The following is a 45,132-nucleotide window of genomic DNA, read 5'->3' as shown; positions in this document are numbered from 1 at the left end:
TTATTTAATTTTTAAAACGTCCCAATTTTAATGGGACACTAGTGTATTTTTGATTCAAATTAATGTGCTTATTAACAGTGTTTTATTAAAAGATACATAAATTATTTAAAATGTTTGTTTGACATTTTGAAACTATTCAATTATACTTGTATTAGATTACGAACCACGAATTATTAAAACTATTATGACAAAGTCCAAGTGCGTTCAAAGATTATTTAAATAGCAAAGCTACCTAGGGAGAGCAGAGAGTTCTCGCAATTATCTATGTATAAATAGGGATAGAAGATATACTATTTGTTAAGTGTTGTATTGACATTAGATAGGGGTGGTGAGTGTTAACTAGTTCATCATTAAAAACCAAATTATATGAATTTCAAACAAACTATCAAAGCAGTAATTGGCGGGATGGTGGTCTGCGGTATCGGTATGGATTTGCCGGCCACGGGGCACACCCTCTCACCGATGGCGGCTGCGGGTATGGAAAGTCCATACTACGCACCGCAGCAGCAGTTGACGGTCCGCGGTATCGTCAGGTCATCATTGGATGGTGCACCGCTTCTCGGTGTCAGTGTTGCAGTAAAAGGAACCGGCCGGGGGGTAAGTACTGACGAGGAGGGTCGCTTCGTGTTGGAGAACGTGCCGAGTGATGCCGTACTGGTGTTTACCATGGTTGGACATACGACCATGGAGGAGCCTGTAAGTAACCGCAGTTCGGTAGATGTGATGATGGAAGCAACAATGTCTGATTTGGACGAGGTCGTGGTGGTAGGGTATGGTGTGCAGAAGAAGGTTACCAAGACCGGCTCCGTATCACAGGTGAAAGGCGAGGATTTGAAGCAGGCACCCGTAGTGAATGTGGAGAACACGCTTGTGGGCCGTATTCCGGGTGTAATGGCTTTGAACCAAGGTGGTGAGCCGGGTTACGACGGGTCCCGTATCCTTATCCGTGGCCGGAATACCTTGAATGCGAATAATGCGGGTCCGTTGATTGTTATCGACGGTATTCCCGATCGCGGAGGTATGGGGCGTTTGGATGCGAATGATATCGAGAGTGTTTCCGTATTGAAAGATGCTTCGGCTGCAATTTACGGATCGCGGTCGGCAAATGGGGTTATCCTCATCACGACTAAGCGCGGTATCACGGGTGAGCCCCGTATCAGCTACAATTTCAACCAAGGCTTCGTGACGCCTACCAAACTGCCGGAGATGGCCGATGCGGCACTGTATTCCCAGCTCCAGAATGAAATTTTGGAATACGGTGGAGATGCACTGAGGTGGTCTGAGGAGGATATCCAAAAATTCCGCGATGGCAGCGACCCGTGGCGGTATCCGAATTCGGATTGGATTGACGAGCTGATCAGTCCTTACGCATTGCAGAACAAACACTCATTGGCTATCCGTGGCGGTACAGAGAAGGTCAAGTACTATGGTTCGCTTGGCTCCTTGTTCCAAGATGGTATCTACCGCAATAGCGCCACGAAATATAAGCAGCAGAATGCACGGATAAATCTGGATGCTAAAATAGGGGAGTACTTGGATATCCGTATGGATATGGCCGGACGGCTGGAAGGGAGGAATTTCCCGCCACGGTCGTCAGGCTCTATTTTCCGGGCAGCCATGCGCGGACGGCCCAACGAGGCGGCACGGTGGCCAAATGGACTGCCGGGACCGGATATTGAATACGGGGATAACCCTGTGGTAACAAGTACCAACGAAATCGGTTATGATAAGCACGACCGATGGGTCTTGAACGGTACACTGGGGGCTACATTCCGGATTCCGGGTGTAGAAGGATTGTCGCTCGACGGAAACTTCGGGATAGATAAGATGCTCAACTTCCAAAAGCGTTGGATTAAGCCTTGGACCCTATATACTTTGGATGGTTTCGATGCCGACGGCCAGCCCATTTTGAGCGCTGCGCAACGTGGCGTAGCCCAGCCAGAGCTTTTTGAGAGCTTTTATCAGGATCAGGCGATTACCATTAACGCAAGTGCCCGGTATGAACGTTCCTTCGGCAATCATAATATTAATCTATTGGCGGCAATCGAGCAAATTGAGGGACTGGGTGATAGTTTCAATGGGCAGCGGAAATACTTTATGTCGTCGGCGATCGACCAGATGTTTGCCGGTGGCGAACTAGAACGGAGTATAACCGGCTCAGGATATGAGAATGCACGCCGTAACTATTTCGGTCGTGTATCCTATAATTTCAGTGAGAAATATCTATTGGATTTCAACTGGCGCGTGGATGGCTCGCAGCGTTTTCCAAAAGATCACCGCTTTGGCTTCTTCCCTGGTGTAGGTGCCGGCTGGGTCATTTCTGCAGAAGAATTCTGGAAAAACAGTGTGCCATTGGTCAACCACTTCAAGCTGCGCGGTTCATACGGACAGTTGGGTAGCGACCTGATTCCTGACTTCCAGTATTTGAGTACATTCGGATTCACAACAGGTATCATCGTCGGTGATGCCCTTTCACGTGGTATCAACCAGACCCGCACACCAAACCCGAATATACAATGGGAGCTGTCCGAAAATTACAACGTCGGTATCGAATTGGAACTCGACAACGGACACTGGGCATTGGAGGCTGATTGGTTCATGAATAACCGGTCGAATATCCTTACCCAACGGTCTGCATCATTGCCTCTTTATGTTGGATTCGGTCTGCCCGATGAAAATATTGGCACATCAACCAACAGGGGCGTGGAAGGAGTACTTTCTTACCGGAACATTTTCGGCGATTTGTACCTCGATTTATCGGCCAACGCCATGTGGGCACGAAACAAGCTGACATTCTGGGACGAAACGCCAGGCGCACCTGATTACCAGCGTTCCACAGGCAAGACTTTCGGTGCACCCCTGTATTATGAAGCCATGGGAATCTTCCGCGATGATGCTCACGTGGAATCATACCCCCATATTTCGGGCGCTCGGCCAGGCGATATCATCTTCCGTGATGTAAATGAGGACGGAATCATTGACGACCTTGATCGCATCCGCTATGATTATACGGAATTCCCGCGTTGGACCTACGGGTTCACATTGCAGGCGGAGTATAAAGATTTCGACTTGACCATGTTGTGGCAGGGCGCTGCAGGGGCACGCCAGTATGTACGTACTGAATCGGGGTTGATCGGTAACTTCCCGTTGGCTTTTGTAGAAGACCGCTGGACGCCTGATAATATCGATGCAAGCTGGCCGCGCACCTATGACCGTGAGCGTGAGTATTGGGCGAACCGAGCGAATACGTTTTGGTGGTGGAAGACCGATTACCTACGCCTGAAGACGATTGAAATTGGGTACACACTGCCGCAAACGCTTACGAAAAAAGTGGCGATGAGCTCCCTGCGTTTATTTGCGAGCGGGCAGAATCTGCTTACTTTTTCGAAAGTCGACTTTTTCGATCCCGAAATACCAGGCGGGTCGGCTCAGTATTATCCGCAAACCAAAGTGTACAATGTTGGTCTAAGTGTTAACTTTTAATCGGGAAAAGATGAAAAAAATTAAGAATATCGTGTCAGCATTGGTCTGTGTATCATTGTTGGCCACGCTAAACAGTTGCAATAAGGAGTTTTTGGAGCGACGCCCATTGACCGAAATCAGTGAGCTCGACGTGTGGACAGACCCTTCGCTCGCAAGGGCATTTGTATCGCGTATGTATGAGCAGATGGACCACGGTTTTTCGGAAACGATGATCTCATCACTTACCGACGAATCGCGCTTCATCCACGATTATAACACCTCACGGGTGGTACAGGGCAACATTGGGCCGGATGAGCACGGCGCAGCGTGGAATTTTGCAAATTGGGGCAAATTCTATACAGTGATCCGGAATGCCAATATGTTTTTCGAAAATGTAGAAACTGTGCCTTTTTCGAACGATAGCGATCGGGACCAGTTGACGGGCGAAGTATATTTCCAGCGTGCGTATAATTATTTTTGCCTATTGCGAATGTACGGTGGCGTACCGATTATTACACAAACGTTCGGTCTTAATGATAATGAGGCAATACAAAGCGTAACACGTGCAACTTACGAGGAAACGGTCAATTTTATCATCGAAGATATCGATAAGGCCATCGCACTGTTGAAAGACGAAACCGACCGTGGAATAGCCAATAAGCCAACGGCACATGCGTTGAAGTCGCGGGTGTTACTATATGCCGCTAGCGACCTGTATAATGGGGCAAGCAATAGCAATGCATTGGTGGGCTATACCGGGGGCGATCGCCAAGCCCGGTGGACAGCCGCTAAGAATGCGGCATGGGAAATCATCAAAACCGGTCGTTACAGCCTGTATCAGCCGGGTGATAGTGCGGCAGAGAACTACGCAAATGTATTCCTCGATAAGAGTAATAATGAAGCTATTTTCAGTAAAGTGTTTGACCGAGAGTTGTTAGGTACTACCCACGACTTGTATAACGGACCGAACGGATACAACAACTGGGGCGGTAATGTGCCGTTGCAGAATATGGTAGACGCGTACCAGATGAGCGATGGCAGCACATTCAGTTGGACTAATCCCGCACATAAGGCTGCTCCCTATGAAAACAGGGACCCTCGTTTCTACGCAACGATACTATATAATGGCGCTCCCTGGAAACAGCGGGGTGAAAATGGGATCGGCCTCGATCCTATCGGCGTTATCCAGACCGCCCAATATGAGTATTGGGATGGCAGTAGCGTGCAGACCCGATGGGGACTTGATACACGTAACGGTCCAATCGAAAACTGGAACGGTACCTACAGCGGGTATTATTTGCGCAAGTTCATGGATATTTCGCTCAATGCCCAGTTTTTCCGCGGTGACCAAGACTTCATTTTCTTCCGGTATGCGGAAATCCTGTTGAATTATGCCGAAGCTTGTATCGCATTAGGACAAGATGCAGAAGCAAAAACATATCTTAAAATGGTGCGCGAACGTGCCGGTATGCCCGGATCGGATGTAGATAATGCGAGTGGTGATGCACTCCGCGAACTGTGCCGGTATGAGCGGCGCGTAGAACTGGCCTACGAAGGGCATCGCTTTTTCGACGCGCGCAGGTGGATGACCGCCGAAGTCGACTTCAATGTTCCCGCCGGAGGGATCGAGATATACGGCAAACTACAGCCCGACCATGAAACCCTTGTTTACGAATATACGCCGGTGACGATCCAAGAGAGAGCTTTCCCAGAAAAAATGTATTTCATGCCGATTCCCATAAATGAGATACGCATTAATAACAATCTGGATCAGAACCCTCATTATGTCCAAACAGAATAGGGTAATATTCATTTAATCGACCTATTTTCAGTGCCACGCCTATCATAGCGTGGCACTTTTTTATACGTTGATCCGATACGTTGTGACCTTAACATGGGTACGCGCCCAGCAACGGTAACCAATATATAATTCCCACCTTTATATAAAATTTAGATTGTCTAATCCAATATTTTCTTATCTTGGCCGAACAGTTTACGCCTTTATAATTATGTATAATACAGTAGATATGAACACGACTAGAAGGAAATTCATCGGCACAATGACAACGTTGGCAGCTACTGCTGGTGTGGCGTCGGCTTGGCCACGGGCGTTTTCCATACCCCGCCCACATCGAGATACCATCGGTGTAGGGCTCATCGGTGCCAACGGCATGGGGTGGGCTAATCTCAATTCCATACTCAAGGTGCCGGGGGTGCGGTGTGTTGCGCTTTGCGATGTGGATACCAATGTGCTGAATAAGCGGGCAGGGGAGCTGAAAGCCCGCGGCATTGAACCTACACTATACGGCAAACACGAGGACTTGCTGGCCAATCCCGAGGTGGATGTGGTCATCGTCGGCACGCCCGACCATTGGCACTGTCTGCAATTGGTCGATGCTTGTGCGGCGGGTAAAGATGTCTATGTGGAGAAGCCACTGGGTAATTCCATTGCCGAATGCCGTGCGATGGTGGCTGCTGCCGCCAAATATGGCCGTGCCGTGCAAGTTGGGCAATGGCAGCGGAGCCAGCAGCACTTCCGCGATGCAATCGATTTTGTGCACTCGGGTAAACTGGGCAAAATCCGGCTGGTGAAAGCGTGGGCCTACCAAGGCTGGATGAAGAGTATTCCCGTAAAACCCGACAGCCCCGTGCCCGAGGGTGTGGATTATACGCGGTGGCTGGGCCCCGCCGAAACCCGCCCCTTCAATCCCAACCGTTTCCACTTCGAATTCCGGTGGTTTTGGGATTATGCCGGAGGATTGATGACCGACTGGGGGGTACACATGCTCGATTTCGCCCTGGTCGGTATGAAAGCAACAACACCCAAATCCATCATGGCCACCGGTGGGAAGTTTGCCTATCCGGATGATGCCGCCGAAACCCCCGATACACTCACCACCGTCTACGAATTTGACGATTTCACCGTGCAGTGGGAGCATGCCAATGGCATCGATGGCGGCCCCTATGGGCGCAACCATGGTGTCGCATTTATCGGCAACTTCGGCACACTGGTGCTCGATCGCGGTGGCTGGGAAGTCATCCCCGAGGGCGACCGCATGGAGGCTGTGCCGCTTCAGAAAAGCCAAGATAACGGATTGGATAAGCATACCGCCAATTTCATCGATGTGGTGCGTTCGCGCAGATTGGAGGATCTCCATGCTCCCATCACCGCAGGGGCCCATATCGCCATTTTTTCGCAAATGGGCAATATTGCATACCGTACCGGTGAGAAAGTCTACTGGGATGCCAGGAAAGAGCGCTTCACTAATAAAGCTGCAAATAGATTACTGGCAGCCGAATACCATAACGGTTACCGCATCCCATCTATTAGCTAGTTGGGCCTATAGTATATGGATAGGGTGATCAAGAAATTTGCGGCCGTAGTAGGCATATCGATATTGAGTATATGCATAGTGGGAGTTTGTGTGGTATACGCACAGCCAACGGATAGCGTGTTTGCATTCTCTTACTTCAAAGGCAACGGCGAAGACGGCCTGCACTTAGCTTATAGCCAGGATGGGTTCCGTTGGAAAGCGCTACGTAATGATGAGTCATTTTTACATCCCGAACTGAGTAAGGATAAGCTGATGCGCGATCCCTGTATCATCCGTGGTGGAGATGGCCGCTTCCACATGGTGTGGACAGTGAGCTGGACCGATCGGGGTATCGGCTATGCGTGGTCCGACGACCTGATCCACTGGTCGGAGCAACAGTATATCCCCGTGATGGCGCATGAGCCCGAAGCGCGCAACTGCTGGGCCCCGGAAATCACTTATGATGCCGAGCGGGGCCTGTATCTCATCTATTGGGCCACGACCATCCGCGGCCGGTTCCCCGAAACCCAGATCGAAGCCGATAATGGCTATAACCACCGGATGTATTGTGTTACCACGGAAGACTTCGAAACGTTCAGCGATACACGGTTGCTCTATGAGCCCGGTTTTAACGTAATCGATGCTACCATCGTACGTAGCGGCAACCAGTGGGTGATGTTCCTGAAAGACGAAACGCGCGAGCCTGCCCAGAAGAACCTCAAGATAGCATACGCCGATAAATTGGAAGGACCTTATGGTCCGGCCAGCGGCCCCATCACGGGCGACTATTGGGCGGAAGGGCCTACAGCAATACGCATCGATGGGGAGTGGGTGGTCTATTTCGACAAGTATACCGAACATCGCTACGGTGCGATTGCATCAAAAGACCTCGTGAATTGGCGCGAAATATCGGATAAACTCACCATGCCCGATGGTATCCGGCATGGCACGGTTTTCAAAATCAGTAGGCAGGAGTTGGAACGGCTACTTCACATCGACTCCACATCTTTCGCGCTGTCCTCCACTTTCTTGGCCAGCTCCGCTTTGTAATTCAACAGGTTTTGCGCAAGCTGCTCGTCAGATACGGCCAGGATCTGCGCAGCGAGGATACCAGCATTCTTAGCGGCATTGAGTGCTACGGTGGCTACCGGTACGCCGTTGGGCATCTGCAGGATGGAGAGTATCGAGTCCCACCCATCCAATGAATTGCTGGACTTTACAGGGACACCGATAACGGGCAGGTGGGTAAGAGAGGCTACCATACCGGGTAGGTGGGCCGCCCCGCCGGCACCGGCAATGATTACTTTCAACCCCCGGGCAGCGGCATTCTTTGCATAGTGAAACATGCGGTCCGGTGTACGGTGGGCCGAAACAATGTTCACTTCCACATGGGCGCCGAGTAATTTCAGTACCTCTACTGCATCCTGCATCACCGGTAGGTCAGACTTGCTGCCCATGATGATGCCTACTTCCGCTATTGCTGTTTTTGCTGCCATTCGTTGTTTGTTGTTTGCGGTTTGCTTTCCCGATGCGCGGAGCTTTCGGGATGTTGCTATACTCCATTTGCTATATGCCGTACGCTTTTAACCATTAACCATTAACAATTGACCATTAACAATTAACAATTAACCATTAACAATTAACCATTAACCATTAACCATTAACCATTAACAATTAACAATTGACCATTAACAATTAACCATTAACAATTAACAATTAACCATTAACAATTAACCATTAACCATTAACCATTAACCATTAACAATTAACAATTGACCATTAACAATTAACCATTAACAATTAACAATTAACCATTAACAATTATCAAGTCACCACTTTCAATGTCTGCTGCACCTCCCGGGCCACGCGTATGGCCTGTTCACGGTCTTCATTGATGATGCATACGTGACCCATCTTCCGGAAAGGCTTGGTGAATTTCTTTCCATACAGATGCAAATATACACCTTCCATGGCCAAAATATCTTCGATCCCTTCATAGCGGGCCAATCCTTCGTGGCCGGCTTCACCCAGCAGGTTCACCATCACGGCGTTGGTCCTAGAGGCCGTATTGCCCGGGGCTAGGTTAAAAATAGCCCGTAAATGCTGTGCGAACTGTGATGTGAAATTCCCTTCGATACTTTGGTGGCCGCTATTGTGTGGCCGTGGCGCCAGTTCGTTGACCAGTAACTGGCCATCGCGGGTGAGGAATAGCTCAACGGCCAACAGCCCCACAATCTGTAGGTCTTCGGCAATCTTCTTTGCGAGCAGTTCTGCTTGTTGCTGAATTTCGAACGGCAGGGTTGAGGGCGATATCAGAAATTCTACCAAATTGGCTTCCGGGTTGAACTCCATCTCTACGCAAGGGAAAACCCCTACGTCACCATTGTCGTTGCGCGATACAATAATGGCTAACTCCTTTTCAAAATCAACCCACTGCTCGACGAGGCTCGGCGCCTCGAAAGCTGTTTCAATATCAGCCTCGCTGACGATTTTCTTCACACCCCGGCCATCGTAACCATCCTTGCGCAGTTTTTGGATGTAGGGTAGCGGTATGGTGGTATTCGCCAGGCTTTCTTTCGATGATATCAGTTGGAAGGGTGCTGTGGGGATATCGTTTTGCTTGAAGAACTGCTTTTGCAGCCCTTTATCCTGTATAAGCCGTATCACGCGCGATTGCGGATACACCGCCACGCCCTCCTCTTCGAGTTTTTCGAGAGCGTCCACGTTTACCTTTTCAATCTCTATGGTCACCATGTCGAGCGATTTACCAAAGTTGTAAACCGTGTCGAAATCATCCAGTGCACCATGTGAAAAATGGTTGCAAAGATAGCGGCAAGGTGCGTTCTTGTCGGGATCGAGCACGTGGATGTTCACATTGAAGTTGATGGCTTCCTGGATCAGCATGCGGCCCAATTGCCCACCACCGAGTATTCCTAATTTCAGTTCGCCATAAAAATCTTTTGCCATGATGAAGATTGAAATATATATTGAAGGTTATGCTTGTGTTGACTCCAGTTTGTCGGCCACGATATGCTCCGTTTCTATTTTTTTCTGGAGTTCCAGAAATGCACCGATGAGCGCTTCAGGCCGTGGTGGGCACCCCTGCACGTAGATGTCTACCGGGATGATCCGGTTTACCCCTTTTACCACGTGGTAACCATGCTGCCAATACGGCCCGCCACAGTTGGAACACGAACCCATGGAGATGACGTACTTCGGGTCTGGCATCTGTTCGTAAAGGCGGCGGATACGGTCGGCCATCTTGAAAGTCACCGTGCCGGCGATGATCATCACGTCAGATTGGCGCGGTGAGGGTCGTGGGAATACGCCGAATCGATCCAGATCGTATGTAGAGGCCATAGCGCCCATCATCTCAATAGCGCAGCATGCGATACCGAAACTCATCGGCCACATAGACGATAGCCGTGCCCAGTTAAGCAGGTCATCCAATTTGGCGACTACCACTCCGTTGCTTTCCAGTTGTTTATCGATGCTCATGATGATGTCGTTCCAGGTTTCCTGAATACAGGCTTGAAAGCCGGTTTTTTGGGCCCATCGCCGGTAGTAGGGGGTGTTTTCGCCATCGCCGGGGCTACATTGTCGGGGTCAAACTTCCGCACGTGGTATTGGCGTGCGTTGAGTTTGGTGTATGCCGACACAGGTATACCCACATCTACCTGTGGTATCACCGGTCGGGGTTTTACCCATTCCAAATCGCTCTTTCGCCATACATATACCAAACCGATGATCAATATGCCTATAAAAACAGCCATTTCTAGCAGCGCAAACCAACCCCAACGGGCATCCGCTGCAATCAACTCCGGCTGGCCAAATACGGTTGCCCAAGGGAATATAAACAGCAGTTCGACATCGAACAGCAGAAATACAAGTGCGATGACGTAAAAACGAGGGTTGAACTGTATCCAGGCATTGCCCATGGTTTCCTCGCCACACTCATAGGTGCTTAGTTTTTCGGGAGTAGGCTTCTTCGGCGATACAATGCGGCCAAGGAGCAAGGTGAATAACACCAACAGAAGACCCGCCACCCCAATGAGGAGTACTTTGCCAAATTCGGTTATCTGCGCCGGGTCATCCATACCTGCAAAGATAAAAAAATTATTAATGGATATTGATGTCATTAACGTTCGGAAAACTCCGGTAATTTCTTTACCTTGCGTGAAGTAAATACCTCCCTATGAAAACACGTGCTCTTGCATGCATTTTTCTTCTTCCGGTGGTCATGGCCATGGCGTTGTGTAGCTATGCGCAGCAGCGGGGCGTTGTGGGTGTCGGTATCATATTGAAACCCATCCAAACCATTCAGGTAAGCACGGTCGGTAGTCCGGAGGATACGCTACCCATCGTGCCGACGGATAGTCTGATTGATGGTCATCTACGGCAGGTGGCCGACTTCGGTACGAGTATGTATGGCATATCGGTAGACCGGGTATCGGCCGACTCACTTGCCGCCCTCAGAAGCGAAGCGGTGGGGCGGAAGCCTTCTGCCAATCGTCAAAAAGATACTGCACTGCCGGATGCCTCTTGGGAAAACATGGTGCGGGCGGGCGACAGCCGCACGCTTGTGTTCTATAGTATCCGTGTCCACTGAGTCCCCCATTTTTCAATGCTTTTGCTGATGATGAAAAATGCTGTAGGGCATGATTGTTGCTATTTTGTTATTTTTTACCGTATGGCTACAATTGATTTTGGCATTTACCGTGTACAGAAACTGCAAGAACATCTTCCCAATATGTTTGAACCGTCACGACGTGACGCATTCACGATTATTTTCTCCGGTCCTACAGGTACCGTCCATTTTGTCGACGAACATGAGTTCCTTTTGCCGCCCTATTCGGTGTTGTTCGTTGGTCCCGACCGCGTCTCGCGGTTTGATCGCAACATGACCGACGATACCTATGTTTTACTTTTTTCGTCGCGCTTTTTCAGTCGGTCTAACCGCGATCTCCACTTCCTGCAGCATAGCCCCCTATTCAACGACCATAGCCAAATCTATTATATGGCACTGCCCGAAGAAGGGGTGGCGTACGGCAAAGTGATGGTATACCTGCTGTACCAAGCCAAGAATGGGATTGACGACCAATGGCACAAAGACTTGGCACATAATCTCGTGGAGCAGATACTGATCATGGGCTCGATAAAGGTCAACCAGGTCTGCGTAGCAGACTATAAGCAAGATCTCGATAATTTCCTGGTGTTAAAGTACAAGGAGCTTATCGCCGAACACTTCGTGACGGAAAAAGCAGTCAAATTCTATGCGGAACAGCTAAACATTACCGCCCGCCGGCTAACGAAGGCCACTGAAGAGGCACTGGGCATGACCGCCAAAGAAGTCATCACCGATTATGTGCTTACCAAGGCAAAGCGCCAGCTTGTCTATACTGAGAAAACTGCAAAGGAAATCAGTGTTTCCCTGGGCTTCAGCGGGGAGCAGAATTTCAGTGCTTTTTTCATGAAAAACGCCGGATTAAGACCTTCCGAATTTCGCAAACAGCGCAGTTTGTAGCTGTCTGTTTACAAAATGTAAGCAAAGTACTACACGTATGCTGTAATGCATATTTCATCTGCTGTTATTCATATTTTTTTGCGCCTCAACTCGCCATACTTTTGCAGTGTCCTTTAAGGAATAGAGGAAAAAAGGAAAAAACAGAAAGTATATTATTTATAACAACATCATGAAAAGCAGCGTAAAAAATCAAATGAAGAAAGTAGTTCTAGCAGCATTGGTTGCGGTGGGTGGTACCGTCGCAGGCGTAGCAAACGCACAGACAACCGGGGTAACCGGAAGCCAGGTGGGCCCCGTGGGAAACGGTGTGCCGGCACAAGTATCGCTCAACGTAATTTTGAAACCTATCCGTACACTGACGGTGAGCCAAGACCAAGTGAACTTGGTGTATGAAACCGCGGCAGACTACGAAAACGGCGTGAGCTACACCACTACCGATGGCCACTTGCGGGTAACGAATATCGGGGGTGGATATAAAATCTACGTAAAGTCTTCTGCCACCAATCTGGTGGGCGAAAGCGGCAATACCAATACGATTGACGGTAGCACAGTAACCGTAAGGGGATTGGCACAATCCGGTGTAAATGCCTATACCCGGAAAATCAACGAAATAAATAGTGGCGAGTACGGTGCAGAGCTTTTCCACCACAGCAATAATACCAATGTCGTTGACAAAGCCTACGACGTGGAATATGCGGCTGCAGGCAAGGGGGCTTATATGGACAAATTGTTGCAAAATAAGCAGACCAAATACACGGTGAATGTGGTGTACACCATCGTCAGCGAATAACAACAACTAATACAAACACATGAATTGGGGCTGTGATCCGTTAGGGTTACAACCCCATTGTTGTTATATTTACCCAATGAAAAATATTTACCCCATGAAAGAACAATTGATCAAGACAGTAGCTGTTGCCATCGTTATCCTTCTGGCAACGGGTGGCTTGCGCACCACTGCCCAAACGGGTATCTCCATCAGTCCGCCGAGGGTGTATTACGCCATCGGGCCGGGGCAAAGCCAGACGGAAAAGGTGGTGGTGAGCAACCCCAGCCGGGATTACCCGCTGGAGCTCGCCGTTTCGTTCGAAGATTGGGAATATAATGCGTATGGTGATAACCTGATGTACCAGGTCGGTACATTACCCACGTCCTGTGCGGCATGGATCTCGGTCCCAGAGGCCTACTTCTCCCTCGCCCCGGGCGAAAGTAAAGAAATAGATGTACAGATGACCGTCCCGGCAGACTACCGGAACGACACCGTACCGGTGCATACGGCTATCTTGTATGTTACGCAGCTCAACCCCCGCGATGGCGTAGACCAACAGGGTGCGAATATCCGAATCGCCGTGCGTACAGGAATTAAATTGTACCAGCGCCTGCCGGGCCGGTTCAATCCGAATCTGGAAATCACCAACTTCAGATACCAGCACGAAGAGGTGCCGGTATTGGTGCTGCATTTTGATAACGATGGGGATGTATGGGCCGATGGCCGGATTAGCGTGGAGCTGCTCAACCAGGCTACGGGTGCCAAGCGGGTGCTTCCCGACGAGTTGTTTTATTCGATGCCGGGCGACGAGCGGCAGAAGGTGCTGGCATTGCCAGGCGACTTGGAGGCAGGGAAATATATCGCCACGGCTATCGTGAACTATGGCGAAGGGAACACCGTCAAAATCGCCGAACTGGATTTTACACATGAAAGATAAGTCGACCCTCATATTCGCAATGTGCTGCCTGCTGGGCTGCTATGTGCCTGCGGGGTGGGCGCAGCTGCGGTTCAATGTTTACAGCGGTGGGTATTTCAACATCACCGACTACGCCGGCTACACGGCGCCGGAGGGAGGCCATCGGTTTCATATCCAATACCAGGGCCAGGACATCAACGAGCCCCAGTGGGGTATCCGGGCGCGTATCAACGGCCCGATCAGGCCCGAGTCGGGACAGAACATATCTGGGCTTCCGTTCCCAGCGGAGAAGCTGGGTTTCCAATTCACACACGATGGGGGCGAGCGACCTACTTTAGCCGAGATAGGCGCGACCATGGCGACCATCCCTTTCAACGCATTGGGCGAAACGATCCTCATTGACCAATCCAACGTACCCATCCGCTACCAGAGCCCATACGGAGGGAGCATGCAATTCCACCTCTATTTTACCATGCACGTGGCCGGTGGGGCGTATTTAGACCAAATGAAAAACAGTGCGGCATATCAGATTATCGTGTATTCGGTGCCTATTACCTTCACATTGTATGACCACGCGGGCAATATTCTGGGTTCGCAGGATGTGGTATACCGGGTGCAGGTGAACCAGACCCTAACGGGAGCACCTTCTGTGGAGCCTGTGTATGGCCTCGAAGTGCTCGGTGAAGCGCGAGAGGGCACGCTGGAATTTGGCAACGTCAACAACTACATGGGGGGCGTATCGATGGCTTACCATGACGGCCTGAAAGTGAATGCGAATACAGGCTATGCCGTTGCCGTTAAAACCGTGGGGCCGGAGATGGTATCGCAAACAGACAGACAGGCCACTTTACCTGTTTCGGTGGTTAACCTTCGGCTCCAGCCCGGAAGCAACCCGCCGCAGTCGGGCAATTATACCGAAGTTGCCCTATCAGATGGGTATCAGGTGTTATTCACGACCAATACGGGGCGTGATGTACCGCAGTTTTTCAATATCGTTTACAGTACGGCGGCGAATGATGAACGGCTGCTGAAGGCGCGCTCGGGTACCTACACAACCGTTGTCCTCTATCAGTTGCTTCCCCGATAAATCGTTATAGGGTTACAATGTGGTACAGCTACATACGCGTCTTTACAACAACGAGCTTGCTTAGTCTGTTAGCCATTTTAGCTGCTACGGCACAGCAGCCGGCCGATCCGCGGCAGGCGGCTTTTGGCCTTGTGGCCGACTCGTTGGTTTCGGGCACAAGTGGAGAGCTTGTTGGACTTACTGCCGCTTTTGTGAATCGGACCGCCGACTCGGTAGGAGGGCGGCTTCATATCACCCTGCCCCCCGGTATCCACGTGTTGGGTAGTGGCGGTGGAACTGTGCGCGTAGCCCCCGGAGGCAGGCAATATGTACCCGTCAAGCTGCAGCTATCGGCCGATGCCGAAGCGGGCCAATACCCGATTGGTATGCAATGGCTGGATACTGAGGGGCGTGTGCTGGCCAGTGTGCAGACCATGTTGGCCATCGTGCCGAAACAGCAGGTATGGCTCCACGCCCTTAGCACCACCGAGCTGATGCGGCAAGTGGGCGATTCGTTGACTATTCGCGTAGCCGTGCGGAATGTGGGGAATACCCAAGAGCGTGTGCGGGTGGTGGTGTCGCTCCCAAGCCAGCAGGGCACGCGCCGGTATTCTACTGCCGAGGTACAGGTATCGCCATCGACCGATACAACAGTTGGTTTCGGGTATATCATCGACCGTGAACTAATGCAGCTGGAGCGATTTACGGTGACCGTTGCCGGGATGTACAGCAATGGTGATGTATTCGGCAATGCATCGGTCAACGTGCAGAATGCAGCGGCAACACGGCGCTACACCGACCCTACCCAAACCGCGGCCAACCTGTGGGCCTACCAGTATAACCATGCTACATTCATTGCCCGCAACCTGCTGTCGGAGAACCGCTCGTGGCAGTTGTCCGCCCGGGGCAGTTATCCATTGGCCGGTGGCCAGCTCGGTTTCAATACCTTGGCATACCAGTGGGGCGATTGGGGCAGCCAGCCGTTCCTGAACAATACCTGGTTGAACTACGAACGCGGCAATATGGGGGTTACTGTGGGAAATATTTCGGAGAACCTGGAAACATTCGTGAACGGGCGCGGCATAAAGGTTTATTTCTCCGATTCGCTGAAGTCGGAGCATATCGAAGTGGGCATTGTAGACCGTACTTTCGACCTGCTCGGCTCCGACTACCGTGCCGATTTCGGCAATGGCTTCACCACTTATTTCCGTACCCGCTTGGGTGAGGGAGTGCCCGGGAAAAAGCGGTATATCGGTACCGCTGTGTACGAGCGGATGCCGGTTGGCAACAGCGAAAGCTTTATGTACATGAGCACCTTCGACCTGTTGCGGCAAGCCCTCAAAGACCGTATCAGGCTGGTTGCCGATTTTGGTCCGGCACTGACGCGGCCACTATACGGAACCGATAAGCACGATGATTACCGGCCGGCAATTGCTGCAGGGCTCCAGCTGCATGCACACGTAGCACAATATACGGTAAGCAGTACCAATTACTACAGTACCGGCTATTATCCAGGCGTACGGCGTGGTGCCCTGCAGCTCAACCAGCGCATCAACCGCTCCATCGGCCGCGCCAACGTTTGGGCGGCATATAGCTTATACGGTTATGCGCCGAAGTATTTCGGTGAGCAGATGTCGTATCGCAATGATTTCGTGGTGTCGCAGGCGGAGCTGGGTACCTCCTTTCAGCTGACGGATTTCGTCAACCTTTCGCTCGCGCCGCTGCATCAATACGAGCAGGGTATGGATGAAACACTCCATGCTTACCGGTTGAGCAGTACCATCAATTGGCGGAGCCGGAATTACCGGCAATTCGCCTATTTGCAGCTCGAAGGAGGGCATATGCGGTCGTCTGTATTAGATGGCGGTAAGTTGCAGCTGCGGGCCAACCTCTCTTACAATTACGGCTGGTTCAGTATCAATGCCAATCTGCAGCGCGGTAGTTTTTCGCTAGTTGAGGCAGTCAACAACTGGTATCTGGATCGTAGCGATGCTTACCGAATAGGTGCGTCGGCCTCAGTGCAGCACGATTTTATGCGTAAGCGTTTGCAGGTGGCGGGGACGCTGGGTTTCTATGACGACAGTTTTTCGGGGCAGAACTGGATGGGCAATGCGAGGGTCCAATATGCGGCTACCAAGAAGACTGCATTTTTTGTTTTGGGTCAGCTGTATCAGTATAGTACACCCTACTATCCGGGCTTTATGTCAGCAAACATCCAGTTGGGTGTCCACCAGTCGTTGCCCTCGGGCGGCCGTGCCGGTGCCTCCGAAAAAGGGAATATCGCGCTCTTCCTTTACCGGGATGCAAACAACAACGGTGTTTTCGATGAGGGCGATTCACCGGCTGACAATACGATGGTACTGATCAACAATTCGGTTTTCATTTCGGGCAGCGATGGCAAGGTTGCCTATAGCCGGGTTCCGTATGGTGCACAGGAGGTGAGCGTACCGGTGCAGCAGGGCTGGTATGCGCCAAGCGCTACCTTGCAGCTTACCTCAAGGCGGCTCCAGGTATCTATCGGCCTCCAGCAGGCCGGTACGTTGACCGGGAGCGTGCGGTATGAATATGATGAGCGGATCAGCTACGACGTAGACGCGGCACTTGGTGGGTTTACGGTCACGGCAAAGAGTACCACCGGCCATGTGTCGCGTACGGTTACCGATAGCCAGGGTAAATATGTGCTTTTCCTGCCCGCGGGCAGCTATGAAATCAGTATACTCGACAACAGCATGCCCAGGCATGTGTACGGGGAGGCCCCCCTCCAGCATGCGGTGGTAAGAGCAACCGAAATCAATGAGGGGCCTGAGTTTGTACTCAAAGTGGAAGAGAAACAGGTTGAAATCAAACGGTTTTCATCACCCTGATGCTTACCTGCCCATTGGCATCTTGGGTGCACCACGCATCATGCGGGCCATGGCAGCAGGGTTAGACATCTGCTTCATCACCTTACGCATATCGCCAAACTGCTTCATCAGCTTATTTACTTCCACCAGCTCCGTGCCCGACCCTTTTGCGATGCGCATCCGCCGTTTCTGGTCGATAATGTCAGGGTTTTCACGCTCATAGGGAGTCATCGAGTTGATGATGGCTTCAATCGGCTTGAACGCGTCGTCATCGATTTCCACGTCTTTGATGGCCTTGCCCACACCGGGTATCATGCCCATGAGGTCTTTCATGTTACCCATCTTTTTTATCTGCTGGATCTGGTTCTTAAAGTCGTTGAAGTCAAACTTGTTCTTGCGTATTTTTCGCTGCAGCTCTGCGGCTTCTTTCTCGTCAAACTGCTGCTGGGCACGTTCCACGAGCGATACCACGTCGCCCATGCCGAGTATCCTTGAAGCCATCCGGTCGGGATGGAACACATCGAGTGCTTCCATCTTCTCACCCGTACCGATGAATTTGATGGGTTTGTTTACGACCGATTTGATGGATAACGCCGCCCCACCGCGGGTATCACCGTCGAGTTTGGTGAGCACCGCTCCTGTAAAGTCTAGCCGGTCATTAAAGGCTTTTGCTGTGTTCACGGCATCCTGGCCGGTCATGGCATCCACCACAAAGAGGATCTCGTGGGGCCGTGTGGCATCTTTTACAGCAGATATTTCATTCATCAGCGCTTCATCGATGGCCAATCGGCCAGCGGTATCCACGATGACCACGTTATATCCTTTCTGTTTGGCTTCGGCCACACCAGCCTGGGCAATCCCGATAGGGTCTTTCGGCTCGCGGTCGGTATAAACCGGTACGTCCACCTGTTGTGCCAGCACTTCCAGCTGGTCTATCGCGGCCGGTCGGTATACGTCGCCTGCCACCAGCAGCGGTTTCTTCCCTTTTTTCTCTTTGAGGTATTTGGCCAGCTTACCCGAGAAGGTTGTTTTACCGGCCCCGTTGAGACCTGCGATGAGGATAACCGTAGGGTTATTGCTTATATCCAGTTCGGTGGTAGAGCCGCCCATCAATTCGGTCAGCTCATCGTTCATGATTTTGGTAAGCAACTGACCGGGGGAGATGCTGGTAAGTACGTTCTGCCCCAGTGCCTTTTGTTTCACCTCGTCGGTGAAAGCTTTGGCGGTTTTATAGTTCACGTCGGCATCGAGCAATGCCTTGCGGATTTCCTTCATGGTCTCCGCTACGTTGATCTCCGTGATATTCCCTTGGCCTTTCAGTACTTTAAAGGCTCTGTCTAGCTTATCTTGTAGGTTCTGAAACATTGTCAGTTGTAAAAATAAAATTGAACGAAGTGCAAAGGTACGAAATCTGTTATAAAAAGTTGTCCGCTCACCCCATGAGGCCGAGCGGACAAAACAAACCTATTGCTAACTATGGAAAAATCATTAATCCCTTCTTCCTAGCAGCATGCTAGCATAGTAGAGCAATGTTACGAGCGATGAGAGAGCAGCCACTACGTATGTCATTGCTGCCCACCACAGGGCGTCTTTAGCACCGGCATGTTCTGTACTGCTATGGGTGATATTTTTATTGTCGAGCCAAGCCAATGCGCGCTTTGACGCGTCGAACTCTACGGGTAATGTCACAAAGGAAAACAACGTGGTGATTGCCAATGCGGCTACACCCACGGCGAGCACGTAGGGGTTGCCGGAGAATGCCATCAAGAGTATACCGATCATCAGTACCCAGGTAACCAGGTTTGATGCGACACTCACGATAGGCACCATTGCCGAGCGGAATTGCAACCACGAATATGCTTTGGCATGCTGTACGGCGTGACCACATTCGTGGGCAGCCACGGCAGCTGCGGCGACGCTGCGGCCGCTATACACTTCAGGACTCAGATTTACCGTTCGGTTGGCCGGGTTGTAGTGGTCGCTCAACCGGCCTTGTGCCGAAATAATCTGTACGTCGTAAATGCCGTGGTCGTGCAGCATTTTTTCCGCTACATCCCTTCCCGTCATCCCACTGCTCAGCGGTGTTTCGGAATATTTTTTGAACTTGCTCTTGAAACGCCACTGTACGATCATGCTTACGAGCATGATACCACCGAAAATAATCCAATAACTTATCATAATATCTTTTGTTTTTGTCTGCTGTTTGCTCGTCCCAATGCTGCTTTGCCCATCGGGAAGCCTTTTTATTTACTTGCTTTCTAGCCAGTTGGTCAAAAAACATACCGAAAGCTTTTCGCTGACGATATGGCGTTATTTGACCGTTACGAATATAAAAATTCCATTTTTTGCCTGCAAGTCCGTCGCGTGATTTGGTTGATTATAATGACAAAGTTGCATGGTGGGGGTATGTATCGGGGTAAACCAGATAGGGNGGTCAAAAAACATACCGAAAGCTTTTCGCTGACGATATGGCGTTATTTGACCGTTACGAATATAAAAATTCCATTTTTTGCCTGCAAGTCCGTCGCGTGATTTGGTTGATTATAATGACAAAGTTGCATGGTGGGGGTATGTATCGGGGTAAACCAGATAGGGGACAGCCTAAACCCTACACACATTCGGGCAACCCCTACATGGATTCGCCCAAACCGGAGTACGGAACGCACAACCCCTACATACATTCGAGCAAACCCTACATGGATTAGTCCAAACCGGAGTACGGAACGCGTAACCCCTACACACATTCGGGCAACCCCTACATGGATTTGCCTAACCCCTACATGGATTAGTCCAAACCGGAGTACGGAACGCGCAACCCCTACACACATTAGGGCAACCCCTACATGGATTTGCCCAAACCGGAGTACGGAACGCGCAACCCCTACACACATTAGGGCAACCCCTACATGGATTTGCCCAAACCGGAGTACGGAACGCGCAACCCCTACACACATTAGGGCAACCCCTACATGGATTTGCCCAAACCGGAGTACGGAACGCGCAACCCCTACACACATTCGGGCAACCCCTACATGGATTTGCCCAAACCGGAGTACGGAACGCGCAACCCCTACACACATTAGGGCAACCCCTACATGGATTTGCCCAAACCGGAGTACGGAACGCGCAACCCCTACACACATTCGGGCAACCCCTACATGGATTTGCCCAAACCGGAGTACGGAACGCGCAACCCCTACACACATTAGGGCAACCCCTACATGGATTTGCCCAAACCGGAGTACGGAACGCGCAACCCCTACACACATTCGGGCAACCCCTACATGGATTTGCCCAAACCGGAGTACGGAACGCGCAACCCCTACACACATTAGGGCAACCCCTACATGGATTTGCCCAAACCGGAGTACGGAACGCGCAACCCCTACACACATTCGGGCAACCCCTACATGGATTTGCCCAAACCGGAGTACGGAACGCGCAACCCCTACACACATTAGGGCAACCCCTACATGGATTTGCCCAAACCGGAGTACGGAACGCGCAACCCCTACACACATTCGGGCAACCCCTACATGGATTTGCCCAAACCGGAGTACGGAACGCGCAACCCCTACACACATTCGGGCAACCCCTACATGGATTCGCCCAAACCGGAGTACGGAACGCGCAACCCCTACACACATTCGGGCAAACCCTACATGGATTTGCCTAACCCCTACATGGATTAGCCCGAACCGGAGTACGGAACGCGCAACCCCGAGTACAACGGGCAGCGCCCTCGCATACCCAGAGCTGGCCACAATAAGTAAATATTAGATTTTCACGCTAATAACGGCCGTTAAACCGTCATGATGTCTTTTTCCTTCGCATCGGCAAGTTGATCTACCTTGGCGATGAATTTATCGGTCAGTTTCTGCACTTCGGCCTCACCGGCTTTGATCTCGTCTTCCGATACGCCATCGGCCTTCAGCTTCTTGATGGTGTCGTTGGCGTCTTTGCGGATGTTGCGCACGGCTACGCGGCCTTTTTCGGCTTCTTCCTTTACTTTCTTTACCAAATCGCGGCGGCGCTCCTCGGTGAGTGGTGGGATGTTAAGCCGGATGATGCTACCATCGTTTTGTGGCGTCAAACCGATGTTGGCATCGAGGATTGCCTTTTCGATGGGAGCGAGCATGGTTTTTTCCCATGGTTGTATCACCAATGTACGCGCATCGGGCGTGTTGATGTTACTTACCTGTGCCAGGGGCGTGGCCGTGCCGTAGTAATCTACGAAGATGCCATCGAGCATCGAAGGCATGGCTTTGCCTGCCCGGATTTTGGTGAGCTCCAATTCAGTATGTGCGACCGCTTTGGTCATCTGTTCGGTGCTGTCTTCCAGTTGTAAGGATATCAGTTCGTCCATGATTATGCGTTTATTATGGGTTGGTCAAAGATAACTATTCTCGTACTAATGTGCCGATATGTTCGCCGTTGGCCAAGCGCGCCAAGTTTCCAGGTTTGTTCATGTCAAATACGATGATGGGCAACTTGTTTTCCTGGCATAGGGTGAATGCGGTCATATCCATCACGCTGAGGCCACGGTTGTACACATCTTGGAACGTGATTTCGTCGAACCGTGTGGCAGACGTGTCTTTTAGCGGGTCGGCGGTGTAGATGCCGTCCACCCGGGTCCCTTTGAGTACTACGTCTGCATTGATTTCGATGGCACGCAGTGATGCCGCGGTATCGGTAGTGAAGTACGGGTTGCCCGTGCCGGCACCGAAGATAACCACCCGGCCCTTTTCGAGGTGCCGCACCGCTCGCCTGCGGATAAACGGTTCGCATATCTGCTCCATCTTGATAGCTGTGAGCAGGCGTGTCTTGATTTCCAGCTTCTCAAGGGCATCCTGCAACGCCATGCTGTTGATTACCGTTGCGAGCATACCCATGTAATCGGCCTGCACACGGTCCATCCCAGCCTTTTCTGCACTCAGCCCGCGGTAGATGTTGCCACCGCCGATGACGATGGCAATTTCCATTCCCTTGCTGTGGATGTCTTTGATGTCTTTGGCGTATTGGGCTACACGGTTGATGTCGATACCGTATTGCTGGTCGCCCATGAGGGCTTCGCCGCTGAGTTTGAGTAGGATGCGTTTGTACTTCATATTATTGCTGTCTCGGAAGGGGACTTCCAAGCGCCAAAGATAAAAGAAATTTTTTAACTGCCAGCGATGACTTCCCGGTAATAGTCCTCGTATAGCGGCATGATGTTGGCTAACTGGAAGTCTTTCGCCCGGTTCAGTGCAGCCTCTTTGAACTGCTCCAGCCGATCATTGTCTTCGAGGATATAAATCGCATTAGCGGACATGGCGTCTACATCGCCGATATCGCTGAGGAATCCGGTTACGCCGTTTACGTTCAGTTCGGGAAGTCCACCCGAGTTTGAAGAGATAACAGGTACCTTGCAGGCCATGGCCTCCAAGGCTGCCAAGCCAAAGCTTTCCGAGCCGGAAGGGATGAGGAACAGGTCAGACACAGAAAGTATCTCTTCGATAGCATCTTGCTTGCCGAGGAAACGGATGTCATTGGCCACGCCCAATTCACGCGACAGTTGCTCGGCAGCGGTACGTTCCGGCCCATCGCCCACCATCAGCAGCTTGCTGGGGATTTTTTCCTGCACTTTCTTGAAGATACGGATTACATCGGTGGTACGTTTCACCTTACGGAAATTGGACGTATGTACCAGCACGCGTTCATCGCCCGGGGCAATAGCCTGCTTGAAATGCTGCCGTGGTTTGAGGCTGAAACGGTCCAAGTCGATGAAGTTGGGAATAACGCGGATTTCGCGCTTGATGTCGAAATGGCTCAGTGTCTCCGTCTTCAGGTTTTCGGAAACAGCAGTAACGCCATCAGACTGGTTGATCGAAAACGTGACAACCGGGCTATAACTAGCGTCTTTGCCCACCAACGTAATGTCGGTGCCGTGTAAAGTGGTGACCACCGGTATATTGATACCGTAGGTGGCCAGGATCTGCTTGGCCATGAATGCCGCCGAAGCATGGGGAATCGCATAATGTACATGCAATACATCCAGTTGTTCAAACCGGACCACATCGACCAACTTGCTGGCCAATGCCAGCTCGTAAGGAGGGAAATCAAACAACGGGTACTTGGATATCGTAACCTCATGGTAGTATAGGTTCTCCGAAAAGAAATCCAATCGCGCAGGCTGGCTGTAGGTGATGAAATGAATCTGGTGCCCATGGGCCGCCAACGCCTTGCCCAGCTCCGTGGCAACTACACCGCTTCCACCAAAGGTAGGATAACATACGATACCGATCTTCATGTACTCCCGTCTATTTTGTTGCCCACAAAGTACGCATAAATTTCCTGATGGTAACTTCATGCTAACGTAAAAAGATTGGGATACTTGGATTACTGATGGCTTTTTGATAAAAAACTAAAAATTTAATTTGAAAACTAAATAATTAGTTGTATCTTTGGGTATATGTTTGGAAAGACGTTATGGAAAATAAAGATAAAAAGATGAAAAAACTCAAGGAGCTGACGCGCGCGGAAGAACAGATCATGCAGGAATTATGGAACCTGGAAAAGGCTTTTGTAAAGGATATCATCAAGCGGCTACCCAATCCGAAACCTGCTTATAATACCGTGTCTACCATCATTAGGATACTGGAAACCAAAGGATTCGTGGGGCATGAGGCTTTTGGGAAAAGCCACCGGTACCATCCGGTTGTTTCAAAGGAAGACTACCGTGCATTTGCCACGGGCAAGTTGTTGCACGGCTATTTTGGCGATTCGGCGCGGAACATGCTTTCGTTCTTCGTTGAAGAGCAGAAGCTCGACATGAGAGATGCCGACGAATTGCTTAAGCTGCTTGAAGAGGCCAAGAAGAAAAAGAAGTGATGGCGTAACCTTATCGTTCACGATTAAAACTTAATGTTATGATGTATCTAGTGCTGGCCAACCTATATCTCGCCGTTTTCTATGGCTTTTACTACCTGTTTTTGCGCCGGGAAACATTTTTCCAAGGGAACCGGATTTACCTGCTTACGGGCTTGTTGCTCGCGTTTGCACTTCCGCTTGCTGAATATGCCGGTTTTGACGATAGTGTGGTGTACCAATATCAGCTACCCATTATCGAGCTAGGCGGTACGGCAGCCGCCGGTACGGCGGCGGGCGAGGCGGGTGCTGCCGGGTCTCCCGTAGGGATAATGTCTTACATCGTTATGCTGTATATGGCGGGCTGTGGCGTAGCCCTGTTCTTTGTGCTATTGCAAGCATTTGGGACCATCCGTGCATTGCGGAAGGTGGTGGCGGGACAGGCGTTTTCCTTTTTCGGCATGATACGCATCGACCACACGGCGTATGGGAGCGACCAGATTGCCCGCCATGAACAGGTGCATGCGCGGCAGTGGCACAGCGCCGATATCGTGGTGATGCAGGTGGTCAAGATTTTCAACTGGTTTAACCCGGTGGTATATCTCTATGAGCGGGCATTGCGCCTGCAACACGAGTACATAGCCGATGGAAAGACGGCTGCTAACAATCAGTTCGCTTACGCCGAGCTGTTGGTGTCTCGCGCCATGGGGGTAAGCGGCCCTGTGTTGGCCAACTCGTTTTCAAGCAGTGGCCTGTTGAGGTGGCGGGTAGCCATGCTATTGCGCGATAAGTCACCCCGGCTCCATAGCTGGCGCTACGCGGCACTATTGCCCGTGGTTGCGGGGATGCTTGTTTTTTCACTCGCATGCAACCACCAAAGCACCAAGGCATCGGGTAAGGCGGCTATCGATGCGCAAGAATTCAAGAAAGTATTGGGTACTTATGTGGTGTACCGCGAGGAAGCCCTTCGCAACGGTACGCAGGGTGTGCTGGCCTTCACATTCGAGAAGACCGACCAGGGCACCATCGAAAGCATTTCATTCCTCAACGAAATGGGCGACGGCCAGGAGGAAGAGGTGGTGAAAGCACTCCAATTGGAGCAGGTGCAGCATGCAGCACCGGAAGGTAAAAGTTTGGCGACCATCAATTTTAGGATTTCCGGGATGGAGCCCAGTGACATGCCACCGCCGCCGCCCGTGTCGGGCGACTATAATGCGTTGGGTGATATTGTCATCGTAGGTTATCAATCGCCACCGCCGCCTCCGGTTGAACCCGCTGCCGGAAGCAATGGCCGGGCGGAGGCGACAGCAGAGAAAAAATACCCCGAGCCACCGGTTATGCAGGTGCGGACCCCCGATAGTGAACCGGAAGAAACCGAAAAAGAGGCGCAGGAGGAACCAAGGGACCGCTTATTCCAATCAGTTGAAATAAACCCCATGCCTCCGGGGGGTATGCGTGCATTCATGGAGTATGTTGGTAGGAATTATGATTATCCGCAAGAAGCGATAGAAGCCGGGGTAAATGGCATGGTCCAACTTTCGTTTGTGGTGGAGACCGACGGTAGCTTGACCGACATGAAAATAGTAAGGGATTTGGGTTACGGCACAGGTGAAGCCGCCATCCGTGTATTGCAAAGCAGCAGCAAGTGGTCGCCGGGTGTTCAGAATGGCCGGCCCGTGCGGGTGGCGTACACCTTGCCTATCCGATTGAATCTGCAACAGTGATGCGGATTATGTGAATTTGGTTTTTAATAGGTGTGAAGCCCGGCCTTATGGTGTCGGGCTTTTTTTTTACCTTTGGCGGCGTACCATTAATATTGATCCACGCCAATTGACGACCATGGATAACGCTGCAAACACTCCCGCGCTGATTACCGACGATGCCGCCGTATTCGGATTGCTGATGGTTATCCTGGCGGTGATTTTCTATACGTCCAATAGTAAGCACGCGGGGCTACGTAAGTTTTATACTATCCTGCCGCCGCTGTTGCTTTGTTATTTCGTGCCTGGATTATTCAATTCGTTCGATGTGATCGACGGCACCAAATCGGAATTATATAGTATGAGCTCCAATTACCTGCTCCCGGCGTGCTTGGTGCTTTTCACATTGAACATCAACTTCCGTGAGGTGTGGAAACTCCGCAAGAAAGTGGGGCTACTCTTTTTCACTGGCATGATCGGCATTGTGCTTGGCGGCCCATTTGCCGTGTGGCTGTTCTCCCTCTTCGCACCCGATGTGGTAGGAGGCGAGGTATGGAAAGGTTTGGCTACGCTGGCCGGATCTTGGATAGGGGGCGGGGCTAATCAGGCAGCCCTGTTCCGCATATTCGAGCCCTCGCCGGAGATTTTTGCGGCAACGGTCGCGGTAGATGTGTTTGTGGCCTACGGGTGGATGGCGGTGTTGCTGTACGGCGCAAGCAAGCAGCGCCAGTTTGATGCTTTTTTCAAGGCGGATGGGGGCGAGGTGCAGGAGCTGACGCAACGCATGGCCGAATACGGTGGCCAAACCACCAAGGCAGCGGAAACCAAAGACTTCATCATCATGCTGGGCATTGCACTCGGTGTTACCGGGATCGCCCATCTCTTGTCGGGCGTTATCGCGGGATACATCACAACCCACGCCCCGCAGCTCGATAAATTCAGCCTGACTTCCAGCTTTTTCTGGCTTATCCTGCTGGCTACACTGATGGGGGTAGGGCTGTCGTTTACCCGTGCGCGGCGGTTGGAAACCGTGGGAGCATCGCGTTTGGCAACGGTCTTTCTATATGTGCTCATCGCTACCATCGGTATGCAGATGGATGTATTTGCCATCATGGATAACCCCGGGCTTTTTCTGGTAGGCCTCACCTGGCTGGCCTTCCACGCATTGCTGCTTTTTATCGTTGCCAAGATTGTGCGTGCACCGTTTTTCTTTTTTGCCATCGGCAGTATGGGTAATATCGGTGGCGTGGCTTCCGCTTCGGTTACCGCCGGCGCATTCCACCCGGCACTGGTACCTGTCGGGGTATTCATCTCGGTATTCAGCTACGCCATCGGTACCTACGCGGGCTACCTTTGTGGCATATTGATGCAGCTGGTGGCACCCTGATAGGTAGGGATAAAAAGATAAGCCAGAGAAAATCAAAAATCCATACCTTTGCACCTATGACCAAAGAACAAATACAGGACTTGAGGGATCGAACAGCTTCCCTAAGGAGGCACCTTTGACGTCGATACGCGCAAACAGGAAATAGAAAGCGAGCAGGCCACCACAATGGAACCCGGCTTTTGGGACGATTCCAAAGCGGCCGAAAAAGTCCTGCAATCCATCAAAAGCAAAAAGATTTGGACCGATCATTTCGACGAAGTCGCTGCAGCGGTAGACGACGCCGTTGTGATGTTTGAATTTTACCAAGCCGGCGACGCACCCGAGGCGGAAGCGCAGGAGCAGTACGACATCGCCCTGCGGAAGGTGGAAGAGCTGGAATTTAAAAATATGCTCAGCGCCGAGGAAGACCAGATGGACGCCGTGTTGCAGATCACGGCCGGAGCCGGTGGCACCGAGAGCTGCGATTGGGCGGGCATGCTGATGCGGATGTATATCATGTGGGGCGAAGGAAGCGGCTATAAGGTAACCGAGCAGGATTACCAGGAGGGCGAAGTGGCAGGAATCAAAACGGTCACGCTGCAGTTTTCGGGCGATTTCGCCTACGGGTACCTTAAAGGTGAAAACGGCGTGCACCGACTGGTGCGGATCTCACCGTTTGATTCCAACGCCAAGCGGCACACGTCGTTCGCATCTGTGTATGTGTACCCACTGGTGGATGACAATATCGAAATCGAAGTGAAGGATTCGGAAATAGACTGGGATACCTTCCGCTCCGGCGGGGCAGGCGGCCAAAACGTAAACAAGGTGGAGACCGCCGTCCGCCTACACCACAAACCTACCGGTATCATTATCAAAAACCAGGAATCCCGATCGCAGCTGCAGAACAAAGAAAACGCACTGCGCCTGCTGAAATCACAGCTGTATGAGATAGAGATGCGCAAGCGGCAGGAGGCTTCGGCAGCCATCGAGGGCAGTAAGAAGAAAATCGAATGGGGCTCGCAAATACGAAATTACGTGCTGCACCCGTATAAATTGGTCAAAGACCTGCGTACCAATGTGGAGACATCCAACACGCAGGCGGTATTAGATGGCGATATCGACGAATTCCTGAAGGCGTATCTCATGGAATTCTGAGGCAGCTAACACGTAGTTGCCGCGCTAGAACTCGTTCTTCCACATCATGCTTTCTACCGGGCGCGTAGTTTTGCGGTTGTATTTGGCATTGCCCTTGGTATTGTAGAATATCTCGATATCACCTTCCACATGGAAGTAAATGAGCTGGCCTATGGGCATCCCCGCATACACCCGTACCGGCTGCGTCACAGATATCTCGAGGGTCCACGTATTGCAGAATCCCACATCGCCCTTGCCCGCCGTAGCGTGGATGTCTATACCCAGCCGGCCCGTGCTCGACTTGCCTTCCAGGAACGGGACGTGGTTGTGCGTTTCGGTATATTCAAGGGTTACGCCAAGGTATAGGGTGTTCGGCTCCAGCACAACACCGCTTTTCGGGATTTCGAAATGCACGATTTCATTGTGCTTTTTTGCATCCAGCACACGGTCTTTGTACGTAGCCAGGTATTTGCCCAAATGCACGTCGTACGAATTGGTGCCGAGGCACTCCCTGCGGAAAGGCTCAATCACAATCGAGCCGCGCTCGATCTCTTCTAAAATACGTTTATCGGATAAAATCATTTTGCTTTGACATGCGAGATGCGCAAAAATACACTAATGAATCATATTTTTAAGGAAACGGCAATAAATAACTACTTTTAAATAACAATTTTAGGTAAGTTTGGCTCTATGGCGTTGGTATATTTACGGGAGTTGGACCACAATGCCCGGTTTGCGATATGGCGGATTGAGGAATCGGCGGAAGAGTTGATTAGCCGCCTGCAATTGGATAGCCGCGAAAAGGCTATCCTGAGTCGATTGAATAAGGGTAAACGGACGTTGCACTGGTTGGCTACGCGGGTATTGCTGCGGACGATGTTGAATACCCCGGGTTACATTGATTGCCCGTCGGATGAAAACGGCAAGCCTTACCTGGCAAATTTCCCACAGCGTATCTCGCTTACGCACTCGTTTGACTATGCGGCGGTGATGCTGAGCGACAACGGCGAGGTGGGCATCGACCTGGAGCTGGTGAAACCGAAAATTGTCCGCATTGCAGAAAAGTTCATGAAAGCCGGCGAGCTGGCAGCGATTGGCCGCGACCACATCGAAAAGCTCTATGCATGCTGGTGCGCCAAGGAAGCCGTGTATAAGCTGCAGGGTAATAAAGGGGTTTCTTTTAAAGATAACATGACCATCCAGCCGTTCGACTTCCAAGATCAAGGGGTGTTGTTCCTAGAGCTGGAGGCACCGCATCGCAAAGAACGGTTCAAAGTATACTATGAAAAATTCCAAACGTATATGCTGGGCTATGTTATGGAAGGAGGGACGGAATAAGCTATGCTGAAAAGGGATTCTCTAACCGCACAGATGCAACAGCTTAGCCATACGCTGGCGAAGGTAAAGCGGCTCATCGTGGAAGAGCAACGCACCGAGGCGCTATCGACCCTCGAGGCCGTGCTGGGTGAGTATTTCGGTACATCGATTACCGACCTCTTGGAAACACCAGCCAACGTATTCCGCCAGAACCTGGATAAGGCCGGTTTCCTTCCCGAAGAGCTGAGCCTCCTGGCCGACTTTTTAGATACCGTGGCCGAAACGCGCGAACAGCATGCAGACCGCGATATAATCTGGGGGAAGGTGCTGCTCATCTACGATCTGCTTGAGCAGGAGCACAGGGTGGTATCGTTTGCCCACATAGCCCGCCGGGCTGCCATCACGGCAGCCAGCCGTTTATGACGTTCTTGTAAGGCCACTGGGTAGCTGCGGGCCGTTGTTCAGTGCAGGTCAATCAGTTGGATTAAACTATGCAGCCGCGGGTTCTCCATCCGGAGGAGGGCCTGCACAGCCACACCACCTCCCGATACCGGCCGGCCCAATAACTCAAGCGATTCGACCGCCTGTATATGGGGGGCTATAACAGCCGGTAAATCGCTTGCCCGCAGTTTGCTGAAATCTACCCGGAGGCTCAGGAGGTCGTTATTAGCAGCTACGCCCGATGGTAATGTACGGGGCTGCGGTGCGGTGTGAAACTGCACGTATCCCGAAGGTGCTGTACTGGTGTTTACCTGAAATAGTGGAAAGATGCCGCGCATGCCACCCTCTCGCTCCAGGTAGCCGATGAGTGCGCTATCGGCGGCTATCGACGCGTAAATCTCAGGTACCGTTTTGTCTACAACCTCCCGTGTTTCGATAAGCTCGAAATTATCGTCGTAGTCGTAGTTGACAATCGTATCGCGCTGGGTGGTCGTACCCTTCCACTCCATCGCAAGATGGCCGTGATAGTAGCGGAGTAAACTATCACCGTATAAAGTATGGTCGCCGATGTCGAATTTACGGCCTTGTAAGAAACCTGCCAGGTCGTCTTGCACCCATAGGCTGGCCGTGTTGGAGTCGGCAAAATGTGGCATATCTGCCAGTGGGCCCGGTGGATGCCCTGTTTCATAGTGGCCGCTGAACGATACCTTCCCATTCTTAAAGCCGATGGCAAACCGATGATGGGATGTGCGCACGCATACTTGGCCACGGTCGTGGGTAATCCCGTGGAAGTCGCTTTTGCTTACAGGCACGTTGCCACCATCCTGCTGCAGCATATCAGCCAGTATTTCAGTGAGTGCCGTAAGATCACTTTTTGGTTTTGTGGGCAACAGCGCAAATAGGGCCCGCGTTGGCCGGATAACGACCAGGCAGCGCGCCGACGACGCAATAGTCCCATATTGGCCTTGGCTGACCTCCATCTGGAATTGGCTGTGCAGCCACGCGGCAAACGCTGCCGGGTCCTTGACAGCCACCGAGCCGAAATAAATACCGGGGAACTCGCCGGATAATGGATGGTCTATTTGGTATAGGAAGAGGTTGGCGGGAATGGCACTACCCGTTTGCGCCCCACGTAAAGCATGCGGTTGCCCTCCCGCTGTACTGCGATAGTGCGCACCATTCCACAGAACGTTCCAGACGATATCCCGGATAAGGCCGTCCACGTGGATGCGCACCAACGACGTAGCGGCGCTTGGAATCGTGGTTTGGTAAGAGCGGTATTGCCGGTACGACCAATAGCCCCAGCATGCTGCCGTGATGAGGAGCAGCGCGGCCAGGGCAATGAAAAACACACGCTTGATGACGGGCATAGGAGCCGGGATTAGCCGAGCAGCTCCCGCACTTGCTGTGAGGCCCGCTGGTTATCTACCTTGTCTATAATATGGGTGATGATCCCCTGTCCGTCGATAATGAACGTAGTGCGCAACGTGCCCATGTATTTTTTTCCAAAAAGCGTTTTCTCGGCCCACACGCCGTAATCGTTGACAATACGCTGGTCTGTATCCACTAATAAGCTGAAAGGCAGACTGTACTTTTCGGCAAAATTGCGGTGCGAACGCTCCGAATTGACACTGACGCCGATTACCTCGAAGCCTTCTGCCTGCAGCGACTGGTAGTTGTCGCGGAAATTGCAGGCTTCAGTGGTGCAGCCGGGAGTGTTGTCTTTGGGGTAGAAATAGAGGATGACCGTCTTGCCTTTGAAATCGCTCAGTGAAACCGTGTGCCCGTGCTGGTCTTTTGCCGTAATTGCAGGGGCTTTGTCGCCTACTTTTAATTTTGCCATATCGTTAGAATTTACTACTTTTTGCTACTTGGTATTACTTTAAAAAATCAACTTCATATACCTGTTCATTGTCTTTCCAGTCTACCACCTCGAGCCTGAATCTGTGCTTGCCGCGGGGTAGGCTGTCTTCAAACACATGCCATAGCGACCGCGATTTCGAATCGTATTCCATCAATACCCACTGGTCGTCTATAAACCCACGGAACGATTGGATGCCCGAAAGATTATCGGAGATTTTGAAGTTCACGCGGGTTATAGCGCCCATATCTTTTCCCGCACTGATGTTTTGTGGCTGGATGGTTGGCGGTATGGTGTCTACGGTGATATAAAAACTACCGAAAGAGCGTGTTTTGGTACGCACCCAGCCGTCGTCGAAGTTACCACCGTGCGAGTTGCGCCGCTCGTCCACAATGATTGCTTTCGGCTTCAATTCATCGGTCAGCGTGCTGTCGGGCCTGATCTTGAGTTCGTAGCTTTCAAACAGGGGCACAAGCCGATTGTGTACATGCTGCACCATCGAGTAGCCATCTTTGGGGCGGGCCCCTTGGTGGTATTTGAAATGCAGGTGGTCATACAGCGCATTAGCCGGCATAATGAGGTCGATATGGTCTGCGGTAAAGCGGTTTTCGCGGTCGTACCGGAACATCGCCGTGCCGGTGGTGCGTTGCCTGTCGGGCGTGTACGATGGGTCATTCCTTACTTTCAGGGTGTGGGAGCTGGTATTGCCCTGGGCATCGCGCACACGGTACATCAACGTATGTTCGAGGTTGTCGGTCAGCGTAATGCTGCCATCGCCCTCCAGGAAATGGAAAATGTTAATAGGGTTGTTGGGGTCTTTAAAGCCTTTTTGGATCCGGACACGCTTGAGGATGTAGTAGGGATAATCGATGTACGAGTGGATGGCCCGCGAGGTGGCAAACGATAATTCTTCGAAAAGAACGGTACTTATCGGCTTATTGTCTAGGAAAAGCTCGATGGAGTAAACGCCATTATTGAAAGTGGTACCGTCATGGCGGTCGGTGGTATTGATGCCGATGCCGAACCGGCCGTTCACGCGGAGGGTCTGCTTGTCGGTGAGGGAGAGGTGTCTCCGTGGCGTATATTCGCCGAATGGCTCGTCTTCCAAATCGTATAAAGTGATGCCCCGGATGGTTGGAGGGACATTATCCGGGAATCTCAACCCGAACAGCTGCGGGTTGAGGGGAGCTTCCGTTTCGGTGTCGCGGAGCTCGAAGTGGAGGTGCGGCCCTTGGGAACTGCCTGAGTTGCCCGCCAGGCCGATCCGGTCGCCTTTTTTCAGCAGCACGGCGGCTGAATCCAGAGGGATGTCCACATCGAAGCGCTCTAGCTCATATTGCTTGGCTTTCACAAGGGCGGCCAGTTGCGGGCTGAACTCGTGCATGTGCAGGTATACGCTGGTGAACCCATTGGGGTGATTGATGTACACGGAGTTGCCGCCTCCGCCGATCTGTACCCGCACGCGGGCCACATAGCCGTCTGCCACTGCAAAAATAGGTAGACCTACCCGCTGCTGGGTGCGGTAATCGTCACCGGCATGGAAGTGTGTCGAACGCAGCTCGCCGAACGTCCCCGATGCCTGTGGTGCGATGGCTAACGGATTGCGGAAATAGCCCACCGGATATTCACGGGTTTTGATGAGGGCGGGCTGACCCATTGCGGTGAGTACAGCAAAAAGTAAACTGATGCAAGTATAGAAAATCTTCATGTATGGCTACTTCACGTGAAAATGAAACACCCGCTGGTAATCGAGGAACCCTTCCAGGTAATCACCGATAGCTACCGGGCCTACACCTGCTGGCGTGCCGGTGAAAACCAAGTCGCCCTTCCGCAGGGTGATGTATTGCGATACGAACACGAGAATATCCTCAAACGAGAATATCATTTCGGCGGTGTTGCCCTCCTGTACCGTAACCCCGTTTTTGTCCAGCCGGAAATTAAGGTTATGCACGTCGCCGAATACTACCTTGGGATGCAACATGCTTACCGGTGCCGACCCGTCGAACGCCTTTGCAAGTTCCCACGGCAGCGACTTTTCTTTTTGCTGTCGCTGGATATCCCGTGCGGTGAAATCAATCCCCAGTCCGATGGCATCGTAATACGTGTGTGCAAATTTTGCGCCGATGTGCTTCCCTTCTTTGCAGATGCGCAGGACAACCTCTACTTCGTGGTGGATGTCTTCGGAAAAGGCAGGGTAGTAGAAGTCGCGGTTATCCTTCAGCAATGCCGTATCGGGCTTGAGAAAAATAACCGGCTGTTCGGGTACCGGGTTGTCGAGCTCCTTGGCATGTTCGGTATAATTGCGGCCAATTGCGATGATCTTCATAGCTGTTTCATTTGGGACAAACTTATAGAAATTCTGCTTATAATATGCTGGATGATTGCGTTGAATATAAAAAGGAATCGTTTGGGCGTATTGCGGTATGTATCATTTTTGCTTGGAGGTAAGTCAATTATTATATACCTTAGCCCCATCGTTGGGAGGGTATTGCCCGGCGAACAGACCAAAAAGAGTAAAAAATAAAATTGTTAACCTGTTAAGAAGTGTATACTATGAAAGCAAATTCTACGCCTTTATAAGCTAAAATCTTTTAGCCCAATTCGCTGGCAAATGTTGCAGCGGAGACCGGAAGTTGCCGCCTATCTCCTAGGATGGGCAAGTCCGTTTTATTACGGGGAGCTGACAGTGAACCGACAAAGAATAATGTACTATATAAAACAAAACGATGAACCAACAATTAACTAAAACACGACGTGGGAGAATGCGGTTGACATTTCTCCCGTTGGCTGCTGCATTGCTGGCAGGACCCGCAGTAGCGGCCAGCAACGGTGCTTCGGCACGCGATGTAGTAGCAGAGGCTGCTGTGCAGCAGAACATTACCGGTAGGGTGACCAGTGCCGTAGACAATGTCCCATTGACCGGGGTGTCTGTAACGGTGAAAGGCACTTCGCGCGGTGCCGCTACCGACGACGCAGGACAGTTCAATATTTCTGCTGAAGCAGGTGAGATCCTCGTATTTTCTTACTTGGGTTATACCTCCCAAGAAATCGTGGTAGGGCAGTCTGCCACCATTAATGTGCAGTTGGAAGAAGACGCAGCGAGCTTGGATGAGGTGGTTGTTGTAGGGTATGGCACGCAAAAGCGTAAGGAGATAACCTCAGCGGTAGCCACCGTACGTGCCGAAGACTTCAATGCGGGTGGTAGCCGGTCGCCGATGGACTTAATCCAAGGTAAGGTTGCCGGTTTGAACATCACCCGTACTCAAGGGAATAATCCGAATTCGAGCGTCGCCATCCAGCTCCGCGGGGTTACATCACTCACCGGGACACGTACCCCATTGATTGTTATTGATGGGATTCCAGGTGGTAGCCTCGATCTCCTACAACAGGATGATATCGAATCATTCGATGTGTTGAAAGACGGCTCGGCAGCGGCAATCTATGGTACCCGTGGTAACGCAGGGGTTATTTTGATTACCACCAAGAAAGGGAAAGCGGGCGACGCACGTTTTGATTATTCGACCTACGTGCAGCGTGAATATGTAGACAAGAAACCAGCATACTTGTCGGCCACGGATTGGCGTAATCTTATTTCCGAAGGGCTTATCAATAGCGATCAGGACTTCGGTGCATCTACCGATCTGTATGACGAATTGATCAATCGGCAAAACACCAGCCAATACCACAACTTCGCTGCTTCCGGTGGCAGCACCAATACCAACTACCGAGCGTCGATATATTATAGCGAGTCTAATGGTATTGCGAGGGAGAATGGCCGTGACCAGTTCGGTGGCCGGCTTAATATCAACCAAAAAGGATTGCAGGATCGGCTTACGCTTTCGGTGAATCTGGCGTCGAATTTTAACAAAGCTAACCTATTAGGTGGAGGTACGGGCGACTTTGAGCAGGCTATCCAACGGAATCCTACTGCCCCGATTTATAATGAGGATGGTACGTTCCGCGAAACACAGAACTACAACAACTACAACCCATTGGGCCGTTTAGCGCACCGTATCAATGGACGCGACCAGCAGACATTTTCGGGCGATGCGCAATTACGGTTGCAAATTATCGACGGCTTATCGGCTTCGGTATTCGGATCGTATTTGCGTAATAACTGGAACGACCGCCAATACCGCTCTACTGAAGATTGGGACCAGCGCCCCCAATCGGACTATCAAGGAATGGCCTATGCGTTTAAGCGGAATGAGCTGTCGTGGACTAAAACGCTTGAATCTACGATCGACTATGTAAAGACGTTCCAGGAAGACCATACTATCACGGGCTTGCTGGGGTATAGTTACCAATATGGAACATATGAGCGGTTTGAAGTGAATAACAATGGTTTCACCACAGACGGCTTCTTGGATTGGAACCTTGGTGCAGGTAGCGCCATTAATAATACGCAGCTACCGCGGCCAGGCATGGGTAGCTATAAAGATGATAATACGCTTATCGCATTTTTTGGACGTGTTAACTACGCATATCGTGGTAAGTATTTCGTCCAAGCACTCATCCGTAGGGAAGGGTCCTCGCGCTTTGGTGCCAACCATAAATGGGGAAATTTCCCCGCTGCATCAGTAGGATGGACCCTGAGCGAAGAAGAATTCCTCAGCAGCGTACCACAAATCAATGAGTTGAAATTGCGTGTTGGATATGGTGTTACCGGTAATGAGGGTATCCCGAACTACCAATCGCTCGTTACCTTGAGTACGGGCGGGGTGTATCCACAAGATGGCGTGTACTACCAAACTTATGGGGCGGCACGAAACCCGAATCCTGATTTGCGGTGGGAACAAAAGGCTGAGTGGAACGTGGGTGTCGATTTTGCCTTATTTGGTAACCGGATTACGGGTGCATTAGACGTGTACGATCGGGAGACACGCGATTTGCTATATGAATATAACGCACAGCAGCCTCCCTTTGTACGTGATAAACTCTATACTAACGTAGGTTCCATACGCAACCATGGGGTGGAATTGCAATTATCTGCGGTGGCAATGCGTAAAAACGACTTCCAATGGAATATCGATTTCGCCGGAAACTCCCAGTTCAACAAATTGACCAAACTGTCGAGTGATGTGTTCCAAGCAAACTGGTTGGAATTTGCAGGCTTGCCCTCGCCGGGCAATTTAGGTAATGCCATTCGCCTGGAAGAAGGAGGAGCGGTCGGTAATTTCTACGGTAAGCGTTTTGCCGGCTTTACCGACGACGGAAAGTGGTTGTTTCACAAAGCAGACGGCACCACGGGTACAGCGTCGGAAATGAACAACGACGATTTGGCTATCATCGGTAATGGTGTCCCAAAATATCAGGTATCATTGAGCAACACGCTCACCTATAAAGGATTCGATTTGACCGTAATGTTCCGCGGCAAGTTTGCGTATGACATCCTCAACACCAAAGAAATGTATTTTGGCAATAAAAAATGGTTGCCAAATAACATGCTGAAGAGTGCCATTACAACGCACAGCGAGTTGAATGACGATCCGCAATACTCAGACTATTACATTGAGCCTGGAGATTTCGTGAAATTGGATAACCTCACATTAGGCTATAATTTCAGTTTAAATTCAACATACATCCGCAATATGCGTATTTATGTGACCGGTCGGAATGTGGCTACGTTCACTGGATACAGTGGTATCGATCCGGAACTGCAGGATACGGGCTTTGAACCGGGAATTGATAGCCGCGGGTTTTATCCGCGTACACAGTCTTGGGCAATCGGATTGAATGTAGGGTTCTAAAACGACAACGATGAAAAATTACATTAAGAAAGCAATATACGTCGCGGTCTCCGGAATGGTGATCAGCGGAATGAGTGCGTGTACAGACTTGGATGAGACGTTGTACAGCGAATTGAATAAAGGCAATTTTTATAATAATAAAGTTGAGGTGCTACAAGCAGCATTACGGCCATTTACCCACATGCAGGCGTGGTTGGCACCTACAGGCCAGAATGGTTATTATTACCATGCAGAGTTGTCGGCCGATCAGCTGGCTTGGCCTCAAAAGGGGCGGCATGGGTATGACGGTGGCGACCACTTCCGGCAGCATTATCATACTTGGACGGATAATGAGGGGCGGATGCGTTCGGCGTGGACTTTGATTTGGACAGGTGTAGGGTACATCAATGCGGCTCTCATGGACTTGGAGCAGGTTGATTATGTATCGCTCGGTATCTCCGACGCGGAAATGGCAGCCATATTGGCTGAGCTGAAGGTGCTTCGGGCATTTCATTACATGAAACTTATGGAATTGTGGGGTAATGTGCCGATTATCACTACTGTGGGCGAGCCGTTGAACCCGCCTACACAGTCGAAGCAAGCAGTCTTTGATTTCGCTAAAACCGAATTGGAGACCTATGTTCCGCAACTGTTGCCATATTCTACTGAAATGGTTGGCCGGGTATCGGCTGCTGCGGGGTATGCCATGCTGGCCGAATTATACCTGAATGCGGAATATTTCGTCGGAACACCGATGTGGGATGAATGTATCGCGGCGTGCGATAAGATTATCAATGGAGAGGCTGGTGGTATTGGCGGCACACCGACATTGGCTAATAATCTAACCGAAACATTTGCTAATACCAATAGGAACGCCCGGGAGTCCCTTTTCCAATTTGCATTCAGTCGACAAGGAGGCTTCACCTTTGGTTGGGGAGGCTTTTTCATGGGTTATGATAACATCAAAGAGGTGCTGAATGTAGGTTACGGGGGATGGAACGCATTTGTAGTCATTCCTTCTGCATTTGATGCGTATGCAGATAACGACCTGCGTAAGAAAGAGTGGTTCCTGTTCGGTCCGCAATACAAATACGGCACTAATGTGCAGATATTGGGTACGGAAGAATGGAACGGCAAGCCATTTGCCTACGTCAACTCCATCCGCCGCGAGAGTGAAGGAGATTTCACGAGCGAAGGCAGCATGGCTGAGGGTGAGGAAAACAGCGGTGCCCGTTTTCATAAATACAAGAGCGGCACATTGGATGATGAGAACTATCAAGAGAACCACTATATCATCTATCGCTTGACCGAAATCTATTTCAACAAAGCGGAAGCCATTATGCGGAAGAACGGCGGTACAGCCACCCAAGAAGCAGTTGACTTAGTCAATGCGAGCCGCCAACGGGCATTCTCAGCAGCGGATTGGCCGGCCGCACGTTATACAACGGCGACGTTGACAATGGATGAGCTGCTTGCGGAACGTGGGCGCGAATTTATCTTCGAGGGCAAGCGCCGGACAGATATCATCCGCTTCGGCCGGTTTACCAACGGCTCATGGTGGGATCACGAACCGACCAATGACCCCACACGGGAAATTTACCCGATACCCCACACCCAGTTGGCCGCAAATCCGAACCTGGTACAGAACCCCGGATACGGCAATTAATCATTAGTCGCCAGCAAGTTTTACTAAGAACTTGCTGGCGATTTTCATATATCGGGCAGTATGATTTGTACGGTTTTACGAAAGGTAGGGTGTACGGAAGAGCAGATACGCGAAAATAATTTAATTTGAATACTAGATGAAAAAGAGTAATCAAACAAAAGCAGGCGCAAGCCGCAGGGAGTTTATTAAAACGGGAGCTGCGGCAGCAGCAGGCTTCATGATTGTACCCCGGCATGTATTGGGGGGCACGGGTTTCATTGCACCCAGCGATAAGCTGATCGTGGCGGGTATAGGTGTGGGGGGCAAGGGAAATTCTGACCTCCGTAGTTTCCACGAGAGCGGAAAGGCCGAAATCGCTTTCCTTTGTGATGTGGACGACCGCCGTGCCGAAGGATCGGTGAAAAGGTTCCCAAAGGCCAAGTATTACAAGGATTACCGGGAGATGCTCGATAAAGAACACCGCCATATCGATGCGGTATCGGTGTCGACGCCCGACCATAACCACGCGGTGCAGGCTCTAGCTGCGATGCAGCTGGGCAAACATGTATACGTGCAGAAACCCCTTACCCACGATGTGTTTGAGGCCCGCGCACTGACAGAGGCGGCAAAAAAATACAAAGTGGTAACACAGATGGGCAACCAAGGGGCATCGGGCGACGGTGTCCGTATCATGCGCGAATGGTTTGATGCCGGGCTTATCGGCGATGTGCATACCATCTACACGTGGACAGACAGGCCCGTGTGGCCACAGGGCATCCAATGGCCGGCACAAACCGCTGAAGTACCAAAGGAGCTCGATTGGGACCTGTGGTTGGGTACGGCGCCATATAAAGACTATATCGATAAACTGGTGCCGTTCAACTGGCGCGGTTGGTGGGATTACGGTACGGGTGCACTCGGCGATATGGGATGCCATATCATGGAAGCACCATTCAGTATCCTCGGGCTACAGTATGTGAAAGACGTACAAGCCAGTGTAGGGACCGTGTATGTGGATGAATTCAAAAGAGGGTACTTCCCGGAAAGCTGCCCACCGTCCAGCTATGCGGTGCTCACTTTCCCCAAATCCGAAAAGACCACCGGCGATGTGAAAATCCACTGGATGGATGGCGGTATCCAGCCGCAGCGTCCGGAGGAACTGGGACCCAATGAAGTGTTCGGTGATGGCGGCAACGGGATCCTTTTCGTGGGTACCAAAGGCAAGATGATGGCCGGTTGTTATGCCGAAAATCCGCAGTTGCTGCCCACGTCGCTTACCGAACGGCATAAACTGCCGGTGAAGTATGAGCGTGTACCCGGCGGAGCGGGCGGCCACTATGCCCAGTGGGTAGAGGCCTGTATAGCAGGGCACGGCAACAAGGAAGTAAGCTCGCCTTTTTCGATAGCTGGCCCACTTACGGAAGCGCTGCTTATGGCAAACCTAGCCATCCGCGGCTCAGACCTCCGTATCGACAACAAATACCCCGGTAGGAATCTCAAATTGATTTGGGATAACGACAATATGAAAGTAACCAATTTCGATGAGGTGAACCAATTCGTAAAAAGGCAATATCGCGAGGGGTGGAGCCTGCCAACGGTTTAAGGGTGATATCGGGATATTTATTACACAAAAAGGGGGCTCGAGCCCCCTTTTCTTATTATACGGCAATCTTTTTTGCTATATGGCAATCGATGTATCCATCACGAAATCTTCATCGCGGAGATGCACGATTTCCGTTGCTTTTTCGTAATTGGTGGATTTCTTGGAGAAGAAATCATGCTGGGTGGTTTCTACACTGAGGCCGTTCAATACAATGGGGTTTACACGCTTAACCTCAAATATCGGCTCGAACCCGAGGTTCATCAGGGCTTTGTTTGCGTTGTAACGCACATATTCCTTCACTTCGGCTGTAAGCCCTACTTCGGTATAGATTTCTTCTGTATACTTAAGCTCGTTTTCATACAGCTCGTTGAGTAGGGCCAGCAGCTTTTCTTTCGTTTTTTCGGGGTGGGGGAGCGTCTTGTATACATCTTGTGCCAGAAGCCCCACAAATACGCCGTGGATAGACTCGTCGGCAACGATTTTTTTGATGATGTCTGCACTGGCAACCATGTGCCCCTGGCCGCAAAGCCACAGCGGGATGAAGAAGCCGCTATAAAAGAGGAAAGACTCCAAGAATACCGAAGCACACAGCCCCATGAAAAGATCCTCTTTGCTGATATCCGCATCGGCTAGTTTGCGGTAGTGCTTATCGATTGTAGATGCCTTGAACTGCAAATACTTGTTATTCTGCACCCAATTGAAGATATCTTCAATGTCTTGCGACGTGGCTACCGTGGTGAAGATGGTAGAGTAAGACTTGGCATGGATGGCTTCCATCATACACATGTAGGCCAGTACCGATTTGTTTTGCAACGAATCGATGTGGTCCATGATCTTGGGCATGCCCGTATGGCTTTGTAGCGTATCGAGCAGCGTAAGCCCTCCCAGTGCCTTTTTGTAGCACTCCCGCATCTCGGGAGAAAGGGCCTTCCAGCTGTCTATGTCTTTGGAAGGGATGTATTCCGTGTCTATCCAGAATTGCTTGATATTCTGCTCCCAGAACATCAATGCGTAGTCATTTTCTGGCTCATTCCAGTTGACGGCTTTATATTGTCTCATCTGTATATTTTTTATTTTTCAAGTGTCAATGCCTGTCCTGCCTCGGCGGGGCCGGCGGGTTCATTCGACAAAAATTTTGTATTACAACTTTTAGTTTATGCCGAACACGATACACATTCGTTAATCGATGATTTCCGTGTCCGCGTATAATACAGCGATTTCAATCCCATTTTATGCCCGTAGATGTAGTACTTCGCCAAATCGCGGGTATTGTCCTTGGAGTTGGTGTGCAGGATGGTGGATATCCCTTGGTCTACATGCCGCTGGATGACTGAAATCAACCGCAGTACTTTCATCTGGTCCATATCATACGCCGACTTGTAATAGAAGTAGTTCTCATTGGTGAGGTATGGCATGGGGTAATAGGTTGTGCTGTCGCCATACTCACGTACTTCTATCGTATCTACAATCGGCATCACCGAAGCGGTCGCATTCATGATGTATGAGGTAGACTGGTTGGGTGCAATCGCTATCCGGTAGGCGTGGTATATGCCGTGTTCCTTCACTTGCTCTTTCAATACTTTCCAATCCTCCATGGACGGAATGTCGATACCTGCGAACAACTCGGTGACCTTGATGGTGGTTGGGAAATAATCGCGGCTTACGTATTTATCGAAGTACGACCCATCGGCATAAGCCGTTTTTTCGAAGCCTTCGAATGTCCGCTTCCGCTCTCGTGCGATTTCCATCGATGCCTGCAGCGAGTAGTAGTTTACCATCATAAAGAATACGTTGGCAAAATCCAGTGCTTCTTCGCTTTCGTACATGATGAAGTTTTTGGCGAGGAAGCCGTGGAGGTTCATTGCCCCTAAGCCCACGCTATGCAATTCGCGGTTGGCCTTCTGGATAGAAGGTACCATGGCAATATCGGTCACGTCGGTTACCATGGTGAGCGCGCGCATCGCGATTTTGACGGATTGTTCAATCCGTTTATTGTCCATCACCGTAGCGATATTGAGCGAACCCAGGTTGCATGAGATGCCGTACCTGATGGTGTCTTCCTGTCCGTATATGTTGATGTCGGATACTTCAGACACTTGCATGATTTCGGTGCAGAGGTTCGAGAACTTGACTTTGCCGATACCGTTCAACGCATGCTGCCTATTGGCGTTCTCTTTAAAGAAAATATAAGGATAACCGCTTTCCTTCTGCGTTTGGGCAATTTTGACCAGCAGGTGGCGGGCATTGATTTTCTTTTTCTTGATTTTCGGATTGGTTACGAGCTCGTCATACATCTCGTCCATATCCAGGTTGTCCAAGTACTGGCCATATTCCTGCATCACGGTGTGCGGATAAATCAAGTAGCAAGGTTCGTCTTTGGCCGCCAGCTCCATGAACTTATCGGGTACGATGACGCCGATGGAGAGCGATTTTATACGGACTTTTTCGTCTACGTTGATTTTTTTACAGTCGAGGAATTCCTCGATATCCGAGTGGAAGATGTTGAGGTATACCGCTCCAGCTCCCGGGCGCTGGCCCAATTGGTTAGCGTATGAGAAAGTGTCTTCGAGGATTTTCATGATGGGCAATACGCCCCCGGCCCGGCCTTCCACGCCTTTTATGGCCTCGCCGCGTGCCCGGATCTTCGAGATGTTGAACGATACGCCACCACCTATGGACGATAATTTCATTGCCGAATCTACCGCATAGCCGATGCCGTTGAGGTTATCGCCGATTTCATCAAGGAAGCAAGATACCAGTTCACCCGACCTTTTTTTGCCGGCATTGAGGAACGTTGGGGTGGCTGGCTGGTACTCTTGGTTGATCAATAGCTCGGCATACTCCAAAGCTTGTTCCACACCGGCCTGGCGGGCTAGGAACAACGATACGGCGGCAACACGGTCTTCGTAGCGCTCCAGGAATTTCTCGCCCGAATCGTCGCGCAGGGCATAGCTCTGGAAAAACTTAAAAGCGCTCATGAACGAAGCGAAACGGAACTTCTTGGAAGCAATGAAGTCGTACACACGCTCCATCTCCTCGAAGGTAAACCACTCATAGAAATTGATGTAATAATCGTTTTCGATGAGGTAGTCTATTTTTTCTTTCAGCGTGTAAAAGAATACCGTGTTTTTATTGACATACTCGAGGAAATAAGCGCGCACAGCCTCTTTGTCCTTGTGCAGGCTAAATTCCTCGTCATTTTTGATCATGATCTCGTTATTGAGCAATATCCAGCTCTTTGCTACCTCGTTTGTTACCATGGTTTCTCCTTGCTTTAATGATGGCGATAAATTCATTGATATCTTCGTTGGTTCCCGATAGCTCAAATTTCAATGCCAATGGGATACCGTATTCGGAGGCGATCTTGTTTCCGGCTACCGCAAAATTCTGCCCCCAGTTGCGGTTGCCGCTCGATGATACAGATAGTATATATGGACTTGCCTGCTGTAAAAAGTTTTTGGTGGTTTCTGGAATCTCGCCAAACCGTGTGGTGAACGTCACCAGGTGCCCTTCTTGTACGGCCACTGTGTCGGGTTGGATTTTCTCAGTCTCCCACCCGGTTGCTTCGGCTATTTTCCGCATAAACCGCTCCACGT

38 protein-coding genes (1 of these 38 cut by a window edge) are annotated in these 45,132 nt (G+C 50.9%); 21 read left to right on the top strand and 17 right to left on the bottom strand.

From position 1 onward, the window contains the following. Window positions 1–366: 366 nt before the first annotated feature. The 4 genes from NGM62_RS07110 to NGM62_RS07095 all read left to right on the top strand — a co-directional run bounded on the left by NGM62_RS07110 (window position 367) and on the right by NGM62_RS07095 (window position 7,826). Window positions 367–3,483 carry a SusC/RagA family TonB-linked outer membrane protein gene (locus NGM62_RS07110; protein WP_262246812.1) on the top strand — a complete coding sequence of 1,039 codons (3,117 nt, stop codon included), beginning with the start codon at window positions 367–369 and terminating at the stop codon, window positions 3,481–3,483. Window positions 3,484–3,493: 10 nt separating this feature from the next. Then, window positions 3,494–5,263 carry a RagB/SusD family nutrient uptake outer membrane protein gene (locus NGM62_RS07105; RefSeq protein WP_262246811.1) on the top strand — a complete coding sequence of 590 codons (1,770 nt, stop codon included), beginning with the start codon at window positions 3,494–3,496 and terminating at the stop codon, window positions 5,261–5,263. Between the two features lie 226 nt (window positions 5,264–5,489). Then, window positions 5,490–6,797 (top strand): Gfo/Idh/MocA family protein, encoded by a 1,308-nt coding sequence (locus NGM62_RS07100; protein ID WP_262246810.1) that lies wholly within the window; start codon window positions 5,490–5,492, stop codon window positions 6,795–6,797. A gap of 15 nt (window positions 6,798–6,812) precedes the next feature. Continuing rightward, window positions 6,813–7,826, top strand: a complete 1,014-nt coding sequence (locus NGM62_RS07095) for a glycoside hydrolase family 43 protein (protein WP_262246809.1) — start codon at window positions 6,813–6,815, stop codon at window positions 7,824–7,826. Here NGM62_RS07095 and purE read toward each other — a convergent pair. The 4 genes from purE to NGM62_RS07075 form a co-directional block, all read right to left on the bottom strand. Further along, on the bottom strand, window positions 7,766–8,272 hold the full coding sequence (gene purE, locus NGM62_RS07090) for a 5-(carboxyamino)imidazole ribonucleotide mutase (RefSeq protein ID WP_262246808.1): 507 nt from the start codon (window positions 8,270–8,272) through the stop codon (window positions 7,766–7,768). The two genes, NGM62_RS07095 and purE, sit on opposite strands and share 61 nt — an antisense overlap. A 328-nt stretch (window positions 8,273–8,600) precedes the next feature. After that, entirely contained in the window at window positions 8,601–9,743 is a 1,143-nt protein-coding gene (locus NGM62_RS07085; protein ID WP_262246807.1) for a 5-(carboxyamino)imidazole ribonucleotide synthase, read from the bottom strand. Window positions 9,744–9,770: 27 nt separating this feature from the next. Further along, window positions 9,771–10,274 (bottom strand): NADH-quinone oxidoreductase subunit B, encoded by a 504-nt coding sequence (locus tag NGM62_RS07080; RefSeq protein ID WP_262246806.1) that lies wholly within the window; start codon window positions 10,272–10,274, stop codon window positions 9,771–9,773. Continuing rightward, entirely contained in the window at window positions 10,271–10,915 is a 645-nt protein-coding gene (locus NGM62_RS07075; RefSeq protein ID WP_262246805.1) for an NADH-quinone oxidoreductase subunit A, read from the bottom strand. Before NGM62_RS07075 ends, NGM62_RS07080 begins: the two co-directional genes overlap by 4 nt. A 56-nt stretch (window positions 10,916–10,971) precedes the next feature. Between NGM62_RS07075 and NGM62_RS07070 the strand changes: the two genes are divergently transcribed. The 6 genes from NGM62_RS07070 (at window position 10,972) to NGM62_RS07045 (ending at window position 17,915) form a co-directional block, all read left to right on the top strand. Further along, window positions 10,972–11,385: a hypothetical protein gene (locus NGM62_RS07070; protein ID WP_262246804.1), complete on the top strand. Its 414-nt coding sequence runs from the start codon at window positions 10,972–10,974 to the stop codon at window positions 11,383–11,385. An 81-nt stretch (window positions 11,386–11,466) separates the two neighbouring features. After that, the gene (locus tag NGM62_RS07065; protein WP_262246803.1) at window positions 11,467–12,300 is read left to right on the top strand and encodes an AraC family transcriptional regulator; all 834 of its coding nucleotides are present in this window, start codon (window positions 11,467–11,469) and stop codon (window positions 12,298–12,300) included. Window positions 12,301–12,493: 193 nt separating this feature from the next. Continuing rightward, window positions 12,494–13,090: a hypothetical protein gene (locus tag NGM62_RS07060; protein WP_262246802.1), complete on the top strand. Its 597-nt coding sequence runs from the start codon at window positions 12,494–12,496 to the stop codon at window positions 13,088–13,090. Between the two features lie 94 nt (window positions 13,091–13,184). Further along, entirely contained in the window at window positions 13,185–14,006 is an 822-nt protein-coding gene (locus NGM62_RS07055) for a fimbrial biogenesis chaperone (protein ID WP_262246801.1), read from the top strand. Further along, window positions 13,996–15,072 carry a hypothetical protein gene (locus NGM62_RS07050; protein WP_262246800.1) on the top strand — a complete coding sequence of 359 codons (1,077 nt, stop codon included), beginning with the start codon at window positions 13,996–13,998 and terminating at the stop codon, window positions 15,070–15,072. The genes NGM62_RS07055 and NGM62_RS07050 overlap by 11 nt, the downstream gene beginning before the upstream one ends. Window positions 15,073–15,128: 56 nt before the next feature. Beyond that, entirely contained in the window at window positions 15,129–17,915 is a 2,787-nt protein-coding gene (locus NGM62_RS07045) for a hypothetical protein (protein WP_262246799.1), read from the top strand. Between the two features lie 3 nt (window positions 17,916–17,918). On the opposite strand, the gene ffh is transcribed toward NGM62_RS07045, so the two are convergent. Then, entirely contained in the window at window positions 17,919–19,259 is a 1,341-nt protein-coding gene (gene ffh / locus NGM62_RS07040; protein WP_262246798.1) for a signal recognition particle protein, read from the bottom strand. 123 nt (window positions 19,260–19,382) lie between these two features. Beyond that, on the bottom strand, window positions 19,383–20,072 hold the full coding sequence (locus NGM62_RS07035; protein ID WP_262246797.1) for a zinc metallopeptidase: 690 nt from the start codon (window positions 20,070–20,072) through the stop codon (window positions 19,383–19,385). Window positions 20,073–20,440: 368 nt separating this feature from the next. Here NGM62_RS07035 and NGM62_RS07030 point away from each other — a divergent pair, with 368 nt between their 5' ends. Next, on the top strand, window positions 20,441–20,599 hold the full coding sequence (locus NGM62_RS07030) for a hypothetical protein (protein ID WP_262246796.1): 159 nt from the start codon (window positions 20,441–20,443) through the stop codon (window positions 20,597–20,599). Between the two features lie 768 nt (window positions 20,600–21,367). Continuing rightward, window positions 21,368–21,586 (top strand): hypothetical protein, encoded by a 219-nt coding sequence (locus tag NGM62_RS07025; RefSeq protein ID WP_262246795.1) that lies wholly within the window; start codon window positions 21,368–21,370, stop codon window positions 21,584–21,586. Between the two features lie 110 nt (window positions 21,587–21,696). On the opposite strand, the gene frr is transcribed toward NGM62_RS07025, so the two are convergent. Genes frr through bshA form a run of 3 tightly spaced genes read right to left on the bottom strand, consistent with a single transcriptional unit; the run spans window position 21,697 to window position 24,183 of the window. Beyond that, window positions 21,697–22,260, bottom strand: coding sequence for a ribosome recycling factor (frr, locus tag NGM62_RS07020; RefSeq protein ID WP_262246794.1), 564 nt, complete (start codon window positions 22,258–22,260; stop codon window positions 21,697–21,699). A gap of 34 nt (window positions 22,261–22,294) precedes the next feature. Continuing rightward, window positions 22,295–23,002, bottom strand: a complete 708-nt coding sequence (gene pyrH, locus NGM62_RS07015; RefSeq protein WP_262246793.1) for a UMP kinase — start codon at window positions 23,000–23,002, stop codon at window positions 22,295–22,297. Window positions 23,003–23,055: 53 nt separating this feature from the next. Continuing rightward, window positions 23,056–24,183, bottom strand: coding sequence for an N-acetyl-alpha-D-glucosaminyl L-malate synthase BshA (gene bshA, locus NGM62_RS07010; protein ID WP_262246792.1), 1,128 nt, complete (start codon window positions 24,181–24,183; stop codon window positions 23,056–23,058). Between the two features lie 200 nt (window positions 24,184–24,383). Between bshA and NGM62_RS07005 the strand changes: the two genes are divergently transcribed. The 4 genes from NGM62_RS07005 to prfB all read left to right on the top strand — a co-directional run bounded on the left by NGM62_RS07005 (window position 24,384) and on the right by prfB (window position 28,961). Next, entirely contained in the window at window positions 24,384–24,764 is a 381-nt protein-coding gene (locus tag NGM62_RS07005; protein ID WP_262246791.1) for a BlaI/MecI/CopY family transcriptional regulator, read from the top strand. Between the two features lie 38 nt (window positions 24,765–24,802). Beyond that, on the top strand, window positions 24,803–26,464 hold the full coding sequence (locus tag NGM62_RS07000) for a M56 family metallopeptidase (protein WP_262246790.1): 1,662 nt from the start codon (window positions 24,803–24,805) through the stop codon (window positions 26,462–26,464). 115 nt (window positions 26,465–26,579) lie between these two features. Continuing rightward, window positions 26,580–27,827 (top strand): DUF819 family protein, encoded by a 1,248-nt coding sequence (locus NGM62_RS06995; RefSeq protein WP_262246789.1) that lies wholly within the window; start codon window positions 26,580–26,582, stop codon window positions 27,825–27,827. Between the two features lie 56 nt (window positions 27,828–27,883). Next, window positions 27,884–28,961 (top strand): peptide chain release factor 2 gene (prfB, locus tag NGM62_RS06990; protein ID WP_262246788.1). Its coding sequence is split into 2 segments (ribosomal slippage): window positions 27,884–27,943 and window positions 27,945–28,961, totalling 1,077 coding nucleotides; the frame shifts between segments, so codons are not numbered across the junction. Between the two features lie 24 nt (window positions 28,962–28,985). Here the strand turns inward: prfB and dcd are convergent. After that, window positions 28,986–29,522: a dCTP deaminase gene (dcd, locus tag NGM62_RS06985; protein WP_262246787.1), complete on the bottom strand. Its 537-nt coding sequence runs from the start codon at window positions 29,520–29,522 to the stop codon at window positions 28,986–28,988. Window positions 29,523–29,630: 108 nt separating this feature from the next. On the opposite strand from dcd, the gene NGM62_RS06980 reads away from it, so the two are divergent. Then, window positions 29,631–30,278, top strand: a complete 648-nt coding sequence (locus tag NGM62_RS06980) for a 4'-phosphopantetheinyl transferase family protein (RefSeq protein WP_262246786.1) — start codon at window positions 29,631–29,633, stop codon at window positions 30,276–30,278. A 3-nt stretch (window positions 30,279–30,281) separates the two neighbouring features. Continuing rightward, entirely contained in the window at window positions 30,282–30,680 is a 399-nt protein-coding gene (locus NGM62_RS06975) for a hypothetical protein (RefSeq protein WP_262246785.1), read from the top strand. Between the two features lie 38 nt (window positions 30,681–30,718). On the opposite strand, the gene NGM62_RS06970 is transcribed toward NGM62_RS06975, so the two are convergent. Genes NGM62_RS06970 through NGM62_RS06955 form a run of 4 tightly spaced genes read right to left on the bottom strand, consistent with a single transcriptional unit; the run spans window position 30,719 to window position 34,885 of the window. Continuing rightward, on the bottom strand, window positions 30,719–32,068 hold the full coding sequence (locus NGM62_RS06970) for a hypothetical protein (protein WP_262246784.1): 1,350 nt from the start codon (window positions 32,066–32,068) through the stop codon (window positions 30,719–30,721). 11 nt (window positions 32,069–32,079) lie between these two features. Continuing rightward, window positions 32,080–32,541: a thioredoxin-dependent thiol peroxidase gene (bcp, locus tag NGM62_RS06965; RefSeq protein ID WP_262246783.1), complete on the bottom strand. Its 462-nt coding sequence runs from the start codon at window positions 32,539–32,541 to the stop codon at window positions 32,080–32,082. A gap of 34 nt (window positions 32,542–32,575) precedes the next feature. Beyond that, window positions 32,576–34,267, bottom strand: coding sequence for a M23 family metallopeptidase (locus tag NGM62_RS06960; protein ID WP_262246782.1), 1,692 nt, complete (start codon window positions 34,265–34,267; stop codon window positions 32,576–32,578). A 6-nt stretch (window positions 34,268–34,273) separates the two neighbouring features. Beyond that, window positions 34,274–34,885, bottom strand: coding sequence for a fumarylacetoacetate hydrolase family protein (locus NGM62_RS06955; RefSeq protein WP_262246781.1), 612 nt, complete (start codon window positions 34,883–34,885; stop codon window positions 34,274–34,276). A 436-nt stretch (window positions 34,886–35,321) separates the two neighbouring features. Between NGM62_RS06955 and NGM62_RS06950 the strand changes: the two genes are divergently transcribed. The 3 genes from NGM62_RS06950 (at window position 35,322) to NGM62_RS06940 (ending at window position 41,536) form a co-directional block, all read left to right on the top strand. Next, complete coding sequence (locus NGM62_RS06950) at window positions 35,322–38,309, top strand: SusC/RagA family TonB-linked outer membrane protein (RefSeq protein WP_262246780.1); 2,988 nt, start codon at window positions 35,322–35,324, stop codon at window positions 38,307–38,309. 10 nt (window positions 38,310–38,319) lie between these two features. Next, window positions 38,320–39,954: a RagB/SusD family nutrient uptake outer membrane protein gene (locus NGM62_RS06945; RefSeq protein WP_262246779.1), complete on the top strand. Its 1,635-nt coding sequence runs from the start codon at window positions 38,320–38,322 to the stop codon at window positions 39,952–39,954. Window positions 39,955–40,090: 136 nt separating this feature from the next. Continuing rightward, the gene (locus tag NGM62_RS06940) at window positions 40,091–41,536 is read left to right on the top strand and encodes a Gfo/Idh/MocA family protein (RefSeq protein ID WP_262246778.1); all 1,446 of its coding nucleotides are present in this window, start codon (window positions 40,091–40,093) and stop codon (window positions 41,534–41,536) included. Window positions 41,537–41,611: 75 nt separating this feature from the next. On the opposite strand, the gene nrdF is transcribed toward NGM62_RS06940, so the two are convergent. The 3 genes from nrdF to nrdI form a co-directional block, all read right to left on the bottom strand. Then, window positions 41,612–42,595 (bottom strand): class 1b ribonucleoside-diphosphate reductase subunit beta, encoded by a 984-nt coding sequence (gene nrdF, locus NGM62_RS06935; RefSeq protein WP_262246777.1) that lies wholly within the window; start codon window positions 42,593–42,595, stop codon window positions 41,612–41,614. Between the two features lie 95 nt (window positions 42,596–42,690). Continuing rightward, a complete protein-coding gene (gene nrdE / locus NGM62_RS06930) occupies window positions 42,691–44,796 on the bottom strand; it encodes a class 1b ribonucleoside-diphosphate reductase subunit alpha (RefSeq protein ID WP_262246776.1) in 2,106 nt (701 codons plus the stop codon). Beyond that, a protein-coding gene (gene nrdI, locus NGM62_RS06925) for a class Ib ribonucleoside-diphosphate reductase assembly flavoprotein NrdI (RefSeq protein ID WP_262246775.1) crosses the window boundary here: on the bottom strand, window positions 44,753–45,132 show its 3' portion. 37 nt of this gene lie beyond the right edge of the window; only the last 380 of its 417 coding nucleotides appear in the window; its start codon lies beyond the right edge, outside the window; the stop codon is at window positions 44,753–44,755. Before nrdI ends, nrdE begins: the two co-directional genes overlap by 44 nt.

Origin of the sequence: Parapedobacter soli (genome assembly GCF_025460835.1) — a bacterium.
Classification (GTDB): domain Bacteria; phylum Bacteroidota; class Bacteroidia; order Sphingobacteriales; family Sphingobacteriaceae; genus Parapedobacter; species Parapedobacter soli.
This window is presented reverse-complemented; position numbering and strand designations above follow the sequence as displayed.

Coding starts and splice junctions, on each gene's coding strand:
- frr (WP_262246794.1), bottom strand. CDS start 22,260: ATGGACGAACTGATATCCTTACAACTGGAAGACAGCACCGAACAGATG.
- bcp (WP_262246783.1), bottom strand. CDS start 32,541: ATGGCAAAATTAAAAGTAGGCGACAAAGCCCCTGCAATTACGGCAAAA.
- NGM62_RS06980 (WP_262246786.1), top strand. CDS start 29,631: ATGGCGTTGGTATATTTACGGGAGTTGGACCACAATGCCCGGTTTGCG.
- NGM62_RS06945 (WP_262246779.1), top strand. CDS start 38,320: ATGAAAAATTACATTAAGAAAGCAATATACGTCGCGGTCTCCGGAATG.
- purE (WP_262246808.1), bottom strand. CDS start 8,272: ATGGCAGCAAAAACAGCAATAGCGGAAGTAGGCATCATCATGGGCAGC.
- ffh (WP_262246798.1), bottom strand. CDS start 19,259: ATGTTTCAGAACCTACAAGATAAGCTAGACAGAGCCTTTAAAGTACTG.
- NGM62_RS06960 (WP_262246782.1), bottom strand. CDS start 34,267: ATGAAGATTTTCTATACTTGCATCAGTTTACTTTTTGCTGTACTCACC.
- NGM62_RS07060 (WP_262246802.1), top strand. CDS start 12,494: ATGAAGAAAGTAGTTCTAGCAGCATTGGTTGCGGTGGGTGGTACCGTC.
- NGM62_RS06970 (WP_262246784.1), bottom strand. CDS start 32,068: ATGCCCGTCATCAAGCGTGTGTTTTTCATTGCCCTGGCCGCGCTGCTC.
- NGM62_RS07075 (WP_262246805.1), bottom strand. CDS start 10,915: ATGACATCAATATCCATTAATAATTTTTTTATCTTTGCAGGTATGGAT.
- pyrH (WP_262246793.1), bottom strand. CDS start 23,002: ATGAAGTACAAACGCATCCTACTCAAACTCAGCGGCGAAGCCCTCATG.
- NGM62_RS06975 (WP_262246785.1), top strand. CDS start 30,282: ATGCTGAAAAGGGATTCTCTAACCGCACAGATGCAACAGCTTAGCCAT.
- nrdE (WP_262246776.1), bottom strand. CDS start 44,796: ATGGTAACAAACGAGGTAGCAAAGAGCTGGATATTGCTCAATAACGAG.
- NGM62_RS07110 (WP_262246812.1), top strand. CDS start 367: ATGAATTTCAAACAAACTATCAAAGCAGTAATTGGCGGGATGGTGGTC.
- NGM62_RS06940 (WP_262246778.1), top strand. CDS start 40,091: ATGAAAAAGAGTAATCAAACAAAAGCAGGCGCAAGCCGCAGGGAGTTT.
- NGM62_RS07105 (WP_262246811.1), top strand. CDS start 3,494: ATGAAAAAAATTAAGAATATCGTGTCAGCATTGGTCTGTGTATCATTG.
- NGM62_RS07050 (WP_262246800.1), top strand. CDS start 13,996: ATGAAAGATAAGTCGACCCTCATATTCGCAATGTGCTGCCTGCTGGGC.
- NGM62_RS07070 (WP_262246804.1), top strand. CDS start 10,972: ATGAAAACACGTGCTCTTGCATGCATTTTTCTTCTTCCGGTGGTCATG.
- NGM62_RS07065 (WP_262246803.1), top strand. CDS start 11,467: ATGGCTACAATTGATTTTGGCATTTACCGTGTACAGAAACTGCAAGAA.
- NGM62_RS07005 (WP_262246791.1), top strand. CDS start 24,384: ATGAAAAAACTCAAGGAGCTGACGCGCGCGGAAGAACAGATCATGCAG.
- dcd (WP_262246787.1), bottom strand. CDS start 29,522: ATGATTTTATCCGATAAACGTATTTTAGAAGAGATCGAGCGCGGCTCG.
- NGM62_RS07030 (WP_262246796.1), top strand. CDS start 20,441: ATGACAAAGTTGCATGGTGGGGGTATGTATCGGGGTAAACCAGATAGG.
- NGM62_RS07055 (WP_262246801.1), top strand. CDS start 13,185: ATGAAAGAACAATTGATCAAGACAGTAGCTGTTGCCATCGTTATCCTT.
- NGM62_RS07100 (WP_262246810.1), top strand. CDS start 5,490: ATGAACACGACTAGAAGGAAATTCATCGGCACAATGACAACGTTGGCA.
- NGM62_RS06955 (WP_262246781.1), bottom strand. CDS start 34,885: ATGAAGATCATCGCAATTGGCCGCAATTATACCGAACATGCCAAGGAG.
- NGM62_RS07000 (WP_262246790.1), top strand. CDS start 24,803: ATGATGTATCTAGTGCTGGCCAACCTATATCTCGCCGTTTTCTATGGC.
- NGM62_RS07035 (WP_262246797.1), bottom strand. CDS start 20,072: ATGATAAGTTATTGGATTATTTTCGGTGGTATCATGCTCGTAAGCATG.
- NGM62_RS07025 (WP_262246795.1), top strand. CDS start 21,368: ATGGATTTGCCCAAACCGGAGTACGGAACGCGCAACCCCTACACACAT.
- NGM62_RS07085 (WP_262246807.1), bottom strand. CDS start 9,743: ATGGCAAAAGATTTTTATGGCGAACTGAAATTAGGAATACTCGGTGGT.
- NGM62_RS06995 (WP_262246789.1), top strand. CDS start 26,580: ATGGATAACGCTGCAAACACTCCCGCGCTGATTACCGACGATGCCGCC.
- NGM62_RS06950 (WP_262246780.1), top strand. CDS start 35,322: ATGCGGTTGACATTTCTCCCGTTGGCTGCTGCATTGCTGGCAGGACCC.
- NGM62_RS07080 (WP_262246806.1), bottom strand. CDS start 10,274: ATGAGCATCGATAAACAACTGGAAAGCAACGGAGTGGTAGTCGCCAAA.
- bshA (WP_262246792.1), bottom strand. CDS start 24,183: ATGAAGATCGGTATCGTATGTTATCCTACCTTTGGTGGAAGCGGTGTA.
- nrdF (WP_262246777.1), bottom strand. CDS start 42,595: ATGAGACAATATAAAGCCGTCAACTGGAATGAGCCAGAAAATGACTAC.
- NGM62_RS07095 (WP_262246809.1), top strand. CDS start 6,813: ATGGATAGGGTGATCAAGAAATTTGCGGCCGTAGTAGGCATATCGATA.